General features: G+C 71.2%; 49 protein-coding genes and 1 pseudogene. 37 read left to right on the forward strand and 13 right to left on the reverse strand.

Annotated features, from left to right (window positions below; translation table 11 throughout):
• Positions 1-177: 177 nt before the first annotated feature.
• Complete coding sequence (locus tag ACW9TB_RS36140) at positions 178-339, reverse strand: hypothetical protein (protein WP_472752618.1); 162 nt, start codon at positions 337-339, stop codon at positions 178-180.
• 288 nt (positions 340-627) lie between these two features.
• Here ACW9TB_RS36140 and ACW9TB_RS36145 point away from each other — a divergent pair, with 288 nt between their 5' ends.
• From ACW9TB_RS36145 to ACW9TB_RS36175, 7 genes are all read left to right on the forward strand, one after another.
• On the forward strand, positions 628-828 hold the full coding sequence (locus ACW9TB_RS36145) for a hypothetical protein (RefSeq protein ID WP_344915132.1): 201 nt from the start codon (positions 628-630) through the stop codon (positions 826-828).
• Positions 825-1,367, forward strand: coding sequence for a DUF6879 family protein (locus ACW9TB_RS36150; RefSeq protein ID WP_472752619.1), 543 nt, complete (start codon positions 825-827; stop codon positions 1,365-1,367). The genes ACW9TB_RS36145 and ACW9TB_RS36150 overlap by 4 nt, the downstream gene beginning before the upstream one ends.
• Positions 1,342-2,184: a helix-turn-helix domain-containing protein gene (locus tag ACW9TB_RS36155; RefSeq protein ID WP_472752620.1), complete on the forward strand. Its 843-nt coding sequence runs from the start codon at positions 1,342-1,344 to the stop codon at positions 2,182-2,184. Before ACW9TB_RS36150 ends, ACW9TB_RS36155 begins: the two co-directional genes overlap by 26 nt.
• A gap of 105 nt (positions 2,185-2,289) precedes the next feature.
• Entirely contained in the window at positions 2,290-2,838 is a 549-nt protein-coding gene (locus tag ACW9TB_RS36160) for a hypothetical protein (protein WP_472752621.1), read from the forward strand.
• 313 nt (positions 2,839-3,151) lie between these two features.
• Entirely contained in the window at positions 3,152-3,466 is a 315-nt protein-coding gene (locus ACW9TB_RS36165; protein ID WP_472752622.1) for a hypothetical protein, read from the forward strand.
• 3 nt (positions 3,467-3,469) lie between these two features.
• Positions 3,470-3,766: a hypothetical protein gene (locus ACW9TB_RS36170; protein ID WP_472752623.1), complete on the forward strand. Its 297-nt coding sequence runs from the start codon at positions 3,470-3,472 to the stop codon at positions 3,764-3,766.
• A gap of 792 nt (positions 3,767-4,558) precedes the next feature.
• Positions 4,559-5,062 (forward strand): DUF4190 domain-containing protein, encoded by a 504-nt coding sequence (locus tag ACW9TB_RS36175; protein WP_472752624.1) that lies wholly within the window; start codon positions 4,559-4,561, stop codon positions 5,060-5,062.
• 348 nt (positions 5,063-5,410) lie between these two features.
• On the opposite strand, the gene ACW9TB_RS36180 is transcribed toward ACW9TB_RS36175, so the two are convergent.
• Complete coding sequence (locus ACW9TB_RS36180) at positions 5,411-6,373, reverse strand: helix-turn-helix transcriptional regulator (RefSeq protein WP_472752625.1); 963 nt, start codon at positions 6,371-6,373, stop codon at positions 5,411-5,413.
• A gap of 98 nt (positions 6,374-6,471) precedes the next feature.
• Between ACW9TB_RS36180 and ACW9TB_RS36185 the strand changes: the two genes are divergently transcribed.
• The 8 genes and pseudogenes from ACW9TB_RS36185 (at position 6,472) to ACW9TB_RS36220 (ending at position 13,259) form a co-directional block, all read left to right on the forward strand.
• Positions 6,472-7,092: a TIGR03086 family metal-binding protein gene (locus ACW9TB_RS36185; protein ID WP_472752626.1), complete on the forward strand. Its 621-nt coding sequence runs from the start codon at positions 6,472-6,474 to the stop codon at positions 7,090-7,092.
• Positions 7,093-7,472: 380 nt separating this feature from the next.
• Positions 7,473-8,354: a cellulose binding domain-containing protein gene (locus tag ACW9TB_RS36190; RefSeq protein ID WP_472752627.1), complete on the forward strand. Its 882-nt coding sequence runs from the start codon at positions 7,473-7,475 to the stop codon at positions 8,352-8,354.
• Between the two features lie 258 nt (positions 8,355-8,612).
• On the forward strand, positions 8,613-9,965 hold the full coding sequence (locus tag ACW9TB_RS36195) for a hypothetical protein (protein WP_472752628.1): 1,353 nt from the start codon (positions 8,613-8,615) through the stop codon (positions 9,963-9,965).
• 267 nt (positions 9,966-10,232) lie between these two features.
• A complete protein-coding gene (locus tag ACW9TB_RS36200; protein ID WP_472752629.1) occupies positions 10,233-10,595 on the forward strand; it encodes a hypothetical protein in 363 nt (120 codons plus the stop codon).
• Between the two features lie 221 nt (positions 10,596-10,816).
• Entirely contained in the window at positions 10,817-11,152 is a 336-nt protein-coding gene (locus ACW9TB_RS36205; protein ID WP_472752630.1) for a helix-turn-helix domain-containing protein, read from the forward strand.
• A 47-nt stretch (positions 11,153-11,199) separates the two neighbouring features.
• Positions 11,200-11,352 (forward strand): annotated as a pseudogene (locus tag ACW9TB_RS36210) (IS30 family transposase); the annotation flags it as partial.
• 346 nt (positions 11,353-11,698) lie between these two features.
• On the forward strand, positions 11,699-12,289 hold the full coding sequence (locus ACW9TB_RS36215; RefSeq protein ID WP_472752631.1) for an RNA polymerase sigma factor: 591 nt from the start codon (positions 11,699-11,701) through the stop codon (positions 12,287-12,289).
• Positions 12,282-13,259 (forward strand): CU044_5270 family protein, encoded by a 978-nt coding sequence (locus tag ACW9TB_RS36220; RefSeq protein ID WP_472752632.1) that lies wholly within the window; start codon positions 12,282-12,284, stop codon positions 13,257-13,259. The genes ACW9TB_RS36215 and ACW9TB_RS36220 overlap by 8 nt, the downstream gene beginning before the upstream one ends.
• Before the next feature lie 188 nt (positions 13,260-13,447).
• Here ACW9TB_RS36220 and ACW9TB_RS36225 read toward each other — a convergent pair whose 3' ends face one another.
• From ACW9TB_RS36225 to dhaK, 3 genes are all read right to left on the reverse strand, one after another.
• The gene (locus ACW9TB_RS36225; protein WP_472752633.1) at positions 13,448-13,819 is read right to left on the reverse strand and encodes a PTS-dependent dihydroxyacetone kinase phosphotransferase subunit DhaM; all 372 of its coding nucleotides are present in this window, start codon (positions 13,817-13,819) and stop codon (positions 13,448-13,450) included.
• Positions 13,820-13,982: 163 nt separating this feature from the next.
• Entirely contained in the window at positions 13,983-14,633 is a 651-nt protein-coding gene (dhaL, locus tag ACW9TB_RS36230; protein WP_472752634.1) for a dihydroxyacetone kinase subunit DhaL, read from the reverse strand.
• A gap of 82 nt (positions 14,634-14,715) precedes the next feature.
• A complete protein-coding gene (gene dhaK / locus ACW9TB_RS36235) occupies positions 14,716-15,708 on the reverse strand; it encodes a dihydroxyacetone kinase subunit DhaK (RefSeq protein WP_472752635.1) in 993 nt (330 codons plus the stop codon).
• Positions 15,709-15,851: 143 nt separating this feature from the next.
• Here dhaK and ACW9TB_RS36240 point away from each other — a divergent pair, with 143 nt between their 5' ends.
• From ACW9TB_RS36240 to ACW9TB_RS36310, 15 genes are all read left to right on the forward strand, one after another.
• A complete protein-coding gene (locus tag ACW9TB_RS36240; protein WP_472752636.1) occupies positions 15,852-16,625 on the forward strand; it encodes a cyclase family protein in 774 nt (257 codons plus the stop codon).
• Positions 16,622-18,259 carry a thiamine pyrophosphate-binding protein gene (locus ACW9TB_RS36245; RefSeq protein ID WP_472752637.1) on the forward strand — a complete coding sequence of 546 codons (1,638 nt, stop codon included), beginning with the start codon at positions 16,622-16,624 and terminating at the stop codon, positions 18,257-18,259. The genes ACW9TB_RS36240 and ACW9TB_RS36245 overlap by 4 nt, the downstream gene beginning before the upstream one ends.
• A 76-nt stretch (positions 18,260-18,335) precedes the next feature.
• Complete coding sequence (locus ACW9TB_RS36250; RefSeq protein WP_472752638.1) at positions 18,336-19,088, forward strand: lysophospholipid acyltransferase family protein; 753 nt, start codon at positions 18,336-18,338, stop codon at positions 19,086-19,088.
• A gap of 305 nt (positions 19,089-19,393) precedes the next feature.
• A complete protein-coding gene (locus ACW9TB_RS36255) occupies positions 19,394-19,945 on the forward strand; it encodes a hypothetical protein (RefSeq protein WP_472752639.1) in 552 nt (183 codons plus the stop codon).
• A 566-nt stretch (positions 19,946-20,511) separates the two neighbouring features.
• Entirely contained in the window at positions 20,512-21,195 is a 684-nt protein-coding gene (locus tag ACW9TB_RS36260) for a hypothetical protein (protein WP_472752640.1), read from the forward strand.
• A gap of 1,175 nt (positions 21,196-22,370) precedes the next feature.
• On the forward strand, positions 22,371-24,479 hold the full coding sequence (locus tag ACW9TB_RS36265; RefSeq protein ID WP_472752641.1) for an AfsR/SARP family transcriptional regulator: 2,109 nt from the start codon (positions 22,371-22,373) through the stop codon (positions 24,477-24,479).
• A gap of 39 nt (positions 24,480-24,518) precedes the next feature.
• A complete protein-coding gene (gene wrbA / locus ACW9TB_RS36270; RefSeq protein ID WP_472752642.1) occupies positions 24,519-25,136 on the forward strand; it encodes an NAD(P)H:quinone oxidoreductase in 618 nt (205 codons plus the stop codon).
• Between the two features lie 229 nt (positions 25,137-25,365).
• Positions 25,366-25,980 (forward strand): flavin reductase family protein, encoded by a 615-nt coding sequence (locus tag ACW9TB_RS36275; RefSeq protein ID WP_472752643.1) that lies wholly within the window; start codon positions 25,366-25,368, stop codon positions 25,978-25,980.
• A gap of 10 nt (positions 25,981-25,990) precedes the next feature.
• A complete protein-coding gene (locus ACW9TB_RS36280) occupies positions 25,991-26,401 on the forward strand; it encodes a YybH family protein (RefSeq protein ID WP_472752644.1) in 411 nt (136 codons plus the stop codon).
• Between the two features lie 131 nt (positions 26,402-26,532).
• The gene (locus tag ACW9TB_RS36285; protein WP_472752645.1) at positions 26,533-27,756 is read left to right on the forward strand and encodes an acyl-CoA dehydrogenase family protein; all 1,224 of its coding nucleotides are present in this window, start codon (positions 26,533-26,535) and stop codon (positions 27,754-27,756) included.
• 51 nt (positions 27,757-27,807) lie between these two features.
• Complete coding sequence (locus tag ACW9TB_RS36290; protein ID WP_472752646.1) at positions 27,808-28,626, forward strand: aldo/keto reductase; 819 nt, start codon at positions 27,808-27,810, stop codon at positions 28,624-28,626.
• Positions 28,627-28,649: 23 nt separating this feature from the next.
• On the forward strand, positions 28,650-29,735 hold the full coding sequence (locus ACW9TB_RS36295) for a methyltransferase (protein ID WP_472752647.1): 1,086 nt from the start codon (positions 28,650-28,652) through the stop codon (positions 29,733-29,735).
• A gap of 344 nt (positions 29,736-30,079) precedes the next feature.
• Positions 30,080-31,423, forward strand: coding sequence for an NAD-dependent epimerase/dehydratase family protein (locus ACW9TB_RS36300; RefSeq protein WP_472752648.1), 1,344 nt, complete (start codon positions 30,080-30,082; stop codon positions 31,421-31,423).
• On the forward strand, positions 31,420-32,661 hold the full coding sequence (locus ACW9TB_RS36305) for an MFS transporter (RefSeq protein WP_472752649.1): 1,242 nt from the start codon (positions 31,420-31,422) through the stop codon (positions 32,659-32,661). Before ACW9TB_RS36300 ends, ACW9TB_RS36305 begins: the two co-directional genes overlap by 4 nt.
• Before the next feature lie 138 nt (positions 32,662-32,799).
• On the forward strand, positions 32,800-33,771 hold the full coding sequence (locus tag ACW9TB_RS36310; protein ID WP_472752665.1) for a glutathione S-transferase family protein: 972 nt from the start codon (positions 32,800-32,802) through the stop codon (positions 33,769-33,771).
• A gap of 80 nt (positions 33,772-33,851) precedes the next feature.
• Here ACW9TB_RS36310 and ACW9TB_RS36315 read toward each other — a convergent pair whose 3' ends face one another.
• The 5 genes from ACW9TB_RS36315 to ACW9TB_RS36335 form a co-directional block, all read right to left on the reverse strand.
• Positions 33,852-35,273, reverse strand: coding sequence for a class II 3-deoxy-7-phosphoheptulonate synthase (locus ACW9TB_RS36315; protein WP_472752650.1), 1,422 nt, complete (start codon positions 35,271-35,273; stop codon positions 33,852-33,854).
• A 188-nt stretch (positions 35,274-35,461) separates the two neighbouring features.
• Positions 35,462-36,034, reverse strand: a complete 573-nt coding sequence (locus tag ACW9TB_RS36320; RefSeq protein WP_472752651.1) for an anthranilate synthase component II — start codon at positions 36,032-36,034, stop codon at positions 35,462-35,464.
• Positions 36,035-36,189: 155 nt separating this feature from the next.
• Positions 36,190-37,662, reverse strand: a complete 1,473-nt coding sequence (locus ACW9TB_RS36325) for an anthranilate synthase component I family protein (RefSeq protein WP_472752652.1) — start codon at positions 37,660-37,662, stop codon at positions 36,190-36,192.
• 6 nt (positions 37,663-37,668) lie between these two features.
• On the reverse strand, positions 37,669-38,982 hold the full coding sequence (locus tag ACW9TB_RS36330; RefSeq protein ID WP_472752653.1) for a cytochrome P450: 1,314 nt from the start codon (positions 38,980-38,982) through the stop codon (positions 37,669-37,671).
• Between the two features lie 6 nt (positions 38,983-38,988).
• Positions 38,989-42,057 (reverse strand): aminotransferase class V-fold PLP-dependent enzyme, encoded by a 3,069-nt coding sequence (locus ACW9TB_RS36335; protein WP_472752654.1) that lies wholly within the window; start codon positions 42,055-42,057, stop codon positions 38,989-38,991.
• A 276-nt stretch (positions 42,058-42,333) separates the two neighbouring features.
• On the opposite strand from ACW9TB_RS36335, the gene ACW9TB_RS36340 reads away from it, so the two are divergent.
• Both ACW9TB_RS36340 and ACW9TB_RS36345 read left to right on the forward strand, forming a co-directional pair.
• Positions 42,334-42,558, forward strand: coding sequence for a FitA-like ribbon-helix-helix domain-containing protein (locus ACW9TB_RS36340; RefSeq protein ID WP_472752655.1), 225 nt, complete (start codon positions 42,334-42,336; stop codon positions 42,556-42,558).
• Positions 42,555-42,968, forward strand: coding sequence for a type II toxin-antitoxin system VapC family toxin (locus ACW9TB_RS36345; RefSeq protein ID WP_472752656.1), 414 nt, complete (start codon positions 42,555-42,557; stop codon positions 42,966-42,968). The genes ACW9TB_RS36340 and ACW9TB_RS36345 overlap by 4 nt, the downstream gene beginning before the upstream one ends.
• Before the next feature lie 62 nt (positions 42,969-43,030).
• On the opposite strand, the gene ACW9TB_RS36350 is transcribed toward ACW9TB_RS36345, so the two are convergent.
• The 3 genes from ACW9TB_RS36350 to ACW9TB_RS36360 are packed head-to-tail and all read right to left on the reverse strand — an operon-like array spanning position 43,031 to position 44,855.
• Positions 43,031-43,795, reverse strand: a complete 765-nt coding sequence (locus tag ACW9TB_RS36350) for an SDR family NAD(P)-dependent oxidoreductase (protein WP_472752657.1) — start codon at positions 43,793-43,795, stop codon at positions 43,031-43,033.
• A gap of 23 nt (positions 43,796-43,818) precedes the next feature.
• On the reverse strand, positions 43,819-44,259 hold the full coding sequence (locus tag ACW9TB_RS36355; RefSeq protein WP_472752658.1) for a MarR family winged helix-turn-helix transcriptional regulator: 441 nt from the start codon (positions 44,257-44,259) through the stop codon (positions 43,819-43,821).
• Positions 44,256-44,855 (reverse strand): NADPH-dependent FMN reductase, encoded by a 600-nt coding sequence (locus ACW9TB_RS36360; protein WP_472752659.1) that lies wholly within the window; start codon positions 44,853-44,855, stop codon positions 44,256-44,258. The genes ACW9TB_RS36355 and ACW9TB_RS36360 overlap by 4 nt, the downstream gene beginning before the upstream one ends.
• A 272-nt stretch (positions 44,856-45,127) precedes the next feature.
• Between ACW9TB_RS36360 and ACW9TB_RS36365 the strand changes: the two genes are divergently transcribed.
• The 5 genes from ACW9TB_RS36365 to ACW9TB_RS36385 form a co-directional block, all read left to right on the forward strand.
• A complete protein-coding gene (locus tag ACW9TB_RS36365) occupies positions 45,128-46,231 on the forward strand; it encodes a hypothetical protein (protein WP_472752660.1) in 1,104 nt (367 codons plus the stop codon).
• Positions 46,232-46,499: 268 nt separating this feature from the next.
• Positions 46,500-49,406, forward strand: coding sequence for a type 2 lanthipeptide synthetase LanM (gene lanM, locus ACW9TB_RS36370; RefSeq protein ID WP_472752661.1), 2,907 nt, complete (start codon positions 46,500-46,502; stop codon positions 49,404-49,406).
• Positions 49,396-49,638, forward strand: a complete 243-nt coding sequence (locus tag ACW9TB_RS36375; protein ID WP_472752662.1) for a hypothetical protein — start codon at positions 49,396-49,398, stop codon at positions 49,636-49,638. Before lanM ends, ACW9TB_RS36375 begins: the two co-directional genes overlap by 11 nt.
• A gap of 40 nt (positions 49,639-49,678) precedes the next feature.
• The gene (locus tag ACW9TB_RS36380; protein WP_472752663.1) at positions 49,679-52,612 is read left to right on the forward strand and encodes a helix-turn-helix transcriptional regulator; all 2,934 of its coding nucleotides are present in this window, start codon (positions 49,679-49,681) and stop codon (positions 52,610-52,612) included.
• Between the two features lie 299 nt (positions 52,613-52,911).
• Positions 52,912-53,368 (forward strand): hypothetical protein (locus tag ACW9TB_RS36385; RefSeq protein WP_472752664.1); only part of this gene is annotated, 457 nt, incomplete at its 3' end.

Here is a 53,368-nt window from a genome sequence, read left to right on the forward strand (position 1 = left end):
CGCCGAGGCGCTCGCGTCTGCCTTGGCCACTCAGGTGGAGCGGATCCACCGGGCGCGAGCGAGCCACACCTTCACTTCCTGAACTCCCCGCGAGCGGTGGTGCGCAACCAGGGACCGCCCGCGGGGCGTCTCCCGGCTGCAGTTCATCGGCGGGCTCGTACGGTTGAGCCGGGTTGTCTAGCCAGGGAACTGCGGCACCCAGCTCACCATCTCATCGCCTAGCAACGCCAGCCCCCACCACACGCCCGCGGCGATTGTGATGCCCAGCAGGAGGGCCATCACGACCAGCGAGGCCAGGGCCTGCCAGGAGAACCGGGTGCGGCGCTGGAAGTTCGCCATAGCACGAGCGAAGCAGGCAGACGGGCGGTGGACCAGCCCCCCGCTGGCATCGGTCGTAGAAATCTCGCGTACGGCCGCGCGTGGGGGAGAGCACCGAAAAGTGTGTTGATCTTCGCCGAGGTGTCGCGACACCTGCCGGAACGCGCTGACCTGTAACCCCCTCGCACGGGGCGCCCTCTTCCCTCCGCGAGGGTGCCACGCTGACCAAGCTGCGGAGCATCTTGACGCATGCTTCAGCACAGTTGAGCATCAGAGTCGAACGCACCAACCCCATCGGAAGGCGCAACCATGAGACTCACCCTGCTCGGCACCTCCAGCGGAAAAAGCGGCTGCCCCGCCCTGTACGCCACCGACCGGGGCACGTACGTCGTCCAGGGCAAGCGCGTCACCGATCAGGAAGCGATCGCCGACCTGGTCGGCCTCCAGGACGACGAGTTCTACGTGGAAGTCCCCGCCCACCTCCTCACCTTCGCGCAGAAGCCCGAGTGACTCGATTCGTCGACCGCCCTGAATTCACCGACCTGGTTCTCGGCTTTGAGTACACGGCGTTCCGGCTGGAGGTCCGCGACCGCTACAACGAACCATCCGAGGCCAAGGTCTTGCACCGGTTCCTGAGCAGCGGGCAGTTGGACGACTCCTACATGTCGGACTGGGTCGAGGAGCTTGGCCCCCGACTGGCCGGCGGTCAGCGAATGGACCGGGTCCGGGTGGTGTCCGAACCGCACAGCGACTACACGCGGTTCGGGCTCGCCCTGGCGGCGTACAACACCGCAGCAGGTGAGGACATCAGGTACCTGCCCCGCCGCCATGCGGCCGAAGTTGATCTGCCCGAGCATGACTTCTGGCTGATCGACTCCACTACGCTGCTCATCTTGACGTTCGACGATGACGACGTGCTCCTCGGTGCTGACCTCATCGACGATCCGGCCGTGGTCGTGAAGCACTGCTACTACCGGGACGTGGCCCGCCGCCATGCCCTCCCGTGGATCGAGTACAAGACGCGTGTCGACCTACCAGAAAGCTCGTGAAGCACTCGGCCTGCGCCTGCGTGAGCTGCGGCGAGACGCCCGCCTGACGGGCACCGAACTCGCCGCGGCTCACGGCTGGCACCGCACGAAGATCCCCAAGATCGAGAACGGAAAGCAGACGCCGTCCGACGCCGACCTTGAAGCGTGGGCGGCGTCCTGCGGTGTGCCGGAACAGACTCGCGAGCTGATCGCCGCTCTACGGTCGCTGGAAGGCCAGTACATCGAGTTCCGCAGGATGTTCCGGGCGGGTATGGCCGGGCAACAGCGCGCGTTCGCCGAGGTCGAAACGGCGGCCACCTTCATCCGCAACTTCGAGACCTGCTTCGTCCCGGGTCTGCTGCAGACGCCTGAGTACGCCCGCGAGCGGCTCGCCGAGGCGATCGCCTACGACAGCGCGACAGACGATCTTGACGAAGCCGTCGCCGCACGGATGGCCCGCCAGCAGATCATCTACTCCACCGGTCGACGCTTCCACTTCGTCATCACCGAGTCCGTCCTGAAGCTTCGCCTGTGTCCGGTCGAGGTTCTGGCCGGTCAGCTGGAGAGGCTGGCGGTCGCCTCGACGATGCGGACGATCCGCCTCGGCCTCATCCCCTTCGAGGTCCGCTACCCGGTTGAGCCAGTCCACGGATTCCACATCTTCGATGACCGGCACGTCTCGGTTGAGACTCTCACCGCGGAGCTCACCATCACCCAGGCGAGCGAGGTGAACGCTTACCTGGGCTCGTTCGCCCGGCTCGCCGACGCGGCGGTCTACGGCAGGGAGGCACGGGCGCTGATCGACAGCGCGCTGGATGACCTGGTGCCCGGCAAGTAGCGGAAAGTGCGGCAAGATGCTCGCTCCACACGGGCATCGTCGCGCGGGCGCATCTTGGCGCACTGTCCTTCAAGGTGCATGCCGGTCAGTCCTACCGTCCTGAGCATGGCTTCCTTCTCTGAGCCGCTCCTGTTGACCGACGAGCAGGCCCACGCTCTCCTGCTGCACCTCGGTCACGCGTTTCCGCCTTGGCGGATCTGGCGGGCGAGCGGCATCTGGTACGCGACCGGGCCGTGTCGCCTCCCGGAATGCGTGTGCTCTCGCACCCTGCACGCGCCCGGACCGGCTGATCTGTGCCGTCAGCTCGGCGAGGTGGAGCGGGCAGGGCGGGCGCGGCGCGGGGACGGCGTCTTGTCGAACGAGGTGGCGTTCCTCCTCGGCAAGGGTCAGTTCTCCGACGAGGCCGCGCACTGGGCTGAGCGGCAACTGGAGGCGCTGCGGCAGGAGTTTCCCGGCTGGGACATCACCTGTGTGGCCGACCTGTCCACCCCGGTCTGGTACGCCGTCCTGCGCACCGCGCCGACCGACCGGCAGAAGGCGGCCGGGGTGTTGGCCGAGCTCATGCGGTTCTCCGCCGAGGCGCTCGCGTCTGCCTTGGCCACTCAGGTGGAGCGGATCCACCGGGCGCGAGCGAGCCACACCTTCACTTCCTGAACTCCCCGCAGGCGGTGGTGCGCACACCAGGGGCCGCCTGCGGGGGTTGAGCGCAGCCGGAGCAGCGTCTCAGGGACGGGACTCTGCTGAACAGTCGACCGCGACCGGTGCCCCCGCCTCGACTCGTCCTCCGGGCGGGGGCACCTTCACATTCAGGTATCCACCTCGGATGCCAGAGGCGGTCGTCCTCGCTGCCCCAGCTGGCCAAGGAGTGAACGTCCTGGCGCTCGGTATGCCGTTTCAGCGCACCTCCAGACGAGCACCGGGCCGGGCTTTACCGTGACAGAGCGAGCAGAGGAAGGAGCCCAATGTGATGGCTGATATCAATCTCCGACCCGGGGAAATCCCTCTCGATGACCCTCAGGTCATCAAGGCGATACAGGTTTACGACACCCTTAATTCACGCGAGCAGCGGGAGATATTTAGGTCGGTTTACCGTGCGGCTACTGCTTTCAATCGCACCGGTGATATTGACCACCTGGCCCGGCTCGCGGAAAGTGTGAAAACGATGGTCCTTCTTCACGGGCACCCAGCCGCCCGGCAGGCGATCCTCAACGCACCCACCGAACCCAGCTCCGCCGAGGACCTGAGAGACGTCAACGACCTGGTCAGGCGACTACAGGAGTAGCTATTGCGTAGGCTCCGGATCACTGAGCATACTGAGACGCTCGTTATAAAGTGGAAGACTGGAGCCGCGCCGGAGGACCGGCAATGCGTTGAAAGGCTTCTTAGGGCAATCGAAGACCTGTCCGCAATGAAGGGAAAATTCTACTGGGAAAAACATCCCAGTGACCCGACCATCACGGTCTTCCAGCCCCGCGAGGGGCTTTTCGTATTGGTCCGAATGTGGACTGATGATCCGGCTGGCAATCTAGATCAATTCGATGTTGTCACGATCATGGATGCCAAGGATCTCGGGGACACGTAGATTCTCGCCGCCGCACTGGCCCGTGCTGGATAGCTTGAGGTGCAAGCCCCGGCTCGCTCCCCATCCTGACTAGGACATCCGGTGCGCATCAGCTACGAGACGGCGGCGGCTCCCGGCCAGCCGTACAACGAGGACTACGTCCTCGCGGGCCCCACATGGGTCGCCGTGCTGGATGGGGCGACCGCCCCGGCCGGGGTGGAGTCTGGACGCAAGCACGACGTGCCGTGGCTGGTGGCCCAGTTCGGCAGCGCGCTGGGCCGTCCGCCTGTCCCTCGACGCCGGACAGAGCCGTACTCCGCCGAACCGACCCCCGTTTTCGACGAGATGCGTGGGTTGACTTCATCTACCTTGGACCCGGTCGCCTCCTCCGCACTACTGCTAGTTGTCTCCCTCGCCTCGGTGGACGCCGCCGGCTTTCTCACGCGACTACTGCGCCGACGCCTCGACCCGTTTGGCGAAACCTCGCAGCCCCAGCCACGTGTCCCTGTTTCGGCATGTCCTCAAGTGGATTACAGGACAGCCTATGCAGGTTTTCCTTGCTCTTACCGTAACTGTTCGAACATTTTTTCATCGCTGCCTCAGCCGTAGTCGGATCAGTGAGAAACCCCTTGTTATCAAGGGTGGGGCGCACTTTCATGGCGCGATCGGCTATCGAGCTCGCCTGCGATGACGAAGGGCCCAGGGCTACGAATTATCCAGGTGAATCGGTTGATGTCGTGGAACGCCGTCAACCCACCGTCTGTGCAGAGCGTCCTACGCTCCGCAAACCCCCTCCGCTCCCAGGAGCCCCTCATGAGCCACCAGTACGGACCGCCACAGGGACGACAGCCGCAACCGCCCTACGGCCAGCCACCGCAATACGGGCCACCTCAAGGGCAATACATGCAGCAGCCGCATATGTCGCCTCCGCCAAGTCCGTACTGGTACGTGCCGCCAGTCGTTGCTGCGCCGCCGCGCAACGGAATCGGCTTAGCCGCCATCATCTGTGGCGGCATCGGCGTCCTGTTCGGCCTCGTCGCCATTGGCTTCATCGTCGCCGGTCCGCTGGCACTCGTCGCCATCACGCTAGGCCTCACCGGCATGTCCCGAGCCCGGAAAGGGGCGGCGACGAATGGTGGTGTCGCCACCATCGGCATGCTGCTCGGCATCGTCGCCGCCGCCATGTCCATCTGGGGCGCCAATCGGGTCTTCACCGCCGTAGATGATGCCCGGAACAAGCTTGGCGACGCCCAGCAGCAGATCGAATGCATGGAGGATGCCAAGACTGCCAACGAGATCTTCGCCTGCTCAGGGTAGTCACACCTCGACCCTTTTTGTAGTAGGGGAGGCTGGCCGAACCGTTCGGCGACCGTCGGGGTCAGGAAACTCGCTTTACGACGTCGTTGACATGCCTCTGGCTCTTCGTCTCATCGTGCAGAGATTCTTTGGAGCCGCTGACGCGATCAGACGAGGCGTCGCCTGCGGATGAGGGCGCAGGCGAGGCCGAGGAACGCCTCGAAAAGTCGGCACGTACCTCCCAGCGGATGCACAGACGGCGGAAGGCATGCGGCAGGGCGAAGGCATGTTCCACGATCCGGTGGTGTTCGCCCAAGTCGGAGCCGCGTTCTGTCTTGACCGGAAGACCGACGGGCCGACCGGCCGGGCTTACCCGTCGAGGGCTTCGGTGTAGCGGCGGGCGAGGGTGCGGATGTGGTCGAGGAGTTCTGGTGGGCTGTCGACGCGGAAGTCCATCATCAGCATGCTGAGGTAGATGGCGATGGTCTCCAGGGCGTCGGCGCCGGTGACGAGGACACTGGTGTGGGAGTCGACGGCCTCGACGACGCCGACGGCGGGGTTGATGCGGGCGATCACGGTCTCGGCGGGGGCGAGGACGGTGACGCGAGCGTGCACCTTCCAGCCGGTCTGCGCGACTTCGCGCAGGACGAAGGCGACCAGGTCGTCGTCGGGCAGGGAACGGGGCGCGAAGCGGCGGGACGCGGACCGGACGCCGGTCAGGTCGGCGACGGGCAGCGCCCGCCAGGCGTGCGCGCCGAGGTCGTAGGCGACCAGGAACCAGCGGCGGCGCCAGCTGATCAGACGGTAGGGCTCCACCTCGGTCTCGGTGCCGGCGCGGGTCGCCAGCAGGGTCGCGCCGTCGCGGATCGCGTCCGCGACGACGGTGAGGGTCGCGGCGGGCACCGGGGCGTCGGGCTCGCGGGAGCCGACCGTGGCGGGCCCGACCGCGGTGGCCGACCGCAGGGCGGTCACCTTGCGCTGCAGGCGTTTCGGGAGGATCCGCTGGAGCTTGGCGAGCGCCCGGGTGAGGCTGGCGTCGATGTCGGTGATCCCGGTGGAGCCGTCCTCGGCCAGGCCGACGGCCAGTGCCACGGCCACCGCCTCGTCGTCGTCGAGCAGCAGCGGGGGCATCTTCGGGCCCTGTCCGAGCCGGTATCCGCCCGCCGCGCCGCGCGTGGCGTGCACCGGATAGCCGAGTTCGCGGAGGCGCTGGATGTCCTGCCGCAGGGTGCGTCCGGTGACGCCGAGGCGTTCGGCGAGCTCACGGCCGGTATGGGACCGGTCCTGCAGCAGGGACAGCAGGCGCAGCACTCGAGTCGTCGTCGGAGCCATCGATCTCTTCTCATCCCGAGTGACTATTAGGCACGAAAGTAGCCTAATAGGCCCATAGATTGGTGTCACAGGCACGGAAGAGATCGAAAGGCGAGATCATGAACACCACCACCACCGCCACCGTCACCTCCCTGCAGCCGGTCTGGCGTGAGGTGCTGGCCGTCTCCTACCTGGCGCTGGAGAACAGCGTCGCGGGTGTGCGGGACGGCCAGTGGGACAACGCCACCCCGTGTTCGGACTGGACGGTCACCCAGGTGATTCAGCATGCCGCGGGCGATCAGCTCGCCTACGCGAAGATGTTCGGCATCGGGAACGGCCCGGCCTACGACCCCTTCTCGCCCTCCGGAGCCGTCGACGGCACCGCGGCGGAGCTGGTGAAGGACGCCATCGAGCAGACCGCCGCGGCGTGGGCGACGGTCGCCGACGACACCGAGACCGTTCCGACGCCGCTGCCTCACGGTGACCTGCCCACCCCGGTCGCCGCGGTGATGTGCGCGCTCGACGCCGCCGTGCACGCGTGGGACATCGCGATCGCCACGGGCCGGCCGTCCCCGCTCGACGACGAGCTCGCCGGCCACCTTCTCGCCGCGGCGCGGGGAATCGTCGAACCGCTGCGCCAGTGGGGCGCCTACGCGCCGGTGGTCGAGACCGCCGGTGGTCCCTCCTCCACCCCGGTCGTCGACGACCTGCTCCGCTATCTCGGCCGCACCCCGCGCTGACGATCCGACGACCGATCCTCGAACGCGTCACGGTCCTCGTCTTTCTTCCTCGCTTTCAGGCCGCCGGGTCCGCGCCGAATCGCTGTCACCGCATATCGCGGACCCGGGCCGTCCTTCCGCGATGAGAATCGGCGGAGAAAAGCCTGGACATGGTGACGGGGAAGATTTAAAAACGTAGACAATCGAGGTCGGTTCCGGTCGTGACACACCGAGAGCCTATATATGGTCATAAATGGGCTTTCGTGCCGTTGACCTGCGCTTCCATTGGCTGATAGGGCCGCTGCTTTACGGGGTGCCGAAGATGATTCACAATCCCTGCGAGGGGTCATACGCCGACGCGGTTCGATAGGGGCATCATGCAACTCGGCAGGCGATCTCTGATGGCGGTCCTTCTCACCCTCGGACTTCTCGTCCTGGCGTTACTCATCGCCGCACCGGTGACCGGCCCGGCCGGAGAGACGGCCCTGGCCGCCGTCCCGGCGGGGGACGCCCCGTACGCGGCCGTTCCGGTGTCCGTGACGGCCGGGACGACCCCGGCCTCCTCACCGAGCCCTTCACCGGGTGACCGGGTGCCCCCGTCAAAGCCGGCCGGCCTGAGCGAGCCCTGCCTGTGGGACTTCCGGGGCACCGCGTTCTGCTGGCAGCCGTCGAGCGACAACGTGGCGGTGACGGCGTACGACATCTACCGCGAGACCGCGACGGGTTACACCAAGGTCGGTACGGTCTCTCCCGGTTTCCTGCTTTTCACCGAATCCGGCCTGGTCACCGGGCAGCGCTACACCTACGTCGTGGTGGCCAGGGACGCGGCCGGCAACCTCAGCGCGCCGTCCGACCCGCTGTCCGTCCTCGCCAGGGAAGGTCTCCCCTCGCCGACCCCGACCCCGACCCCGACCCCGACCCCGACCCCGACCCCGACCCCGACCCCGACCCCGACGCTCGGCCCGTCGTGCACGGTGTCGTACCGCGCGACGACATGGGGTTCGGGGCTGACCGCGCAGGTCACCGTGCGCAACACCGGCACGACCGCGATCGACGGCTGGACGCTGACGGTCGACTACCCGACGCCGGCCGTACGCCTCACCTCGGGCTGGTCGGCGGACTGGGCCCAGGCAGGTGCACGGCTCACTGGCACGAGCAAGCACTGGAACAAGGTCATCCCCGTCGGCTCGTCGGTGCAGGCCGGGTTCGTCCTCTCCTCCAGCGGGCCCCCGCCCGTTCCCGTGGGCTTCGGCCTCAACGGAAGGGCCTGCGCCACCGGCTGAGCGCGTCCGGGCGGTGCCGGTGCGGCACCGCCCGAGGCGAAGCCCCGTGCCACCCGGTGCGTCGGACGTCGTCTCCGGCGAAGGCGATATCAGGGTGAACGACGAAACATCATCTACATCGTGGACAAGGTTTTCGGAGTGGAACTTTATGGACGTCTTATGCGTCGTCCAAGGAAAGCGGGGGCGTTGCCACGTTGCCATGGGGAAGGCAGGAGAGCCATAGGGGCGACACGATCGCTCGCCGGGGGCGGGTGTGAGATGGGGGTGGACGACGGGTGTCTCGTCGTCGAGGTGCCGGGACGTCATCCGATCCGGGTGCCGCTCACCGGTGAGGAACGCGCGGTCTGCCTGGCCCTGTACCGCCTTCCCCGCGAGATCGGGGTCGTCTACGGAGTCGCGGTCCTGGACGCGGAGGGGAGGGTCATGCTCGACTCCCCGGGGGCCAGGCCCCGCGGCCTGACGGAGACGTTCGCCGCGGACGCCGGGCTGACCTTCGAGTACCGGCTCTACGCCACCGAGCGGGAGGGGCGCGCCGCCCTTGAGAACCGGGCGCCGCGGTGGCGTACCACGGCGGACGCGGGGCTCCCGGTGCGCGGCGACCGCTCCGACGAGGCGGTGGCCAGGCTCCGGCCGTACGACGAGGTGTCCGGCGAGCTCCGGCCGTACGAGGGGGCGCTGGAGGGCGCGCCCCGCCCGGCGACCACGCTCGGCTGGGACGGCCGGACACTGGTCGCGACGGATCCGGTGGCCGGGCGTTCGCTGCTGCTCGCGCCCGCCTCCCTGTACCACTACCGGTACGAGCGCCGGGTGCTCGTCGCCGGAAGGAAGGAGTCGCGCTCCCTCACCGGGCTGGCCGTGCTCGACGCCGACGGGCTGGTGCTCGCCGACCTGCCCGGCGCGTGGACGGCCCACGAGGTGGCCGCCTTCGCGGCCGGGCGGCAACTTCCCGTGCACGACGCCCTGGTGATGTCGTCGAGGATGGTGCGTACCACGCTGAGCAGGCGGGCCCCCGGCTGGGCGCGCCTCACCGGGCTGGAGGTCCCCCGGCTGTCCAGGACCAAGAGGAACGTCGCGGTCTGCGCGGGGGTGGCCGGGTTGTTCGCGATGGCGTACATCGTCGCGGCGGGTGGCTGGTTCGCGTGGCGGGGGCTGTCCGCGCTGGGCGGGATGCTGCTGGACCTGCTGGACGCCAAGTGGCTGGCGGTCTTCTTCGCCCCCCTGCTCGTCGTCCTGAAGCCCGTGCGGCAGGCGTGGCACACCTGGCGCGTCCGGCGCGGCTCCGCGCTCGGGCCGCCCGGGGGGCCGTACCTCTCCGTCTCGGGCGGCAGGACGCTGAGCGTCCGGCTCGGCCCGCGGATCGTCCCCGATGACATGGAGATCGGGCCGGACCTGGGCTGCGCGGGCGCCCTGACGGCCTACCGTCACGAGAAACTGTCCGGGCTCTTCGTGCTGGACGGCGAGGGAAGGCCCGTCCGCCACCTGCCCGGCCCGTGGCCGCTGGAGGACACGCACCGCTTCGCCGTGCGGCACGGACTCGGTTTCGAGGTCCGGACGCTGTCCCGCGAGGAGTATCTCGACCTCACCGCCCGCGCCCGCGACGCCGTACCCTGACGCGACGGTACGAGGGGCGCGTCCCGATGCCGGATACCTCTGAGCGGGAGGAATCCACCGTGACGGATCGACGCAGGGCAGGGTCGTACGGCACCATTATGTGACGCATGACGGCAATGTCCTCTCCAGTGATCGGCGAAGCCTCCGGCAGCTCGCGGATCGCGGCGGGGTTCTGCCCGGGTGGAGGCCCGATCCTCTCGTGAACGACTTTCCAGAGAACTCGCCGCTGCCACCCGCATACCTCTCACCTCCCCTGAAAGGCCCCCTATGAGCGACATCAACGCACTCCTCGCCCAGCGCGCCGAGCTGGACCGCCAGATCGAGGAACTCCAGTCCGGAGACCTGAAGGAGCGCGAGAACACGCTCAGCGACATCCTCGCGGCCGTCGCCGAGTGGGCCACCGTACGCGGCCACGAGGCACTCAGGAGGGAACTCAAGAACTGGGAGTACGTCACCTTCGCCGGTATCGAGGTCGGCGTCGGTCACGACGGCGGTGAGCGCTGGGGACTGCCGCAGAGCTCGGTCAGCGTGATGGACTCCGTCAGCGGGACCGACGTGGAGTTCGGGACCACGCCCCCTCCGGTCCAGGCCGTCCTCGGCCTGCTGGACGGCCTGCTGGCCACGCGCTGACCCCACCTCGCGTACGCCGGAACCGGGAACGACCTCGACAGCCGTACGCGGGGACCGAAGACGATCTCCATGGCGCGTAAGCCCCCGCTCTCTCCCTTCCTTTCTAGTGGTCGTCCTAGCGGTCGTCGCAACACCCCAGGCCAGACTTCGAGATTCGTGGTGACCGCTCAGCTCAGGGACCCCGGAAGCTGCTCAAGGAGCGAGAGCACTACCTTGCTCTGATGCGGCGGGGCGTGAGCAACCGGCAGGCGTGCCAAATCGTCGGCGTGAACGAGCGGACCGGACGTGAGTGGTTACGCGGCCGACCTGGGGGGCGCAAGAAGAAGGCGCGACTGCCGGCGCGAGATGCACCGGCAGTCGCGGTCCTCGCGGGCAGAGGCAGAACCATCGAGGCCCGAGGCTCCTCTCGGTACGTGGGCGAGGACAAGCGCGTCCACATCGCTGATCGGTCACGGGAGAAGGTGTCGATCCGTGAGATCGCGCGCGAGCTGGGCCGTGGGCCCTCCACGATCAGCCGGGAGATCCGCCGTAACCGGCACCCATCCAACGGGCAGTAACGGCCCCATGCCGCGCGAGCGCGGGCTCGTCGTCCACGTCCCAACGCGAACGGCCCGCCGAGGCCGACGACCGCGTCGTTCCCGGCCGCTGGGAGGGCGATCTCATTATCGGCAGGAACCGGTTGTCCGCGATCGGGACCTTGGTCGAGCGCACTACCCGCTACGTCATGGTGGTCCACCTGCCGACTGACCACAGCGCGATGCCTGCTGGGCACCATGGCCGCACTGCCGGCCCAGCTCAAGTGCTCCCTGACCTGGGTGGGAAACCCCGGCCCAGCGGCTGGCCCGGGCGCTGAGCTTCACATTTTGAATCCAGGGCGGCTGAGTGATCTTTCCGATGCGGCAACGGGCCAGACCGGCCCGGCTTCGCAGGTGATGGTGCGCAGGGCGTCGGCGCGCTCGCCGATGCACTCTGCCGCGTCCGGCGTCCTGTGTCCGGCCCGCCCGGATGGCGTTATGTGACACAGATCACATCTCATAGCGTGAATTCGCGACCGTCGTACGGGCGAAAGCCGACGAACCATTGCGCAAGGACGGGAGCACCATGTGATCGCCGAAGAATCCGGCAGGGCCGACGACGCCGAGTTGATCCGGCGCTCGGAACGCGCCCCCGAGGTCTTCGCCGGCCTCTTCGACCGGCACGCGCCCGCATTGCGGCGCTATGTCGCCCGACGGCTGGGGCCCTCACTGGCCGACGACATCGTCGCCGACACCTTCCTGGCCGCTTTCCGGCGCCGCCACCGCTACGACGCCAGCCACCCCGACGCACGGCCTTGGCTGTATGGCATCGCCGCCCGGCTCATCAGCCGGCATCGGCGGGTGGAGGTCCGCCTCTACCGGGCGCTGGTCCGCAGCGGCGTCGACGAGATCACCGAGGTCTGTACCGAACGCGTCGACGACCGGGTCGCCGCCCAGCAGGCAGGGCTGGCGGCGGCGCTGGCGAAGCTGTCACCCGGCGACCGGGAGGTGCTCCTCCTCGTGGCCTGGGCCGAGATGTCGTACGGCGATGTGGCCCGCGCGCTCAACATCCCGGCCGGAACCGTCGCGTCCCGCCTGCACCGGGCCAGAGTCAAGACGCGCCAGGCGCTCAGCGGATCTACCCCCGCCACTACCCGAGAGGAGTCCTTCGATGGATGATGACCTGCGATCGCTGCGCGAGTGGCGCGCCGAGGTCTCCGAGCCGGGCCAGGAATGGATCATCCCGCAGCGCCGGCGGCTGCTGAAGCGGATGCGGGGGCGCGGGTGGGCACTGAGGCGCCGCCTGCTCGTGGTCGTGGCGCTGGGGGCCGCCGCCGCCGCGTTCGCCGTGGCCAACCTGCGGCCGGAAACGTCCATCCCGGGCCCGGTGAACACGCTGCCGGTCGTTCGACTCGACTCCAGCGTGGTGCTCGCCCACGCCGCCGAGGTGGCGGGCAGGCGCAAAAGCACCCGGGCGCCCCTGCCGACACAGTGGCACTACACCAAGACCCTGGACAAACAGCCGACCTCGGACACGGTCAGGACCAGCGAAGGATGGCTGCGCTACGACGGCAAACAGCGCGCCGGCTTCGGCGAGGACGACGAGCTGGTTGTCCGCGACGTTCCCCTGGATCCGGGCGATGACGACCTGTCGCCGCAGCAGTACGACGCCAAACTCCGCGCCCTGCCGACCGACCCGAGGAAGCTGCTGGCCAAGGTCACAGGTGATCGCCACTGGATCGAGGGGGCACACGAGGAAGGCGTCCCCAAGAGTGCCGAATCCGCCGACGCCCGCGCCTACCGAGTGATCACCCTCTACCTGAGCAGGTACGGCACGATGCCACCACGGCTGGAAGCGGCCATGTTCCACGCCCTGGCGCTCATTCCCGGCGTCCGGATCGAGCAGGGCGTGCGGGACGCCGCGGGCCGCAGCGGTCTGGGTGTCTGGCGGGAGGGAGACTTCGACACGCCCGAACGCCGCTACGACATCCTCGACCCGGTCACCTATCGCTACCTGGGCCGTCAGATGCTCTGGCTGCGCGACGACCTCAGGCCCGGCGACAGCGAGCCCTTCTTCCGCAAAGGCGCGGTGTGGAGCACGGCCCTGCTGTCGTCGGTGATCGTCGACCGTCCCGGCCAGCGAGGCTGACGCTCACCGCACCGACGGGAAGCCCGCGAAACCCGGATTGTGAGCAGCAGGGGTTCCGGTAGTAGTCGCCGAAGACCCATCGGTGCTCTCGCACCGGAGCCTCCACCGGCGAACCCTAAGATCGTCGCGATACATTCCGTGTCGCGACGATCCCTGGAAACCGCCCCCGGAGGACGGGGGTTTCCGCGTCAGAGCTTGCGGAAGGTCCTCGCCTCCTCGGCCGCCGCGAGTACGGCAGGCAGCGAACAGCCGGTGCCCGCCGACACGACGGCCGAGATGGTCCCCTCCACGAACGGCACGTCGGCGATGACCACACGCTCGTCCGCGAAGAGCCGGGCGGTGAGCACCGAGCTTCCCAGGTCGGGGATGAGGATCACCCCGTCTCCCCGGTCCACCTCCTCGATCGCCGCCGCCACCAGGTCGGGGCTGGTCCCGAGGCCGCCGTCCTCGGTGCCGCCCGCGGCGGCGAGCGGGACGTTCGTGCCGCCGATCTGCGCGGCCAGCAACGCCACCTCGGCCGCCAGCGGGCCGCTGTGCGAGATGAGGACGATGCCTACCATGTGGCCGCCGACCTGCCCGTCGACGGCGCGTCCGGGAAGGACCGCGCCCGTCCGGCGGGGGCGACGCTCCCCGCACGACGGGCGGGAGCGGGGACGACGTTCTCCGTACGGAGGATGGGAACGGGGACGCTCCCCGTACGGCGGGCGGGGGCGGGGAGGCGTGTCATCGCGCCGTCACCGTGTGCAGGGCGGTGAGGATGAGCGCGGTGGAGGCGGCGCCGGGGTCCTCGTGGCCCACGCTGCGCGGCCCGAGATAGCTGGCCCGCCCCTTGCGGGCCTGCATCGGGATCGTCGCCTCGGCTCCGGTACGGGCCGCCGACGCCGCGGCGCCGATCGCCTCCGCCGGGTCCTTTCCCTCCTTCGCCGCCTGCTCCAGTGCCCGTACGGCCGGGGCGAGGGCGTCGACCATGGTCTTGTCGCCCTCGGCCGCCGATCCCAGCTTCCGCACCCCGGCGAGGGCGGCCTCCAGGGCGGTGTGGAGTTGCGCGACGGACACCTCGGCGGTGTCGCCCAGCGTCTTGCCCGCCTCGCGGAACGCCGTGCCGTACAGGGGACCCGACGCCCCGCCGACCTTGCGGATCAGGGTGTTGCCCACCAGCACCAGCAGCGACCCCGGGGTGCCGGGTTCTCCGGCGGCCAGCGCCGTGGTGACCGCGGTGAGACCCCGGTCGAGGTTGGCCCCGTGGTCGGCGTCGCCGATCGCGGCGTCCAGGCCGGTCAGCCGCTCCTTCTCGGCGGCGACGGTCCTGGCGGTCTCCTCGATCCAGGCGGTGAAAAGGGCGGTGTCCATCGCGGTGCTCATCTCAGCGTTCATCTCGGCGTCGTCTGCGTAGGTGTTCGGGTCGGTGTTTGGTTCGGTGTTCGTTCGCGCGGGCGGGCGGCCGTGCCGGAGGTCATCAGCGGCCCCAGCGCAGGGCGGGGGTCTCGACGGGGGCGTCCCAGAGCCGGGTGAGCTCCTCGTTCAACCGGCAGACCGTGATCGAGAACCCCTGCATGTCGAGGCTCGTCACGTAGTTGCCGACGAGGTTCCGCGCCGCCCGCGCCCCCTTCTCCGCCAGGTGCTCCGCGACGGCCGCGTAGGCGACGTACAGCTCGATCAGCGGTGTGCCGCCCATGCCGTTCAGCATGACGAGGGTGTCGCCGGAGATCGGCAGGTCCTCGTGGATCGCGTCCATCGCCAGGTGGACCAGTTCGCGGGCCGGGCGCATGGCCGAGCGCGTCCGGCCGGGCTCGCCGTGGATGCCGATGCCCAGCTCGGTCTCGGTGTCGGCGAGGTCGAAGGTGGGCCTGCCCGCCGCGGGTGTGGTGCAGGGGCTCAGCGCGACCCCGAAGGAGCGGCTGCGGGCGTTGACCTCCCTGGCCACCCGCGCGACCTCGGCCAGCGGCGCGCCGGTCTCGGCCATCGCCCCGGCGATCTTCTCGACGAACAGCGTGGCGCCGGTGCCCCTGCGTCCCGCCGTGTAGAGGGAGTCGCGTACGGCCACGTCGTCGTCGACCAGCACGCTCTCCACCCGTACCCCCTCCTCGCCGCTCAGTTCGGCGGCCATCTGGAAGTTCAGCACGTCGCCCGTGTAGTTCTTCACGATGTGCAGGACCCCCGCCCCGCCGTCCACCGCCGAGGTGGCCTCGATCATCTGGTCGGGTACGGGGGAGGTGAAGATCTCACCGGCACAGGCCGCGTCGAGCATGCCGTACCCCACGAACCCGGCGTGCAGCGGCTCGTGCCCCGACCCGCCGCCGGACACCAGGCCCACCTTGCCCGGCCGCGGCCCCGAGGCCCGGAACACGATCTGGTTGTCCACGTCCACCCGCAGCCCGGGATGCGCCGCCGCGACGCCGCGCAGCGCATCGGGAACGACCGACTCGACATCGTTGATGAGCTTTTTCACAGTTTCCAAACTCGTCCTGTTCGCGGGTGATGGCAAGCACCGGCCGTGGAAGCCGTCCCGGGTCCGGCCGAGGCCGGTGGTGGTGGCGGCGGAGGTGGCGGTGTAGGAGGATCTGCCCAGTTCTTATCCCAGCTGGAGGCGTCATGTCGGTGTTGCGGAACCTGGTGGAGAGCATCCGGAACGGCGGGATCGAGGTGATCGACCTGACGGCGCCGCTGTCGCCGGAGACGCCGATCCTGCGGCTGCCGGAGCCGTTCGGCAACACCGTGCCGTTCACGCTCAGGGAGATCAGCCGCTACGACGACCGCGGCCCCGCGTGGTACTGGAACGACATCGTGACCGGTGAGCACACCGGCACCCATTTCGACGCGCCCGTTCACTGGGTCACCGGCAGGGACGGCGAGGACGTCTCGCAGGTGCCGGTCGAGCGGCTGATCGCCTCGGCCGTGGTCCTCGATCTCACCGCCGAGGCGGCCGAGGACCCCGACTTCCTGCTGGAGATCGCGCACGTCAGGGCGTGGGAGGAGGCCAACGGGCCGTTGCCGGAGGGCGGCTGGCTGCTCTACCGCACCGGCTGGGACGCCCGCTCCCACGACCAGGAGCGTTTCCTGAACGCGAACGAGACGGGCCCGCACACGCCCGGCGTCTCGGTCGAGTGCGCCCGGTGGCTGGCCGGGGAGACCTCGATCGCCGGGCTGGGCGTGGAGACCGTGGGCACCGACGCGGGCGCCGCGCACGGCTTCGACCCCGCCTTCCCGTGTCACTCGTTCCTGCTGGGCGCGGGCAAGTACGGCCTGACCCAGCTGCGCAACCTCGACCGGCTCCCGGTGACCGGCGCCGTGCTCGTCGCGCCGCCGCTGCCCATCGCCGGGGGCTCGGGTAGCCCGCTGCGGGTGCTGGCCCTGGTCGAGAGGTGAACGTCGCCGAGGTCGTGGGGCGGACCCTCGCCTCACTCGGCGTGGACACCGCCTTCGGGGTGGTGGGCAGCGGTAACTTCCACGTGACCAACGCCCTGGTCGCGTACGGCGTGCGCTACGTCGCCGCGCGCCACGAGGGCGGCGCGGCGACCATGGCCGACGCCTACGCCCGTCTCGGCGGCGGCGTCGCCGTGCTCAGCGTCCACCAGGGGCCGGGGCTCACCAACGCGATGACCGGCATCGCCGAGGCCGCCAAGAGCCGTACCCCGCTCGTCGTGCTGGCCGGAGAGGTGACCGAGCCCCGCTCGAACTTCTTCGTCGACCAGACCGCGCTGGCGGAGGCGGTGGGTGCGGTCCCGCTGCGGATCGGGTCGGCGGAGACCGCCGCCGCCGACACGGCCGAGGCGTTCCGCACCGCTCGCGACGGACGTCGTACGGTCCTGCTCAACCTTCCGCTGGAGGTGCAGGGCCTGGCCGTCCCTGAGGTGAGCCGGGAGGTTCCGGACCTGCCGGGTGTTCCGTCGCCGGAACCCGGGGCCGGGGAGGTGGCCCGGCTGGTGGAGATCCTCGCGGCGGCACGCCGTCCCGTCTTCGTGGCGGGGCGGGGCGCGCGCGGGGCCCGGCGCGAGGTCGAGGAGCTCGCCGAACGGACCGGGGCGCTGCTGGCGACCTCCGCCGTGGCCAGGGGACTCTTCCGGGGCAGTCCGTGGGACCTGGACGTGAGCGGCGGCTTCGCCTCGCCGCTCACGGTCGAGCTCGTCCGCGACGCCGACGTGCTCGTGGGCTGGGGCTGCGCCCTCAACATGTGGACCATGCGCCACGGCACGCTGATCGGCCGTGACACCACCGTCGTCCAGGTCGATCTGGACGTCTCCGCGCTCGGTGTCCACCGGCCCGTCCACCTCGGTGTGACCGGCGACGTCGCCCGTACCGCGCTGGCCGCCACCCGCCTGCTCAATGGGAGCGAGAGGGGCACCGGTTACCGCTCGGCGGAGCTGGCCGCGCGGATCGCCGGAGAGAACCGCTGGCGGGACGTCCCCTACACCGACGAGGGCGGCGACGGCAGGATCGATCCCCGGACGCTGACGATCGAGCTGGACGACCTGCTCCCCGCGGAACGCGTCGTCTCCATCGACTCCGGAAATTTCATGGGATATCCGTCGATGTTCCTTGATGTCCCTGACGAGGGGGGTTTCTGCTTCACGCAGGCGTTCCAGTCGATCGGCCTCGGCCTGGCCACCGCGATCGGCGCGGCCCTGGCCAGGCCGGACCGGCTCCCGGTGGCCGCGCTGGGCGACGGGGGCGCCCTGATGGGCGTCGCCGAGCTGGAGACGGTCGTACGGCTCGGCCTTCCGATGGTGATCGTCGTGTACGACGACGACGGCTACGGCGCCGAGGTGCACCACTTCGGCCCGGACGGGCACCCCCTGGACACCGTGACCTTCCCGCCCGCCGACATCGCCGCGATCGCCCGGGGCTTCGGCTGCGAGGCGGTCACCGTACGGGACCGGGCGGATCTCGGCGCGGTGGCCCGGTGGCTGGAGGGGTCCCGCGACCGGCCCCTGCTGGTCCACGCCAGGGTCAGCCGGGGGCGGGGGGCGTGGTGGCTGGAGGAGGCGTTCCGGGGGCACTGAGATTCCGGCCACGGGAGGGCGCCCGGGGGAGGATCGGGAGGTCGGGGCGAGGGGAGAGCTGAGGTACGGTTCAGCCATGGCTGAGATCGTGTACCCCCCGGTCATCGGGGCGGCGTTGACCGTGTTCCGCGCGCTGGACCTCAAGATCAGCGTCGAGGGGGCCGAGCACATCCCGCGGACCGGCGGAGCCGTGCTGGTCAGCAACCACATCAGCTATCTCGACTTCATCTTCGCCGGATGGGCCGCGCGCCCGGCCGGGCGCCTGGTGCGTTTCATGGCGAAGAAGGAGGTCTTCGACCACCGGATCTCGGGGCCGCTGATGCGCGGCATGCACCACATCCCGGTCGACCGCGCGGCCGGGGCCGCCGCGTTCGGCGCGGCGCTGAAGTCGCTCAGGGCCGGAGAGGTCGTCGGCGTGTTCGCCGAGGCCACGATCAGCCGGTCCTTCACGATCAAGGAGATCAAGAACGGCGCGGTCCGGATGGCCGTCGCCGCCAAGGTGCCGATGATCCCGGTCTCCCTGTGGGGCACCCAGCGGCTGTGGACCAAGGGCCACCCCAAGAAACTGCTGCAGCGGCACGTGCCGATCACGATCCAGGTCGGCGAGCCCATGCACCCCCAGCGCGGCGACGACTACGACGCCGTCACCGCCGACCTGCGCGAGCGCATGGCCGAGATGCTCGACAAGGCACAGCGGAGCTACCCGGAGATCCCGCAGGGCGTCTGGTGGCAGCCTCGCCACCTCGGTGGCACCGCGCCCACTCCCGAGGAGGCCGCCAAGCTGGACGCCGCCGAGGCCGAGGCCAGGACGACCAAGGGCATCTCATGACGAACCACCCGAGGTTCTGACCTCTTCGAGGCGCGGAGCTTAACCGTCCACCTCTTCGAGGCGCGGGGCATGAGCGTCTGCCCCTCCGAGGTGGGGAGCGTGGGCGTCCACCGCTTCGAGGTGGGGAGCGTGAGTGTCCGCCCCTTCGAGGCGAGGGTCATGGGCGTCCACCGCTTTGGGTGTGGAGCATGAGCGTCTACCCTTCCGGGGCGGTGAGTGTCCACCGCTTCGAGGCGGGGGAGCGTGGGCGTCCACCGCAAGTCACGAACAGGTGGTTCACAAGTGACGCGCCTCATCCTGTCCCCATGAGTAACGCCTTTGAGGACATCGCGAACGCCTTCCAGCCGGTACCGGCCCCCGGTCCCGGGCGCACGCCGGGGAAGATCGGCATGGCCATCCTGTTGATCCTCTGGACGGGCCTGGGCGTGCTGCCCTTCGTGTTCGCGGTGTCCGGCCTCAAGCTCGCGACGGGTTCCATCGGTGTTCCCGGCACCCTCACGGTCGTCTCGTGCGAGAGCCTGGGCCAGGGCCGTTACGACTGCAAGGGCAGTTTCGCGCCCGACGCGGGCGGCGACGCGATCCCGGTCGACGCCTCGCCAGACTCCACCGCCGGGGACGTCAGGCGGGCCCAGCTCACCCCCGAGGGCGACCGCGCCGTCCCGACCGGCACCTCCGGCGTCCTCGCCGCGCTGACCATGCCGTTCCTCGGCGTCGGCGTGCTGGGCTTCCTGCCGTACGTGCTCCTCTACGTTCTCAAGGCGCGTCGTGGCAGGCGCGGCGCGGTGGTTCTCGGCTGCGTCCTCACGGTCGTCTCGCTCGCCGGTGTCGTCGTCGGCGTGGTCGCCGCCTACTCCTGAGCCGTTCCCCTCCTGAGCGTTCCTCTCCTGAGCCCCCCGGGTCTCGGCCCGGGACGAGAGCGGCCGGTGAGGACATCGCCGACCCGGGTCGCAGGCGCCGTTCCCCCTTCCGGACACGAACATAGGCCCGGAAGGGGATTTGTTCTAATTCGAGAAATGTGGCGGTGACCTGGTGAAAGGGTGGTCTCTGCCGGTTCGTCGCTTGTTTCGTCTGCATGGCTTCCCTGGAAGCGGGCAGTCTTCCCCGCGCCCCTCGATGGAGGACCACGACCGGGCGGTGGTCCTCGGTCTCGGCGGTGGGCGTGAGCACCCCGTTCGACGCCCCCGCTGGTTCCGGATCAAACCAGATGGAGGACAAGGTGACGCTAAAAAATCCCGACAGGCCCAACGCGGTGTCGTCGAGCGGATCGGGCAGACCACCACGGCGCATCCCACGCCCGATGGTTGTCGCCACCGCCGTCGTACTGGCGGCGTCGGGCGGTGTCGGGGTCTCCTCGGCGTCAGCGGCATCGCCGCCGCCCGCACCGACGGAATCACCGACGCCGACTCCCAGCGTGTCGGCGACGGTGAGCGAGACACCCACGCCGACCCCGACTCTCAGCCCGACCCTGACGCCGACGCCGACCCCCACCGCCACGACGCCGCCGCCGCCGAGGGTACCCCCGGTGGCGTTCCCCGGCACGCTGCACGGCGAGTTCGTGTTACCGGCGAAGGACGGCTGCGGTTTCACGGTGTTCGCCCAGACCGGCGAGGCGACCGTCCTGGAGGACGGCTCGATCACCGTGAAGAGCCAGGACGGCTTCGAGAAGGTGTACACGATCGCCGACACCACCAAGTCCCTCTCGGGGCGGAAGGGTAACGGCATCAGGCAGGGCGACTGGGTATCGGTGACCGCCACGACCTCGGGCGAGACGGCGACGGCCGCCTACGTCTTCGACCTGACGCGGCCCAGCAAGAAGTTCTGGCGCGGCGGCAACTGGTGGTCGGCCAACCAGTGGCGGCCCGGCAGCAGGTGGCGCAAGCCCGCCGTCTGTCCCACGCCGCCCGTCGCTACCCCCACGGTGCCGCCGCCCGTGGAGGAGACCCCGCTGCCGCCGACAGAGACCCCGTGGCCGCCCACCGAGACTCCTTTGCCGCCCACCGAGACCCCGCTGCCTCCGACGGAGACGCCGGGCGTTCCCACCCCCGAGCCGACCCCCACCCCGACCCCGACCCCGACGCCCACTCCGACCCCGACCCCGACTCCCTGAGTGTCCGGGAACCGAACGCGGCCGTCACACGGCCCTGACCCGCACGGCCGCGCCGTGGATCCGGGGCCGTCCGGTACGAGGTGACGGACCGGTTCCGGCCCCCGCGGCCTGGGCCTGCGACGCCCGGGTCTCCGATCGGAGACCCGGGCGTCGTCGTGTTTGACCGGTCCGTGCCCGGGTAGCGATGGGCGGCCGGGGGGTGGTCGCTCCCCGCGTACGAAGAATGGCCGGAAATATCGTGATGGGGTGGTCGGTTGGGCAGGCATCGCCTCCGATGATTCGGGGCGCCGATGGCGTTTTCCCGCCGCCGTCGCCGGTCGTGACCAGGGGCTGGTCGCACCCCCGTTTATTCCCCCAATGTTCATTCTTTTGGCCGAGGGCTTTTGAGTCCGGCGATCCCCGGCAGGCTCGGCAATTTTCACCCTGTATGGCGGCGCGATAATCGGGGAGCGATGCTCTCCCCGGGGTGCCGGTGTTTTTCTCCCGGCTTTTAAAACGTTTTATTACGCGGGTCTCAACGCTCGATCCGTGAACGGCGCACGCGCGGCCGGACGACGTTGACCGAAATCCGGGGCCGCCCCGCCCGGTCACGCTGGGCCGTCGGCGCCCGGCGTTCGAACCGGGCGGCCGTCGAGCCGGATGCGGATAATTTCCCCAGCTCAGTCGCCATTTTCCGCCTTTCCGTGCCCGGGTTCCTGTGGACTTTTCCCAGCTTCCCCGGTGCGACGCGTGCGGAATGAGAACGACGCAGCGTGACACATTATGTCGCGGTAAAAATCGGTATTACGTCGGGATATTTATGCTTCTAAGCTGCTGATTAACGGGAAATATGCCATTCATGGGTGACTTGCCACATACGCGATGATTTGCTATATGTGAAGAGAGAGGGGCATTGTTAAATCAAGATCGTGTGCGCGGTCGCGCCGAATAGTGAGCATCCGGAATTGGCGGTATGGGTGTGTCACATTCGGTCCGCGCCGTCGCTCCGTCGGCGAAACGGCGATCCACCGTGAAGGGAAAGGTAAGGTGACGAACGACCGTGAGGGTCCCCGTCCGCGGTCAACCGGGATGGCGTGGAAGGTGTCGCGAATATCCGGCCGGGAATGGGGATTGATGAGTGGGATGAGGCGAGATGATCCGATTAGATTGCCGTTAACGGGAGTGTCGAGGCGCATATGCTGTTTCGTATACTGGGTCCACTTGAAGTGCTGATAGGTGACACACCGGTCGTTGTCGGAAAAAACCGGCAGCGCATCGTTCTCACGATGCTCCTGGCCAGTGCGGGCCGCATCGTGACGGTCGGGGAGATCGTGGAGGCCCTCTGGGCGGGCAGGCCGCCGCGGACCGCCGCCGAGCAGGTGCAGACGTGCATCTGGCAGTTGCGCCGTTCCTTCGCGCTCGCCGGAGCCGTCGCCGATCTCATCGAGACGACGTCACCGGGGTACGCCCTGCGCGTCGACCCGCAGACCGTCGACGCGCACCGGTTCAACGAGCAGGTCGCCGACGCCCGTTCGCTGGCCGCGCAGGGCGACCGGACGCTGGCGGCGTCCCGTTTCCGCTGCGCGCTGTCGCTGTTCCGCGGCCCGGTGCTCGCCGAGGTCGACAGCCCCGCCGTGCAGGCCATCGCCACCAAGTGGGAGGAGCGGCGGCTGTCGGTCATCGAGGAGTGCATCGACCTGGAGCTCCAGTGCGGCCGGGGCCGGGAGCTGATCGACGAGCTGATGGTCCTGGTGGAGCGGTATCCCCTGCGGGAGGGCCTGCGCGCGCAGCTGATGTACGCGCTGTACTGCGCCGACCGGCGGGCGGAGGCGCTGGAGGCCTACGCCGCGGGGCGGGCGCTCCTCGTCGACCAGCTCGGCCTCGAACCCGGCCCGACCCTGCGGGAGATGCACCAGCGCGTCCTGGCGGGCGAGCCGGTCCACACCGTCGAGGACGCGCCCGTCAACGTGCCCGCCCAGCTCGTCGCGGACCTGCCCGACTACGTCGGCCGGCCCGAGCACGAGCGCCGCATCCACGCCGCGCTGACGGCCGACAGCCACGGCGCCCGCATCTGCGGCGTCTACGGCAAGTGGAGCTCCGGCAAGTCGGCGATGGCCCTGCACGTGGCCCACCAGCTGCGCGACGAGTTCCCCGACGGGCAGCTCTACGCCGATCTGCGCGGTTCCCGGCCCGACCCGGTCGACGTCGGCGACGTGCTGTCCTGCTTCCTGCGCTCCTTCGGCGTCGCCGACACCGCCATCCCGAAGGAGCTCGCCGAGCGGGCCGCGATCTACCGCAGCCTGCTCGACCGCAGGCGCGTGCTCATCATGCTCGACGACGTGCTCGGGGCCGGTCACGTCTGGCCGCTGATCCCGGCCACGCCCGAGGCCGCGCTGCTGATGACCAGCCGGTCGAACCTGTCCGACGTCCCGGGCAACTTCCCCGTCGAGGTGGGCATGCTCACCGTCGACCAGTCGGTCGAGCTTCTCCGCAAGGTCGTGGGCGTCCACCGGATAGCGGCGGAGCCCGAGGCGGTGGACGAGGTGGTCGGCGCGACCGGCAGGCTGGCGCTCTCGGTGCGCGCCGCCGCCGCGCGCCTGGCCTCCCGTACCCACCTCAAGATCGGCCGTCTCGCACAGCGGCTGAGCGACCCGGACCGCCGGTTGGACGAGCTCTCCCACGGCGCGTTCGACATGCGCTCCTACCTGGCTCCCAGCGTCGAGGCCCTCGACCCGGACGCGCGGCGGGTCTGGTACGCGGCGGGCATGCTGCAGGTGCCCGACTTCGGCGCCTGGGTGATCGCCGCGGCCGTCGACACCCCGATCGCCGAGGTGGAGCCGATCCTGGAACACCTCGTCGACCGGGGGCTGCTGGACGTGGCGGGGACCGACCACATGGGGGTGTTGCGCTGCCGGATGCACGAGCTGATGGGGCTGTACGCCAGGGAACGCTCCCTCAGCGAGCTGACCGTCGCGCAGCGGGCCGGGATGCTCGACCGTGCCACCGACTGCTGGCTGGGGCTCGCCCAGGGTGCCGAGCGCCTGCTCAAAGGCGAGCCGGGGGCGTCCGTCCTCATCGAATGCCCGACGGCGGTGTGCGAGCAGATGATCGAGATGGTGACGTCCGATCCGGGTGCCTGGCTCGAACTCGAGACCGAGGGGCTGCGGTTCGCCGCCCACCATCGCGGCCGGCTGTCCCGGGTGCCGTCACCGGCCCGTTCCCGGCTCGGCCGCCGCGACCTCGGCATCGTCGGCGCGGACACGGATGACCAGGACGGTGTCGCGGCCGTGCCGTCCGCGAGCTGACAGCCGTCAAACGAACAGTTGGACAGTTGAGAGGTGCTGATGAATATTCGAATCGCAGTGATCTACTACTCGGCGACGGGAAACGTGCACGCGCTCGCCGAGGCCCTGGCCCGTGGCATCGCCTCGACGGGGGCGGAGGTCCGGCTGCGCCGGGTCACCGAGCTGGCACCCCGTGCGGCGATCGACTCCAACCCGGCCTGGCGGGAGCATCTTGACGCCACCGCGCACATCGAGGAGGCCACCGTCGAGGATCTCGTCTGGGCCGACGGTTTCGCCTTCGGCACGCCCACCCGCTTCGGCAACGTCAGCTCCCAGCTCAAGCAGTTCCTCGACACGACCGGCAAGATCTGGCATGAGGGCGAGCTGACCGGCAAGGCGGCGACCGGGTTCACCAGCAGCTACGAGGTCCACGGCGGGCAGGAGACCACCCTGGTCGCCCTCTACAACGTGATGCACCACTGGGGCTCGATCATCGTTCCCGCCGGGTACGCCGACTACGACCTCATCCACGCCGCGGGCGGCAACCCGTACGGCATCAGCATCCGCGACGGCGACGAGGACCTGGCCAAGCACGTGTACGCCGCCGCCGAGTACCACGGTGCCCGCTTCGCCCGGATCGCCGGGGCGCTCAAGCCGCTGCGAGCCGCGGACGCGTGACGTACGGCCCGGCATGACACCGGCATGAGGCGCCACCCGAGGCCGCCGGAGCAGCGCTCCGGCGGCCTCGTCGTCTCACGGCCCGCCCAGGCCGGGGCCGGTGAGAGATGGGGAAGAGAGCATCGAGAGCCGACGCTCATAGCGTGGGCTCACGTGATTGCAGGCGGTTCCCGGACATCGTCGCGTATGGGTCCGGACCGGCGCTCCCGGCCAGCAGAGGCGGTATCACATGCGCGAAGTACCGAGTACGAACCAGACCGGCAAGGATGACTTCCGCGCCCTGATGGCGGGTTTTCCCACCGGGGTGGCGGTCGTGACGGTCGTCTCCGCCGACGGCAGCCCCAAGGGCATCACCTGCTCGTCGGTCTGCAGTGTCACCCTCGCCCCGCCGACCCTGCTGGTGTGTGTGCGCAACGCCAGCCCGACCCTGGCGGCGGTGCTCGCCGCCGGGCGGTTCACCCTCAATCTTCTCGACCACAACGCCCGGCCGACGGCCGAGCTGTTCGCCTCCGGCGATCCGCGCCGCTTCGAGCGCGCCGAGTGGACGGTCGACGGCGGGGCCTGCGGCCCGCACCTGGTGCGGGACGCCCATTCCATCGCCGACTGCCTGGTGTCGCGCGCCGACCGGGTCGGCGACCACACCGTCGTGATGGGCGCGGTCCAGCGCGTGCTGCGCCGCGAGGCGCGCCGCCCGCTGCTGTACGGGCTGCGCCGCTACTCGGTGTGGCCGGAACCGCACGAGCCCGTCCCCGCCGACATCACGGACATCGCGGAACCCGCCGCCGCGGGGCACCGCCAGCGGCCCGCGCTGACCGCGGAAACAGCGAGCCACCGAATGTCATGAAGGAGCACAGATGACCAGCTCGACGAGGAGCACCTTCGCCCCGGTCTCCGACCCGTACCAGCACACCGAGAACTTCCGCCACGCCTTCAACTCCGGCGACGTGGCCGCCGTCGAGGCCGGTCTGGAGGACGGCGCGGTGTTCGTCCGCGGACCCGGTGACCCCGTCACCGGCGGCGAGGCGAGCAAGGCCATCGCCGACTTCCTCGCGCTCGGGCTGCCCATGGACATCCGCGACCGCCACGTCTACGTCGCGGGCGACATCGCGCTGATCATCGCCGACTGGGTCGTGGAGGGCACCGGGCCCGGCGGCGACCACATGCGGATGGAGGGGACGAGCACCGACGTCATCCGGCGCGGCGCCGACGGCCTCTGGCGCTCGGTCATCGACAACCCGCACGGCACCACGCGACCCGCGAGCTGACCACCGGGGAGACCCGCGCTCCGACCCTCGGGGAGACCTGCGGCTCGGCCGCCTAGGAAGACCCGTGGCCTGGCCGCCGGAGACACCCGGGAGCCGCGCCCCCGACCCCCTCGACACCTCAAGGAGAGAACGTGACCATCACCACGCCCGCCCCCGCGGGAGCCATACCCCGGCCGGACTGGTCGGCCAGGCCGGACACGCCGACGGGCTGGATCGACCGCGCCCGGGAGGTCGCCGACGTGCTGAGCGTCGGCGCGGCCGAACGCGACCGCGCCAACCAGACGCCGCACGAGGAGATCCAGATCCTCAAGGAGTCGGGACTGGTACCGATCTTCGGTCCCGTGGAGCACGGCGGCGCCGGGCAGGAATGGCCGACGGCCTACCGGGTCGTGCGGGCGGTCGCCTCGGCCGACGGGTCGATCGGCCAGCTGCTGGGCGACCACTACACGTGGTGCTGGCTGCCCCGGTGGCTGGGCACCGAGGAGCAGATCCGGCGGCTGGAGATCGAGGCCACCCGGGGCAACTGGTTCTTCGGGTGCGCCCTCAACCCGCGCGACGCCGACGTGGTCGCCACCGACGAGGGCGACCACCTGGTCTTCAACGGCAGCAAGCACTTCTGCACCGGGGTGAAGGTCTCCGACCACACGGTGCTGGAAGGCGTGCTGAACGGTACGGACCACGTGCTGGCCGTCGTACCCACCGACCAGCCGGGCATCGTCCACCACAACAACTGGGACAACATGGGCCAGCGCCTGACCGAGAGCGGCGGGATCACCATCCGCGACGTCAGGGTGCCCTGGGAGGACGCGCTGGGCTACCGGGACAAGGTGTTCAACCCCCGCACCTACGCGACCACGAACGTGCCGACCGGCCAGCTCCTGTTCTGCAACATCTGGCTGGGCGTGGCCGGGGGCGCGCTGCGCGCCGCGATCGACTACACCCAGACGGGCCGGGGCTGGGGCGGCTACGAGCGCACCGTCGACGAGCCCCGCGTGCAGGACACCATCGGCGACCTCACCGCCAAGCTCTGGGCCGCCGAGGCGCTGGCCGACCAGGTCGCCGAGGAGGGCATGGCGCTGCACCGCGACCCCGACTCGGTCACCCCCCGGATCCGCGGCGAGTACAAGGTGCGGACCGCGGCGGTCAAGGCGCGGGCCGACGAGGTCGCGCTCGAGGTCACCTCACGGATCTTCGAGGTCACCGGGGCCCGCTCCACCGCGAACCGGTTCGGCTTCGACCGGTTCTGGCGCAACGCCCGTACCCACACGCTGCACCACCCGGTGGCCTACCAGCGCCGCGAGGTCGGCCTGTACCAGCTGCTGGACGAGGTTCCCGAGCCCGGCCGCTACTCCTGACAACGGCCCCCGAACAGGAAGGACGAACCTGCCGTGACCACGATCCCGCACGTGTCCCTCAACGATGGCGTGTCCATCCCGCGGCTCGGGTACGGGGTGTTCCTCATCCCCGCCGACCAGGTGGTGGAACCGATGACGACGGCGATCGAGGAGGGCTACCGCCTGATCGACACCGCCGCCGCCTACCAGAACGAGGCCGGAGTCGGAAAGGCGATCGCCAACAGCGACGTTCCCCGCGAGGAGTTCGCCGTCACCACCAAGCTGTGGAACGACGACCACGGCTACGACGCGACCCTGCGGGCCTTCGACGAGAGCATGGACAGGCTCGGCCTCGACTACCTCGACCTGTACCTGATCCACTTCCCGCGCCCCGCGCTGAACCGGTACGTGGACAGCTGGCGGGCGTTCGAGAGGCTGCGGGCCGACGGCCGCGTCCGGTCGATCGGCGTGTCGAACTTCGGCGTCGCCGAGCTCGACCGGCTGGCCGAGGAGTGCTCCGTGGTTCCCTCGATCAACCAGATCGAGCTGCACCCCCTGTACCCGCAGCACGAGCTGCGCGCCGCGCACGCCGAGCGCGGCATCGTGACGCAGGCCTGGAGCCCCATCGGCCGCGACCAGGGGCTGCTCCAGCACCCCACGGCGGTGGAGATCGCCGAGGAGTGCGGCAGGACCCCCGCGCAGGTCGTGCTGCGCTGGCACCTGCAGCACGACATCGTCGTCATCCCGAAGTCGGCCAAGCCCGAGCGCATCCGCGCCAACATCCAGGTGTTCGACTTCACCCTCGACGAGTCCCAGATGGCGCGGCTGGACGACCTGGGCGACGAGCAGAGATGCCACCCCGTCCCCGGCACGCTGTTCGACGTGTCGTGACGGCCCCACGGGAGGAGAACGCGGTGTCCTTTCAGAACCATCACGGCCCCCAGGGCCCCCGGAAGGTGCGGTCACGCGAGGACCTCGTCGGCCCGCTGTTCGGGGCGGCGGCGTTCCAGATGCTCAACGCGGGCTGCGAGCTGGGCCTGTTCGCCCTGTTGCACGACAAGGGGGAACTGGCCGCGGAGGAGGTCGGCGGCGCGCTCGGGCTGGAGTCGCGACCGGCGGAGATCCTGCTGCTGGGCGTCACCGCCCTCGGGCTCACCGAGGCGACCGGCGGGCGCTACCGCAACTGCGCGGTGATCCGGGAGATGTTCGAGGACGGCTCCTGGGAGGTCGTGGCCGACATCGTCGCCTTCCAGGCCCAGCTCGTCTACCTCCCGCTCGCGGACCTCGTCGAGTCCCTGCGGGAGAACACCAACGCCGGGCTCGCCCGGTTCGCGGGGACGGGCGACGACCTGTACCACCGGCTGCCCGAGACGCCGGAGCTGGAGCGGCTGTTCTATCGCTGCATGCGGTCCTGGTCGCTGCTGTCCAACCCGGTCCTGGTCGCCAAGGCGGACCTCACCGGGGTGAGCAGGGTGCTCGACGTCGGCGGCGGTGACGGGGTCAACGCGATCGAGCTGGCCCGCGCCAACCCCGGGGTCGAGTTCACCGTGCTCGACCTGCCGGGCGCGGTGGACATCGCCCGGCGCAAGATCGCCGACAACGGCCTGAGCGACCGCATCGACGTGCGGGTGGGCGACATCTTCAACGACCCGTACCCCCAGGGCCACGACGCGGTGCTGTTCGCCAACCAGCTGGTCATCTGGTCCCCGGAGCAGAACCTCGGCCTGCTGCGCAAGGCGCACGCGGCGCTGCCCGAGGGCGGCAGGGTCATGGTGTTCAACGTGATGTCCGGCGACACCGGTGACGGCCCGCTCTACTCGGCGCTGGACAACGCCTACTTCGCCACGCTCACCGCGCCGCGCAGCATGATCTACAGCTGGAGCCACTACGAGCGGTGGATGCGTGAGACGGGCTTCGACGAGGTGCGCAGGCTTCCCGGGGAGACCTGGACCCCGCACGGAGTGATCAGCGGGACCAAGCGGACTCCCGCCACGGGATGAGCCGGGGATCCGGACGGGCCGCCCACCCGGGCCCGTCCGGGCCGCCGCCCGGTCCCGAAGTCCCGGCCGCCGCCCGGTCCCCGAAGTCCCGGCCCCGAGATCCCGACCTCCGAGATCCCGGCCCCGAAATCCTCGCCCGCGCTTCCCCTCCGGCGGGCTCCCGGACCCCTGTCCGTACGTGCCCTGTCCGCGCGCTCCCCGTCCGGGCTTCCCGCGAGGGCTCTCCGCCCAGGCTCTCCGTCGTGGAGAGCGGAGCGAGAACACGCCGGACTAGCGTCGGGAGCGCCCGGGTCCAGAGCCCCGGGTCCCAACCCGGTCCTGCCTGCCGTACAGGAGTCATCGAGATGAGTGCCGCACGGCGTATCGAGGGAATCCTCGACGAGATCCGCGACATCGCCCCCGCGTGGCGCCGCGCGCTGGACCACGCCGCCCAGCGCAGGCTGCGGGAGCTGACCACCGAGCTGACCGCGACGTACCCGGCGGGTGACGCGCGCTACCGGCACGTCCTCGCGGCGGCCGGACGGGACGTCGGCGTGCCGTACCGGCGGGTACGCGACCTGATCGGCGGTCGCACCGTGCTGGTCATCGGGTCCGAGGGGCGTATCGGCGGCACCCTGGTCGCCGGGCTCGCGGACATGGGGCCGGGCAGGCTGCTGACGGCCGGTCTCTCGCCGGACGCCTCCGTGGACGGCGCCGAGCACCGCGTCCTCGACGTCCGCGACCGGGAGCGGGTGTCCCGGCTGATCGCCGGCATCCGCCCCGACGTCGTCTTCCACCTGGACACGCGCCCCGTCACGGGAACGGCCGAACACGAAACCCACGACTCGGTGTGTACCGACGTGCTGGGCACCCGCCACGTCGTGGACGCCTGCGCCGCCGCGCGGGTCGGCGTCCTGGTCGTCGCCTCCACCGAGGAGTCCCTGCTCCTCTACGCCCACGACGCCCGGTCGGCCAGCAAACGGGCCATCGAGCTGATCGTCGCCGACGCCGCGGCGCGGGGGCGGGTGAACGCCGTCATCGCGCGTCTCGCCCACGTCGCCGACGACTCGCCGCTGCTGCGCCGGTTCCGCCGCTCGTGCCGCGAGGGGACGGTGCTGTGGCTACCGGCGCCGACCCGGCGATTCCACCTGCAGTCCGCGCGGGAGGCCGTACAGCTGCTGCTGGTGGCGGCGACCGGCGCCCGGGACGGCGCGGCGGCCGTGCACGCCGTCCGGGACCTTGCCTTACCCGCGACCTCCCTGGACCTGGCGGTCGGGGTGATGAGAGAGGAAGGGGTGACGGCGATGCGCATCGCCGACGACGTGACGGGCAGACCGCCCCAGCACTGCCCGGATCTGACGGGCCAGGCGGGTCTCACCGGGATCAGCCCGCTGTTCAACGCCTTCGAGGCGTCCGGCGCCGAGCGGTCGACCTCGCCGGACGTCGACGTGGTGGCCTGCCGGTTCCGGCTGCCCGCCGCGGCCGTACGGCAGCTCGACCATCTCGCCGGGCTCTGCCTGGGCCCCCGGGAGCACGACATGGCCGACGCGTTCGACCGGTTCGCGCGCACCCTGCTGGAGGCCGGCCTGGCACAGACGCCGAGGTCCGTCGTACGCCGCGTCGCGCACCTGAGCGAACCTCACCGCGAGCACATGACGGCGACGGACCGGATGGTCAACGACCGTGTCAGGTGGTGGGCGACCCGATGAGCACCTCGAAACGAAACCGTCTCCCTGGAACGGTCCTGCTGCTCTGCCTGAGCCAGATCGTCGGATCGCTCGGGCTGGCCGCGGGCGCCACCGCGGGCCCCCTGCTCGCCGAGCTGATCACCGGATCCGCGGCGTACGGCCCGACGGCGATGGGCGCGCTGGTCACCGGGTCGGCGCTGGCCGGTCCCGCCGCGGGCGCGATCATGCGGCGGCTCGGGCGCGTGTGGGGCCCGGCCGCCTGCAACCTCTGCGCGACCGTGGGCGCGGCCGTCGTCGTGTTCTCCGTGCACTGGGGGCTGGCGAGCCTGCTGGCCGGCACCGTGCTCCTGGGCGCGGGCACCACCGGCGTGATGCTCGGCCGGTATCTGGCCACCGACCTCGTCGACGAGCGCCGCGCCCCGCAGGCGATGGGCCTGGCGGTCGCGGCCGTCACCGTCGGCGCGGTCCTCGGGCCCGTGCTGCTCGGCCCGACCGGCGCGGTGGCGGAGGCGGCGGGCCTGCCCCCGCAGACGGGTCTGCACCTGCTCGCGGTGGTGGTGTTCCCGCTGGCCTCGCTGATCCTGCTCAGGCTGCGCGGTGGCGGCGGGCCCAAGGTGTCCAAGGCGTCCGAGGCGTCCGAGGCGTCCGCGACGGACAGTCCGGCCGCCGGGCGCGGGCCGGGACGGCTGCTGCCGCTGCTGGTCCTGGGCACCGGCAACCTGTCCATGGTCGCGATCATGGGTTCCGTGCCGAACCACCTGCAGCACAACGGGTGGGGCCTTCAGGCGGTCGGCATGTTCGCCGCCCTGCACATCGGCGCGATGTTCGCCTTCGCGCCGGTCTCCGCGGCGCTGTGCAGGCGGTTCGGCCCCCGCCCCGTGGCACTGGCCGCGGCGCTGTGCATGACCGGCTCGCTCGCCTTCGGCGTGCTCGGCGGCGGCATCGGCTCCGACCTGGCGTTGCTGGCGCTGGTCGGGGTGTCCTGGAACCTGCACCTGGTCAGCGGCAGCATGTGGCTGGTGGAGGTGACGCCGGAACCGCTGCGCCACCGCGCGGAGGGGCTCGGCGAGCTCGCCATGGGCGCCGCCGCCGCGGCAGGCAGCCTCGGTCTCGCCGGGCCGCTGCTCTCCCTGGGCGGGCTTCCGCTGCTCTGCCTGGCGATGGCCGCGGTCAACGTCGCGACCGCCGTGGCGCTCTCCGCCAGGGTACGGTCGCGCCGCGCGGCGGCCCCGGTCCCCGTGGATTCCCTGAAGTCGTAATGCCCCGGCCCGTACGGGGAAGTTCTCCGTCGGAGAGACCGACCACGATTCCACCGACCACGATTCCATGGAGCCGAGTTGACCGCAGAGTCCAAAGCAGAGTCCGGAGCCGAGTCCGCGACAGAGTCCGGGTCCGTGATGTCTCCCAGCCGCTTCGACGCCCGGATCACCGCGGATCCGGACTCGGCCTGGCCCGCGGGACCGCACCGCTACCGGCTGGTCGCGAGCCGCGCGTGCCCGTTCGCCAGCAGGGCCGTGGTGACCCGCAGGCTGCTCGGCCTGGAGGACGCGATCTCGCTGGCCCTCGTCGATCCCATCCAGGACGACCGGGGCTGGAACTTCGGCCTCGGCCCCGACGGCAGGGATCCCGTCCTCGGCTACCGCTACCTCAGTGAGGCGTACCTGGCCGCCGACGCCGGTTACGACGGCGGGTTCAGCGTTCCCGCGATGGTCGACGTGGGCACCCGGCGCCTGGTCACCAACGACTTCGGCAGGATGACGCTGGACCTGGCGACCCAGTGGACGGCCCTCGCCCGCCCCGGCGCCCCCGACCTGTACCCCGGGCCGCTGCGCGCGGAGATCGACGAGCTGAACGAGCTGGTCTTCCGCGACGTCAACATCGGGGTGTACGAGGCGGGCATGGCCACCACCCAGGAGGCGTACTCGCGGGCCTACGACGCGCTGTTCGCCCGCCTGGACGCGCTGGAGGAGCGGCTGCGGACCCGCCGCTACCTGGTCGGCGACACGATCACCGAGGCCGACATCCGGCTGTTCACCTCGCTGGTGCGCTTCGACGTGGTCTACCACGGGCACTTCCGGTGCAACCGGTCGAAGCTCACGGAGATGCCGTCGCTGTGGGCGTACGCGCGTGACCTGTTCCAGACCCCCGGCTTCGGCGACACGGTCGACTTCGACCACATCAAGCGCCACTACCACATCGTGCTGGACGAGAACAATCCCCATCACATCGTGCCCGGTGGCCCGGACCTGTCCGGCTGGCTCACCCCGCACGGCCGCGAGCGTCTCGGCGGCAGGCCGTTCGGGGACGGCACCCCGCCGGGGCCGCCGCCTGGCGCGGAGGCCGTGCCCTCCCGGGGACGCGTGGCCTGATCTCCCCGGCATGACCTGATCCGCCCCGGCTCCGGTTTTCCGGAGCCGGGGCGGATCAGGTTCAGGGTCACGGCACGGGGTCAGGTCGCGCAGTGCTGCCGCAGCAGCCGCGCCACGGCGAAGGCCAGCTCGATGGACTGGCCGGCGTTCAGCCGGGGGTCGCACGCGGTCTCGTACCGGTGCCCGAGATGCATGTCGAGCACCTCCTCCACCCCGCCGAGGCACTCGGTGACGTCGTCGCCGCTCAGTTCGAGGTGGATGCCGCCGGGGAAGGTGCCCGCGGCCCGGTGCACGGCGAAGAACCCCGCGATCTCGCGGGTGATGTCCGACAGCCGCCTCGTCTTGTAGCCGCTCTGTGAGCGGAAGGTGTTGGCGTGCATGGGGTCGCAGGCCCACACCACCGGCCGCCCGGTCGCCTGGATCTCGTGGACCAGCGGCGGGAGCAGGTCGAGTACCCGGTCGGCGCCCAGCCTGCTGATCAGCACCAGCCTGCCGGGCGCGTGGCCGGGGTCCAGCCGCTCGCACAGGAGCCGCAGCTCGGCAGGGGTGACGTCCGGCCCGATCTTCACCCCGATCGGGTTCGCGATCCCGGACAGGTACTCGATGTGCGCGCCGTCGCGCCCGCGGGTCCTGTCGCCCACCCACAGCATGTGGGCGCTGGTGCCGTACCAGGCTCCCGTTTCCGTGTCGGGCCTGGTCAGAGCCTCCTCCCAGCCGGGCAGCAGCGCCTCGTGCGAGGTGTAGAGGTGGTCCTGCGGCGCGCTCCGGTCCGGCCTCTCCGCACCGCACGCGGACATGAAGCGCAGCGCCCACGCGATGTCGGCGGCGACGTCCTCGTGCTGCCGGGCCGCCGGGTTGCGCCGCACGAACTCCTGGTTCCAGGCGTGCACCTGCTCCAGGTCGGCGAAGCCCTCCTGGAGGAGAGCGCGCAACACGTTCAGCGTCGCCGACGCGTGGTGGTAGGCGCTGCGCAGCCGCTCGACGTCGGGGGTACGGGCGGCCCGGGTGGGCGCCGTGTCGTTGACGATGTCGCCCCGGTACACGGGCAGCTCGACACCGTCGACGATCTCGGTCGGGCTGCTGCGCGGCTTGCCGAACTGCCCGGCGATCCGGCCGACCTTGACCACCGGCAGGCCGGAGCCGTAGGACAGCAGGATCGCCAGCTGCAGGATCAGCCGGAGCTTGCCGCGTACCCCGTTCTCGATGCAGGAGGCGAACCGCTCCGCGCAGTCACCCGCCTGGAGGAAGAAGGCGCGGCCGTCCGCGACGCGGGCCAGCTCCGCCCGCAGGTCCTCGATCTCGCCGGGCAGTACCAGCGGCGGAAGCTGGGAGATCTCGTCGAGGACGCGGCCCAGCCCGCCCGGGTCGGCCCAGTCGGGTTGCTGGGAGATGGGCAGCTCGCGCCAGGAGTCCGGACGCCAGCCGACCGGCGGCAGGTGCGCGCCGGTACGGGCCGACGGCAGGGGAGGGGCTCCACCGGTCGGAACATCAATCATCTGCATGCCGCTGACAACTCCTTCACCAGATCTGTGCGATCGCGTCCGCTCTCGGGTGACGCGTCGCGGTCGCCGTTCTCAGCCACGGGAGCCACGAAGGCCACGGAAGTCAAAGGGGGCACGGGGGCTGTGGTGTCCGCGGCCCGCCGCGTGCCGGTCTCCCCGGCGGGGCGGTCATCCGCTCTCCAGAAAGGTCATCCGCTCTCCAGGAAGTTCGCCATGAGCCGCTTGCCCATGGGGGTGAGCACGGACTCCGGATGGAACTGGACGCCGAAGGTCGGGTGCGACCGGTGACGCAGCCCCATCAGCACACCGTCGTCGGTCCACGCGGTGGGCACGAGCTCGTCGGGCAGGGTCGCGTGGTCCACCGCCAGCGAGTGGTACCGGGTGGCGGTGAACGGGTTGGGCAGGCCGGACAGGACCCCCGTGCCGTCGTGCCTGATCGTCGAGGCCTTGCCGTGCATCGGTGCCGTCCGCACCACCTCGGCGCCGTACGCCGCGGCGATGCCCTGGTGGCCCAGGCAGACGCCCAGCACCGGCATCCGGCCGGTGAGCGCCCGCGCGGCCGGTGCCGACAGACCGGCCTCCGCGGGGGTGCGGGGGCCGGGGGAGATCACCAGCATGTCGTGGCGGGCCAGCCCGCCGATCGTCGTCTCGTCGTTGCGGAACACCGACACCGCGGCGCCGAGCTCGGCGAGATAGTGGACCAGGTTGTAGGTGAAGGAGTCGTAGTTGTCGATCACCGCCACCTTGGGGGACGCGCTCATGCCGTGGCCTCCGTTCCGCTGGGGGTCGCGTTCATGCCGTGGTCTCCGTCTCGCGTGCCGCGCCGGACGGCGCGTTCGTGAGGGTCGCGTTCACGGCCTCCGCCTCGCCGGGGGTCGCGTTCACGTCGTGGCCTCCGTTCCGCCGGGGGGCGCGTTCATGTCGCGGCCTCCGCCTCGCGTACCGCGCTGAACAGCGCGTTGGCCTTGTGCAGGGTCTCCAGATACTCCGCGGTCGGGTCGGACTCGGCCACGATCCCCGCGCCCGCCTGGACGTACACCGTGTCGTCGGCGATCACCATGGTCCGCAGGCCGATCGCGAGGTCGGCCTTGTCGCCGACGCCGACGAAGCCGATCGCGCCGCCGTACACGCCGCGGCGCTCCTCCTCCAGCTCGGCGATGATCTCCATGGCGCGGATCTTCGGCGCGCCGCTCAGCGTCCCCGCGGGGAAGGCCCAGCGCAGCGCGTCCAGGCAGGTCGCCTCCGGCAGCAGCTCTCCGGCCACCGTCGAGGACAGGTGCATCACGTGCGAGAAGCGCTCCACCTCCATCAGGCGCTCCACGCGTACGGTGCCGGGGGAGCACACCCGGCCGATGTCGTGCCTGCCCAGGTCGACCAGCATGACGTGCTCGGCGCGCTCCTTCGCGTCACCGCGCAGGTCCTGTTCCAGGGCCAGGTCGTCGTGCGGGGTCGCCCCGCGCGGCCGGGACCCCGCCAGCGGCTTGGTACGGGCGGTGCGGCCGTCGGTGCGCACCAGCAGCTCCGGGGAGGCGCCCACGACGTGACGTCCCCCGCCGAGGCTCAGGTGGTACATGTACGGCGACGGGTTCACCGCGCGCAGGTGCCGGTACAGGTCCAGCGGGGTGGCGCGCAGCGGCCGGGAGAACCGCTGGGAGAGCACGATCTGGAACGCGTCACCCGCGGCGATGTACTCGCGGGCCCGTGTGACCCGCCGCTCGAACTCCTCCTGGGTGACGTTGGAGCGCCACCCCTCGCTGTCCGGCGCGGTACGAGGCCGCGACCGGGTGGCCCGGCCGACGAGCTCGGGGGCCGAGGGCGCGGAGCGCAGGCACCGGCCCATCCGGTCCAGCCTCTCCACCGCGTCCCCGTAGGACTCGCGGCCGGGCCGGTACAGCGTCAGGACCAGCAGTTTGCGGGTGGCGTGGTCGAACACCACCATGTCCTCCGCGGCCATGAACGCCGACTCCGGCACCCCCGGCGCGGGTCCGCCGGGAACCGGCAGGCGCTCGAAACGGCTCGCGGCCTCGTAGCCGAGGTAGCCGACCACCCCGCCGTGGAACGGCGGCACCCCGGGCACCGGGGCGGCCCGCGTCGCGGCGATGTCGCGCAGCGCGGCCAGCGGGTCGCCCACCGGCGGGTCCAGCAGCCGGGGCCGGTACCCGATGTAGGAGTATCTGCCGATGTCACCGCTGACGGGCACGCTCTCCAGCAGGAATCCGGTGTCGTCAGGCCCGCAGAGCCGGGCGAAGACGGTGATCGGGGTCAGCGCGTCGGCCAGGAACTCCCGGTACACCGGGATGACGGCGTGGTCACGCGCCAGGGCCCCGGCCTCGGCGCAACCGGGCACGGTGTCCAGGCCGAAGGCGGCACGCGTGGGTGAAAAGGTCATCAGGGCCTACTCCTCGACAACGCATCGGGTCCGCTCGGGCGCCATGAAGATGCCCTGCTGCCGGGCGGGCGGGATCGGCCCGGCCGCGCGCATGCGGACCGAGGACAGCACCATCGCCAAGATCATGCGCATCTCCGCGCGGGCGTATCCGCGCCCCACGCAGGTACGGGCGCCCCCGCCGAACGCGCCCCACACGTAGGGGTCCACGGAGGCGTCCACGAACCGCTCGGGCCGGAACAGCGACGGCTCCGGGTAGAGGCCAGGGTCGCGCTGCAGCAGGTACGCGCAGTGGACCAGGAACGTCCCCGGCGGCAGCTCGTAGTCGCCGATCCGCATCGGCGAGACGACCATGCGCACCCCGTTGAGCGCCGAGACCGGGTGCAGCCGCAACGCCTCCATGAGCGTGGCGTCGAGGTAGTCGAGCCCGCGGAAGTCCTGGGCGCGCACCGGGCGGGAGCGGAAGCGGTCGCCGAGCTCACGGCCCAGCTCCCCGCGGACCCGGTCGTCGTCGAGCACGTGCAGGAACGCCCAGGACAGGGTGTTGGCCGTGGTGGAGAAACCGGTGTACAGCAGGCTGAACACCTCGTCCCGTACCACCTCGTCGGTCAGGGACTCGTCGCCCCCGGCGGCGTGGCGGAGCAGGGCGGCGAAGACGTCGTCCACGCCCGCCTCCGCGCAACGCTCCAGGTGTCCTGGCAGGCGCTCGTCGACGAAGGCACGGACGGCCCGGTCGGCCGCCAGGACCTCCTCGCGCCCGCACGCGGCGTTCTCCATGGGGAGCAGCAGCGCCGCGAGGGCGGTCTTGTCCTCGGCGCTCATCCCGCCGCAGACCACTTCGACGATGATGTCGCTCGTCAGCGCCTGCAACGCGGTGAACAGGTCGAACGGCACCCCTCGCGGCCACCGCGCCACGTGCGCGTCGACCGCGTCGGCGGTGATCGCGGCGTAGTCGCGGCTGCCGCTGAAGGCGGGGTGCAGCTGGGCGCGGCGCCTGCGGTGCATGGTGCCGTCGATGTAGCCGACGGACTCCTCCTCGGTGCCGAAGAACACCTTGTTGGCCAGGGCGCCGCTGGTCCGGTCGTCCGAGCCGTACATCACCTTCAGCTGGTCCGGCAGGGTGAGGAACACCCAGTCGCCGCCGTGCTCGACCGCGGTGAGGTCCTCGTTGCCCAGCGCGCCCAGGCGCAGGGTGAACATGTCGCCGTAACGCCGGGTCATCCGCTCGACGCATCCGAACGGGTCCTGTTCGAACGCGGCGAGTTGCTCGGCGACCGGCTCGTCCGGGCCGGGGGGAAGCTGCCGTACGGGTGTGCTCAACATCGTCCTCTACTCCTCTCCGAGCCTGCGCAGGGCCCAGCGAACGTCCTCGACGAACTGGTCGATGACCCCCGCGTCGGTCTGGTGGTGCATGATGCACGCGCGGATCACGTGTCCTTCGTGCGGCAGCTCCGAGGTCGCCACGTAGATGTTTCCCCGGGAGCAGATCAGCTCGCAGACCCGCTCGGTGAGCCGGTCGGCCTCGTCGGCCCCGCTGTCCACACACACCTTCAACGCCACCGTGGGCAGGTGCGGCTCTCCCCGCGAGACGATCTCGATCCCGTCCACCTCGGCCAGCCGCCTGGCCAGCTCCTCGGCGAGGTCGAGCTTGTCGTCGAGGCACCGCTCGAAGGCGTCGATACCGTGCATCTTGATCGGCAGCCACGCGGTCAGGCCGCGGAACTCGCGGGTCAGCTCCGGGCCGTAGTCCATGAAGTCGGGGCGGTCGTCGTCCTGCGACAGCTCCGGGATGTAGGCGGCGTCGGGAATGGCGAACGCCTGCTTGAGCGTGGTCTTGTCCCGCACCAGCAACGCGGAGCTGCCGTGCGGCAGGAACAGCGACTTGTGCGCGTCGACCGCGATCGAGTCGGCCTCCTCGATGCCGTCCAGCAGCACCCGCCCGCGCCGGGTCAGGCGGAAGAAACCGCCGAAGCAGGCGTCGACGTGGAACCAGACGCCGTACTCGCGGCACAGCGCGGCGACGGCGCGCAGGTCGTCCACCGCGCCGGTGTTCGTGGTGCCCGCGGTGGCCACGACGCAGGCGGGCGGCGTGCCGTACCGCACGTCCCGCTCGATCATCTCGCGCAGCGCGACGAGGTCCATGCGGTACGCGCCGTCGGTGGGCACGGTCCGGTGGCCCCCGGCGCCGATGCCCGCCAGCCGCTCGGCCTTGGCCACGGAGAAGTGCCCCTGCTCGGAGACGTACACGGCCGCCCGGTGGTGCTGGTGTTCGGGGAGGCGCTCCAGCGCGCACCGCAGCGCCATGAAGTTCGCGATCGACCCGCCCGTGGTCAGGTAGCCGAACGAGCCCTCGCCGTAGCCCATCAGCGAGCAGAACCAGTCGATGACGTTGGTCTCCAGCCGGGCGAAACCCGGCGCGGCGGCCCAGGCGCCCGCGAACCGGTTGAGGCTGCGGGCCACGAACTCGCCGACGGCCCCCTGGAACAGCCCGCCCGAGGGGACGTGGGCCATGAACCCGGGGTGGGGGTGCATCATCCCGTCGGGGAGCGCGGAGTCGAAGATCTCGTCCAGCAGGGTGGCGACGGCCGTGCCGGTACGCGGGGCCCGCTGCTCGGCGCGCGGCGGCTCAGCGGCGGCGACCCGGTACCAGGCGGGGTGGTTGCCCTTGCTCAGGTCCTCGTGGAAGTCCATGAGACGGGCCGTCACGACGTCGAGCAGCTCTTTTTGCTGCGCCGAGTCCAGGTGCAGATCCGTCCCCGACGCCACGCTCTGTCCCGCCCGGGGTTCCGCCTGCTGTTTCGTCCGAGGGGGAGAGACGACGGCCGGTTCCGTGCGCGGGCCTGGAGCGGTGGGTCGCCCGGTCCGGGGGGCGGGGACGAGGCGGCCGATCTCCGCCACCCGCCCGGCCCCGCCCCGCCCGGTCCGCGGGCCGGGACCTGAGCCGGGGGCGGGGGCGGGGTCGGCAAGGCCGATCGTCTCCGCGTACGCCGCGATGATCAGTTCCACCTCGTCGGCGGGATCGTGGCGCGAGCACAGCTCGTCGAGCACCGCCCGGTGCCGCTCGTGGCGGGCCACCGCGTCCTGGTACGGAGTGTCGGTGAACGCCACGGCATGGTAGAGCGGCACGTACAGCCCGGGGTGCCGCAGGTGCAGTTCCTTCTCCAGCCGTTTGCGGGTCTGGAACGCGACGTCCCCGCTGCGGTCCTTGAGCTCCGAGGCCATCGCCAGCGACAGGTCGGCGATGGTGTCGCCCGCGGGCCTGCGCCACTCGGTGTAGGCGGGCAGCGTGGCGGCGAGCGCGGTCTCGGCGTCGTGCTCGGTCCCGGCTTCAGTTTTGACTTCGGCGAGGTTGCGGTCGAAGAGGGCGAAGAAGGTCCGTACGTCCTCGAAGCTGCAGTTGATGCCCTGGCCGAAGAACGGCACCAGGGTGTGCGCCGAGTCGCCGATGAGCACGGTGCGGCCGTGGTGGTAGGGATCGCACCGCACGGTCTTCAGCGGGGCGGGCGACCACTGGAGCACGTCCTCGGCGTACGAGGAGGCCAGGTCCACCACGTCGGGGAAGTGCGACTCGAACAGCTCGCGCACGTCCCGCCGCGTACGCACCCGGTCCCACCCGAGCCGCTCGCCGCCCCCGCCGATCATCGGCATCCACAGACCCGCTGTGTAGGAACCGTCCACGTTCGGCTGGGCCAGCAGCATGAAGTCGCCGCGAGGCCAGATGTGCAGGCCGTGCCGGGGGCTCCTCGGCCGGTCCGGGTCGCGCGCCGCGTCCAGCAGCGCGTGGCCGCCTCCGGGGAGAGCGGGGATGCGGATCTCCACGAAGCCGTCGGCGACGTAGTCCTGGGAGATCCGCATCTGCGCCCCGCGCCGGAACATCTCGTGGCGGACGATGCTGTTCGCGCCGTCACAGCCGATCAGCAGGTCCGCGCTCGTCCGCACGATCCCCGCCCCGCCGTCCACGAACGTCGCCGACCCCGACGCGGGCTCGACGCCGATGCACTCGAACCCGAAGTTCAGCCGCGCCCCGGCCTTCTCGGCCTCGTCGAGCAACATCTCGTGCAGCAGGCCCCGGGGGATCGACAGCAGGTGATGCAGGTCGGGGTCGGTGCCGTAGGGCTGGCAGGACGTCGTCCCGTCCACGTGGTGGATGACCCGCTGCGGCAGCACGACCCCGTTGCGATAGAGCATGTCCACGATGTGGTCGTCCAACGAGGTCAGCCCACGCCTGGTCAGGGTCAGGTTGAACGAGTGCCCTCTGGCTCCGTCGGCCAGGCGCACGTCCGAGCCACGTTCGTAAAGACTCACCTCGAATGATCGTTTCCGCAGTTCGATCGCCACCAGACAAGCGACCGGTCCGGCGCCGACGATCGTCACCCGCATATCCCGGGCTGCCAGCATCGCGTCTCCTCCCGTTCGATGGAGTCCTGTCAAAGCCTGAGACCGACGCTATGAGCGGCATCTCTCGCCGTCCTCTCGCCTTACTCTCCGTACCGGCGCGGAGCGGAACGAGAGACGGAGGAGAGCACAACGAGGTAAAGCGAGCCCCGGCGACACCCGGGTTCCCGTCACCACCGCAGGATCATGGATGTCGCCGAAGAGGCTGACCTGCCCTCTGGTGGCGTCGCTCGGCCCCGTACCCAAGAGTGCATGCAGTCTGCATGCTAAAGTGGTGGCATGGGTACGATACAGATCCGGGATGTCCCCGACGCGACGGAACGGACGTTGAAGGCGCGGGCCGAGCGTGAGGGTAAATCGCTGACGGCCTACGTGCGCGACCTCCTGAACGAGGAGGCGGCCACCCCGGCGCTGGACGAGGTGATGGCCAGGATCGCCGCCGACGAGCCGGTGCCGTACGACCCCGACTTCGTCCGCGAGACGATACGTGAGAATCGCCGGTGAGCCTGGTCGTGGACGCCTCGATCGTTTTCCGCCTCCTGGCGAACGTGAAAGGCGATGATCTTCTCCGTCAGCGGCTGGCCCGCAAGGTGCACGCGCCGGCGTTGATCGACGTCGAGATCGCCTCGGTGGTGCGTGGGCATGTGATCACCAGTAGGCCGGAGGTGCGCGTCTCCGAGACGCGGGCCCAGGTCATGCTGGAGCGCTACGCCCAGCTCAGGATCGTCCGCCACCCGATGCCGCCGCTACAGTCGCGCGTGCTGGAACTGCGGAACAACCTCACCGCCTACGACGGCATGTACGTGGCCCTCGCCGAGCTGCTGGGAGTGCCGCTGCTCACCGACGACGCCAAGTTCGCCGGATCGACGGGGCACCGGGCGGAGGTTCACCGCTACCCGCCCCCGCTGCCGTAGACCGTTCCGCGACCCGTTCGCGGACGGCCCGCGTGGGCTGCCCGGTGCCGCGTACGGGACGGTCAGGCCGGGGTGAGGAAGTGGCCGTCGGTCCTGACGGCCTCGCCGGTGGTGTTGGTGTTGGCGGCCGAACACAGGAAGACGATCATGCGCGCGGCGTCGTCGGGGTGGCTGACGCGCTTGGTCGCGGCGGCCTCGCCCGCCTTGTCGAGGAGGTGTCGCGGCATGGGTTTGTCGGCGGGGGTGAAGCCCGGCATGACGACGTTGGTGAGAATGCCCGCGGAGGCGAGTTCCCTGGACATCACGCGGGTCAGGCCGTGCAGGCCCGCCTTGGCGGCCACATAGGAGACGTTGCCGGGGAAGCCGTCCTCGACCAGTCCCGTGGAGACGTGGACGACGCGGCCCCATCCGCTCGCCCGCATGTCGGCCAGCACGGCGCGGGCGAGCAGGTAGGGGCCCACCAGGTTCGCGGTCACCGACGTGCTGAACCGCTCGACCGGCGCGGTCTCGAACAGCTCGCCCGGCTCCGGCCAGTCCGGCCAGCGGACGGCGTTGTTGACCAGGACGCCGACCGGCCCGAGCCGGTCGCGGGCGTGCTCGACCGCCGCCTCCAGCGAGCCGGGGTCGCCGAGGTCGAGCCGCCAGGCGATCGCCCGGGCCCCGCGCTCCTCGGCCAGGGCGACGGTCTCCTCCGCGGCCTTGAGGTTGGTGTGGTAGCCGACGGCGACGTGTGCCCTCTCCTCGGCGAAGGCCAGCGCGGTGGCCCTGCCGATGGCCGTGCTCGCGCCGGTCACCAGGACGACTTTTCCCGCGAGTCCGAGTTTCATGTGCTTCTCCTGTATGTACGAGGTCAGGTGAGGTTGTCGCGTACGGTGTGCAGCAGCCGGATGAGGCGCGCGGCGTCGGCCTCGCCGAGCCCGGCGCTCGCCTGGCTCTCCACCTGCGCCCACGCGGTCACGACCGCGTCGACCACGGCCTCGCCGCGCTCGGTCAGCCGCAGCCGGGTCACCCGGCGGTCGCCGGGGTCCGGGGCGCGCTCGACGAACCCGGCCCGCTCCATACGGGTGATCGCTTTGGCGATGGTGGGCTGCTCGATGCCCATGCGCTGGACGAGGTCCGCCTGGGTGGTTCCGGGATTGTGGTGAAGGTCGACGACGAGAAGCTCTTGGCCCAGGTGCAGGCCGAGCTCGGCCATCCGGCGCTGCATCTCGGCGCGGTGCGCCCTGGTGACCTCGGCGAGGGCGTAGCCGATCGGCCCTCGCGCGGCCGCGATCTGCCGCCCGGCGGTCACGCCGACACCGCCGGTCGGTCGCCCGCTGGTTGGTTGTCCGCTGGTCGGTCATCCGCGACGCGGGTGAGGACGCGTCGCCACAGCCGGGCGATGTCCTGCTCGGCCCCCTCCTCCGTCAGGACTCCGTCGGCGTCGATGTGACGGTGGGCGAAGCCGACCGCCACATCGAGGTCGGAGAGCACCTCGGCGCCGACCCGCCGCAGCATGTCGCCGAGCTGCAGCTGGGCGAAGACCCCGCCGAACCGGTTCGGTGACGCGCTCATCAGCACCACCGGCTTGCCCGCCAGCGGGCGCGGGGGCGCGAGGATCGACAGCCAGTCGACGAGGTCCTTCATCTGCCCCGGGATGCCACGGCTCAGCTCCGGTGTCACCAGCAGCAGCGCGTCGGCCACCGCCACGCGCTCGCGCAGGGCGCCGACGGCCTGCGGGAAGGGACGCCCGCGAGTGGCGTCCAGGCGGGGGACCCGGTCGTGGTCGTCCCACACCTCCACCCGCAACGGGGCTTCCGCCAGCCGCTGCGCGGCTTGGAGGAGGGCCCGGTTGTGCGACCCCTCCCGGGTGCTCCCGCAGATCGCCAGTACGTCAACTATTTCCATAGTCGGCTATCTTATAGTCGGCTATGGAAATGCCGCAAGCCGGGTAGGCGCCCGATCCTGGCGGGGCCAGGTACGGATTTCGACGTTCCCGCCCGTACGGCCTCGATCGCCGGGGCCGAGTGCCCGAGCGTCCGAGGACGCGGACGAGGCCGAACGTCGTGACGACGCGGCCCCCGCATCTGCCGTACGGCACAGGCGTGGGGCGCGGAGGCCAGGACAATCCGCCGAACGGCGTATGGCCGGTCACCCACCGGACGTACGAAGCTGGTCCCATGGCAACGATCACCGCCCCACCCCCGCCCACCCATCGGCAGGCATGGCCGGGCTACGCGGCGGCCCTGTGGTCGCTCGGCTACGGCACGCTCGGCCTGGCGTGGGCACTCGGCGCACCCGGCTTCCCCTGGGGAAGGTCCGATCCCGATTCCGACGGGGCCCTGTCCGTCCTCGCCCACGCCAACCCGGATCCCGGCGGCTGGTGGATCACCGCCTTCGGCGTGCTGGCCGCGTTCACCTCGCTGGTCCTGGCACGGGCGGACGGACGCGGACGGGCCGGCCGGGTGCCCCTGCTTCTCGCCTGGCCCATGGCCGTGCTGCTGGTCGTGGTGATCCCCGACTCCAGGCTGATGATGGGCGTGGCCTATACCCCGCTGCTGCTGGTGGCACCACTCTTCGGCCTGCGGCCGGGCGGCGCCACCCTGGCCGACGCCTGGCCGTGGCCGGTGGTCAACCAGCTGCTGTGCGTCGCGGGCGGGCTGCTGCTGGCCTCGGCGGCGCTGAACTACCGGCGCCGACGCCGTGCGGCCTGCACCGCCTGCGGACGCACCGGCCACGACGGGTGGACCGCTCCCGCCTCGGCGGCCCGCTGGGGGCGTACGGCCGTTCACATCGCCGTCGCCGTGCCCCTGGTGTACTGCGCGACGCGGTGGAGCTGGGCCCTCGGCATCCCGCTGGGGGTGAGCCGGGAGTTCCTGGAGGAGGGGGCGAGGGACACCCCGGGCATCTGGCTGGCCGGTGCCTACCTGGCGACGTTCGGCGCCTGCGGAGCCCTGCTCACGCTGGGACTGGTCCAGCGCTGGGGGGAGATCTTCCCCCGCTGGATCCCCGGCCTGCGCGGCAGGCGTGTCCCCCCGCTCCTCGCCGTCATCCCGGCCGGCATCGTCGCGATCATCATCACGGTCGCGGGACTGTCCTACATCCGCTGGGCCGTGGCCGGTCGTTTCGCCATGGCCGAATGGGGGGCGTGGCTCCCGGAGACCTTCTGGCCGATCTGGGGAGGTGCGCTGGCCGCCGCCACTCTCGCCTACCACCTGCGCAGGCGTGGCGGATGCCGCCGCTGCGGGCGAGGTCCGGCCCGGCCCGGCGCCGCCACCGGTTGAAGTCCCAGGTCCGGAGGGGAGGCCGGGCCGGGGATGTCATCACGGATGCCGGATGGGGGCTTACCGAAATATGGGGGCATCGCACCCATGTCGCGTTTCGTGGTGGTCGCCATACTTGACGGCTGTGAACCCCGCGAGCCCGCCCGTCGTCGTGCCGCCCCGAGCCCGGACGGCGACACGTCCCGCCGCCGGGGCCACCCCTCACGACGCGGTCCGTCCCGCTACTCCCGAGGTGGAGTGTTCCGTCGTTCCTGAGGCGGCGCGGGACGTGACGTTGTCGGACGCGGTGCGGCCACTCGTCCGGCAAGCGGTGGAACGGCTGGCCGCCGGTGCGGCACGGCTGGAGGGCGGGCTCGGGCCCGCCTCGGTCCGGGAGCGGTTCGCGATGGACCTGACGGACCGGCTCACGTGGATCGCCTCCCGGGTCCTGGTGTCCGAGCTGAACGCGCGACGGGAGAGGGAGGAGCTGTCCGGAGCCACACCGGCCGAGCGGTTCGCCGACTTCGTGGGTCAGATGGGCAGTGAGAAGGGGCTCGCCGGGCTGCTGGGGGAATACCCCGTCCTCGCCCGCCTGCTGCGCCAGGCCGCCGACCAGGCGGTGGAGGCGGGGCTGGAGCTCCTGACCCGCTTCGCGGCGGATCGCGAGCACCTGCGGGAACTGCTGGGGGGCGACCCCGGGAGCCCGGTGGAGTTCTCCGCCGCCGGGGACAGCCATCTCGGCGGGCGCGCCGTCACCATAGTGACCCTGACCGGCGGCGCGAAGATCGTCTACCGGCCGAGGCCCGTCCAGGCGCACCTGCGCTTCGCCGAGGTGCTCGACTGGCTCAACGAACGACTTCCCGGCCTCGGCCTGCGTACCCCGCGCGCGGTGTCGCGGGACGGCTACGGCTGGACCGAGTTCGTGGCGGCCGAGCCGTGCGCGGACGCGGCCGAGGTGGAGCGGTTCTACGTGCGCGCCGGTGCGCTGCTCGCCCTGCTGTACGCGTTGAACGCCGTCGACATGCACCACGAGAACCTCGTCGCCCGCGCGGGCCGTCCGGTGCCGGTCGACGTCGAGACGTTGTTTCACGCGACGCTGCCCGCCGAGGCGTCCGACGACCCGGCGCTGCACGCCTTGCGAGACTCCGTCCTGCGCACCGCGCTGCTGCCGAAGATGCTGGTCGGCGAGCAGGGCGCGCTGGACGTCTCCGGCCTGGGCGGGGACAAGGGCGGGGCGTACCCGTTCCTGTCGGCCCGGTGGGAGGAGGCAGGGACGGACACGATGCGGCTGGTACGCGGCGTCGTCCGTTTCGCCGGATCGGCCAACCGCCCCACGCTGAACGGGGTGGACGCCGACCCCGCCGACCACGTGCCGAGCCTGCTGGCCGGTTTCCGGCGCGCCTACGACACCATCGCGGCGGGGCGGGACGAACTGCTGCGCGGGCCACTGGCGCGGTTCGGCCGGACCGAGGTCCGCGTACTGCTCCGGCCCACCCGCTTCTACGGCGAGCTGCTGACCGAGTCGACGCATCCGGACGTGATGCGCTCCACCGCCGACCGGGACGAGGTGTTCGGCCTGCTGGACGCCGTGTCGGCCGGTGACCCCGCGCGGTCGGCGGCGGTGCCGTCCGAGCGGGCCGACCTGTGGGCGGGGGACATCCCGTACTTCAGCGCGGTCCCCGGTGAGCGGGAGATCCGTGACAGCGGGGGCGGGGCGCTGCCGTGGCGTCCTGAGGAGAGCGGGCTGGACCTCGTGGCCGCCAAGCTGGCCAGGCTGGGCACCGCCGACCGGGAGAACCAGGAGTGGATCATCCGGGCGTCGATGGCGGTCCGGGTGGCGGGCGGGCGGCACGCGCCCGGCGAGCCGTCCGAGGCGCCGCTGCCGGTCATGGTGCCCCACCCGGAGGCGCTCGTGGCCGCCGCGCGGGGCATCGCGGACCACCTGTGCGCGACCGCGCACCGCGACGGCCGTAGCGTCAACTGGCTGGGCCTGGAGCCGGTGGAGGACGGCCGATGGACGATCATGCCGTTGGGCGCGGGGCTGTCCAGCGGGTACCTCGGTGTCGCGCTGTTCCTGGCGCAGGCGAGTCGCGCCACCGGGATCTCCCGCTATCTGGACTTCGCCCGGATGGCGGTACGGCCCCTGCCGCCGCTGCTGGAACGGATCGCCGCGCACGAGGCCCTGCTGCGGGCCGTGGGCTGCGGGGGATTCGGCGGCCTCGGCGGCATCGCGTACGGCCTGTCGCGGCTCGGTGTCCTGCTCGGTGACGCCGAGGTGGCGAGCTGGGTGGAGCCCGCGGTGGAGGCGGCCGGTGCGGCCGTCACCGACGAGGCGCCGCTGGACGTCCACGACGGCCTGGCCGGGTGCCTGGCCGCGATGCTCGCCGTCCGGCACGGTACGGGGTCGGCGGCGGCGGGCCGGGTGGCGGCGGCGTGCGCGGAACGCCTGGTGGCCGCGGCGCCCTCGGTGGAGCACCTGCCGCCGGGGTTCGCCTTCGGCGCCGCGGGCGTGGGGTGGGCGCTCGCCAGGCAGGGATTGAGCCGGGACGGCGCCCGCCTGCTCACCGGCGCCGCCGTGCGGGCGGCCGAGGGGGACACCTGGTGCCACGGCCGGGCGGGAGTGCGCCTGGCCCTGTCCGACACCGCTCTGTCTGACGCTGCTTTGTCCGGCGCTGCTTTGTCCGGCGCTGCTTTGTCCGGCGCTGCTTTGTCCGGCGCCGCTCTGTCCGGCGCCGCCTTGTCTAACGTCGCCTTGTCTGGCGCTGCCTTGCCTGACGTCGCTCTGTCCGGCGCTGCTCTGTCCGACATCGCTCTGTCCGGCGCTGCCTTGTCTGGCGCTGCTTTGTCCGGCGCAGCCCTCCCGGGCGATCCGGCGGCGTACCCGATCTCCGGCGTCCCGCTGGGCGAGCACGGCCTGTGCCACGGCGAGACGGGGCGGCTGGAGACGTTGAGCGCCCTCGCCCGGCGCGGCGACCCCGAGGCGCGGCGGTCACTGCGCCGTCACACCGGCAGGCTGCTGGCCTCGCTGGACACCTACGGGGCGCGGTGCGGGACTCCCCGCCACGCGCCCACCCCGGGCCTGCTGGACGGCCTGGCCGGCATCGGCCACGGTCTGCTCAGGCTGGCCCTTCCCGAGATGACACCGTCGGTACTGCTGCTGCAGCCGGCTGATGAAGGAGAGATCCGTGGACGCTGAGAACCGTTCGACCGCCGGGGAGCAGGCCGCGCCGAGGCAGGACCGGCCGGGCAACCCGGCCGGGGCGATCATGATCAGGCTGGCCGGGGTGTCCCCGGTGACCCGCGCGCTGGTGCTGGCCGGGCTGACGGCGGGGGCGACGATCGCGTTCGGCTCGCCGGACACCGCGGCGCACACGGTGTTGGCCATGGGCGACGAGATCATCGACCCCGTCTCCATGAGCGCCCGATAAATAGTATTTTTCGTGACATGACGGCAGTTAACCTGTCGTCATGTCATTTACCTCCCCCATTCTGGTCGGACGCGAAAGGGAAATAGAGCAGCTCGACCGGCGCCTGGCCGCCGCGCGCGACGGCCGGGGCGGCGCGGTCTTCCTGCTCGGCGATCCCGGAATAGGCAAGTCCCGCCTTTCCGCGGAGTGCGCCTACCAGGCGTTCGACACAGGAATGATCGCGCTACGGGGACGGGGCGGGGGCGCCAGCGCGGACATCCCGTTCAAACCGCTGTGCGAGGCGCTGCTCTCCTACACCAGGACCAGGGAGCCGCCGGACGATCCGGCCCTCGCGCCCTATCTGCCGGCGCTCACCACGCTGGTCCCCGAGTGGCGCCGGGCGGGGGTCGCCGACCACCTGGAGTCGGTGATGGTGCTGGCCGAGGCGGTCCTGCGGCTGCTGGCCGTCATCGGACGGGACGGCGGCTGCCTGCTCGTACTGGAGGACCTGCACGACGCGGACGCCGACACGCTCGCCGTCGTCGAGTACCTGGCCGACAACCTCGCGGGGGTGCCCGCCTTCCTGCTGGCCAACATGCGCAGCCACGCCGGACCGGCCCGGTCCGTCGCCGAGACCTGCGCCCAGCGGCGGACCGCGGTCCTCGTCGATCTCGCGCCCCTGCCGCCCGAGCAGCTCGCCCGGCTGACCGCCGCCTGCCTGGAGGTCTCGCCCGACGACCTGCCCCGGCAGCTTCTCACCCGGCTGGAACGCGACACGGCGGGCGTCCCGTTCGTCGTCGAGGAACTGCTCGCCGCGATGGCGGACGTCGGCGCCCTGGAACGCGACGGGCGGCGGTGGCGGCTGAACGGCGACCCCGCGATCGACGTGCCGACCACGTTGGTGCGCAGCATCACGCTGCGCGCCGCACAGCTGAGCCCCTCCGCCCAGGAACTGCTGCGTACGGCGGCGGTCTTCGGCTCCCGCTTCCCGATCCCGGCGATCCAGGAGGCCACCGGCCTGGACGACCGCGAGGTCATGGACTTCCTGCGCGCCGGGACTGGGGCGCGGCTCATCACGCCGGACGACTCCGCGGGCGACTGGTACGCCTTCCGTCACGCGCTGATGGCCGAGGCCCTGCGCTCCTCGCTGATCCCCGCCGAGCGGGCGTCGACCGCGCGCCGCGCCGCCGCCGCGCTGGAGCGCCTGCACCCCGGGCTGCCCGGCGAATGGTGCCAGATCGCGGCCACCCTGCGCCTGACCGCCGGGGACACCCTCGGCGCGGCCGGTCTGCTCGCCGACGCCGGTCGTCGCCTGCTGGACGACGGCGCCGCCGACCTGGCCGTCACACTGCTCGAACGCGCCTACGCCATGCTCGGGTCCGCCCCCGCCGACCTGCGGGCGCGCGTCCTCCAGGGGCTGCTGCACGCGCTGACCGAGAGCGGGCAGGCCGACCGCGCCTTCGCCCTCGCCAAGGACCTCCCGATCAGCGGCGACCTGGCGATGACCATCCCGCACGAGATGGACCTGCGTACCAAACTGGCCTGGGTCGCCGCCGAGATCGGCGGGACCGCCGACGGCCTGGCGCACGTCGCGGCGCTCCGCAGGCTCCTCCAGATCAACCCGGACGAGGCCCGTACGGCGGCCATCGACGTGATCGAGGCCCAGCTCATCGTCCCCGACCACGGGGTCCTCCAGCAGAGCCCCCAGCGGATGGCCGCCGCGGAGGCCCTCGTACGGCGGGCCGTGGAGGTCGCCGAGCGCGTACCGCTCCCCGAGGTGGCCTGCCAGGCGTGGGAGCGGATGGCGATGTTCTCCCGGACCCGCGGGTTCGACGAGCCCGACCGGTGCCTGACGCGGGTGGTGTCCATCGCCGACGCCCACGGCCTGAAGCTGTGGAAGCTGCGGGCGATGCTGCGCCTGGCCGTCAACCACGCCCTGCGCACCGGCGAGCGGGAGCCGCTGGAGGAGGTCGGCAGGGCGGCGGCACGGGCGGGCGCGATCAGCCTGGTCCACTCCACCCAGGCGTCCCTGGTCATGACGGGGGTGCTGCGCGGGGAGTACGGGGACGCCCGCGAACTCGCCGTCCCGTGCGTCGAGTCCACCATCCGGCTCGGCCACACCGCCTACACGCAGTATCTCCTGCTCGCCCAGGCCACGCTCGCGGCCCACCAGGCCAGGCGCGCCGACATGGAGGGCACGCTGGAGCGGTTCCGGGCGTGGGGCGGCGAGAACAGCCTGCACATGCCGGTGGTCTACGGCCTGTGCCAGGCGATGTGCGCGCTGCTGGAGGAGGACCGCGACCTCTGCGGCGAGATGCTGACCAGGGCGCGGGAATGGGAGGACGACAACCCCACCATCTACTACCTCACCGGCAGGTACGGTCTCGGCGTGCTCATGGACGTGCTCGCCGGTCGGGCGGGCGCCGCCGAATGCGACGTCGCGGAGACCACCTCGGCCGCCGAACTGGCCTGGAACCGAAGCTTCCTGCACCTGGCCAGGGCCGTACTGCTGGGCCGCCGGGACGACCCGGAGGGCGCGCTCGCCGCGTTCGGCCGGGCCGCCGAGGCCGCCAGGCCGTTCCCCCTCGCCCACCACCTGGGGCTGCGGCTGGTCGCCGAGGCCGCGCTGGCGGACGGCTGGGGCGAGCCGCTGGTCTGGCTGCGCACCGCCGAGGAGTACTTCCACCAGGCGGGCATCCCCGCGGTCACCGGGGCCTGCCGGGCGATGCTGCGCGGGGCCGGTGCGGCGGTGGCGCAGCGCCGTACCGGACGGGAACAGGTGCCGAGCGGGCTGCGCGCCCAGGGCGTCAGCGTACGGGAGTACCAGGTGCTCACCCTGCTCGCCGAGCGGCGCGGCAACGTCGACATCGGCAAGCGGCTGTTCATCTCGCCCCGCACCGTGGAGAAGCACGTCGCGAGCCTGCTGCAGAAAACGGGCCTGCCCGACCGGGCCGCCGTATACGAGCACGCTGCCGAACTGATGCGCCCCACCTGACGCGGCCGAAGCCCCCGAGCCGGTACGTCTCACCTGATGCGGCTGACGCCCCCGAGCCGGTACGTCCCGCCTGGTGCGGCCGAGGCTCCCATGGCGTCCCGAGCTGGTACGTCCCATCTGACGCGGCCGAGGCCTCTATGACGTCCCGAGCTGGTGCGTCCCGCCTGACGCGGCCGACGCCCCGGACTGACGTGCCCCGTCTGATGCGGCCGAAGCCCCCATGACGCCCCGGTGAGCCCGCGCGAATATGGGGGCGGCGCCCGCATGTGACCGGCGCCGCGCGTCGGCAGAGTGCCACCATGAGCGGAGACGGAATCACCCCGGGGGCGGCGCCCGGACTCGGCGCGGAGTGGTGGGCGGGCGGGCTGACGCTGGCCGAGCGGCTGGAGCGCGCCGGTGGGGACATCCCCGCGGGCCGGTCGCCGGAGTCGGTCGGCGAGACCGCGCGCTGGCGGCTGCGGGAGTGGCGGAACACTCACGGGCTGCTGGAGAGCGGGCAGTTCGACCGGCGGCTGGCCGCGGCCGGGCTGACCATCGACGAGCTGGCCTCACTGCTGGACGAGGAGCCCGCCGCGCTGGCGGGCCGCGTCGCCCGGCCGGACTGGGCCGCGCAGGCCGCCGCGTCGATCGCCACGGCGCACGCGGCGGCGGCCTCGGCCGGGGCCCTCGCTGACGGGGCGCTCGCTGACGGGGCGCTCGCTGACGGGGCGCTCGCTGACGGGGCGCTCGCTGACGGGGCGCTCGCTGACGGGGCGC

The organism is Streptosporangium sp. H13245, from assembly GCF_055690525.1.

Bases quoted from the DNA above. Each gene is read 5' to 3' on its own strand.
- ACW9TB_RS36160 (WP_472752621.1), top strand. From the start codon at position 2,290: ATGGCTTCCTTCTCTGAGCCGCTCCTGTTGACCGACGAGCAGGCCCAC.
- ACW9TB_RS36340 (WP_472752655.1), top strand. From the start codon at position 42,334: ATGGGTACGATACAGATCCGGGATGTCCCCGACGCGACGGAACGGACG.
- ACW9TB_RS36140 (WP_472752618.1), bottom strand. From the start codon at position 339: ATGGCGAACTTCCAGCGCCGCACCCGGTTCTCCTGGCAGGCCCTGGCC.
- ACW9TB_RS36255 (WP_472752639.1), top strand. From the start codon at position 19,394: ATGAGTAACGCCTTTGAGGACATCGCGAACGCCTTCCAGCCGGTACCG.
- ACW9TB_RS36200 (WP_472752629.1), top strand. From the start codon at position 10,233: ATGAGCGACATCAACGCACTCCTCGCCCAGCGCGCCGAGCTGGACCGC.
- ACW9TB_RS36300 (WP_472752648.1), top strand. From the start codon at position 30,080: ATGAGTGCCGCACGGCGTATCGAGGGAATCCTCGACGAGATCCGCGAC.
- ACW9TB_RS36350 (WP_472752657.1), bottom strand. From the start codon at position 43,795: ATGAAACTCGGACTCGCGGGAAAAGTCGTCCTGGTGACCGGCGCGAGC.
- ACW9TB_RS36190 (WP_472752627.1), top strand. From the start codon at position 7,473: ATGGCGGTCCTTCTCACCCTCGGACTTCTCGTCCTGGCGTTACTCATC.
- ACW9TB_RS36360 (WP_472752659.1), bottom strand. From the start codon at position 44,855: ATGGAAATAGTTGACGTACTGGCGATCTGCGGGAGCACCCGGGAGGGG.
- ACW9TB_RS36305 (WP_472752649.1), top strand. From the start codon at position 31,420: ATGAGCACCTCGAAACGAAACCGTCTCCCTGGAACGGTCCTGCTGCTC.
- ACW9TB_RS36325 (WP_472752652.1), bottom strand. From the start codon at position 37,662: ATGACCTTTTCACCCACGCGTGCCGCCTTCGGCCTGGACACCGTGCCC.
- ACW9TB_RS36320 (WP_472752651.1), bottom strand. From the start codon at position 36,034: ATGAGCGCGTCCCCCAAGGTGGCGGTGATCGACAACTACGACTCCTTC.
- wrbA (WP_472752642.1), top strand. From the start codon at position 24,519: ATGAATATTCGAATCGCAGTGATCTACTACTCGGCGACGGGAAACGTG.
- ACW9TB_RS36250 (WP_472752638.1), top strand. From the start codon at position 18,336: ATGGCTGAGATCGTGTACCCCCCGGTCATCGGGGCGGCGTTGACCGTG.
- ACW9TB_RS36330 (WP_472752653.1), bottom strand. From the start codon at position 38,982: ATGTTGAGCACACCCGTACGGCAGCTTCCCCCCGGCCCGGACGAGCCG.
- ACW9TB_RS36310 (WP_472752665.1), top strand. From the start codon at position 32,800: ATGTCTCCCAGCCGCTTCGACGCCCGGATCACCGCGGATCCGGACTCG.
- ACW9TB_RS36145 (WP_344915132.1), top strand. From the start codon at position 628: ATGAGACTCACCCTGCTCGGCACCTCCAGCGGAAAAAGCGGCTGCCCC.
- ACW9TB_RS36205 (WP_472752630.1), top strand. From the start codon at position 10,817: ATGCGGCGGGGCGTGAGCAACCGGCAGGCGTGCCAAATCGTCGGCGTG.
- ACW9TB_RS36180 (WP_472752625.1), bottom strand. From the start codon at position 6,373: ATGGCTCCGACGACGACTCGAGTGCTGCGCCTGCTGTCCCTGCTGCAG.
- ACW9TB_RS36275 (WP_472752643.1), top strand. From the start codon at position 25,366: ATGCGCGAAGTACCGAGTACGAACCAGACCGGCAAGGATGACTTCCGC.
- ACW9TB_RS36195 (WP_472752628.1), top strand. From the start codon at position 8,613: ATGGGGGTGGACGACGGGTGTCTCGTCGTCGAGGTGCCGGGACGTCAT.
- ACW9TB_RS36225 (WP_472752633.1), bottom strand. From the start codon at position 13,819: ATGGTAGGCATCGTCCTCATCTCGCACAGCGGCCCGCTGGCGGCCGAG.
- ACW9TB_RS36175 (WP_472752624.1), top strand. From the start codon at position 4,559: ATGAGCCACCAGTACGGACCGCCACAGGGACGACAGCCGCAACCGCCC.
- dhaL (WP_472752634.1), bottom strand. From the start codon at position 14,633: ATGAACGCTGAGATGAGCACCGCGATGGACACCGCCCTTTTCACCGCC.
- ACW9TB_RS36280 (WP_472752644.1), top strand. From the start codon at position 25,991: ATGACCAGCTCGACGAGGAGCACCTTCGCCCCGGTCTCCGACCCGTAC.
- ACW9TB_RS36380 (WP_472752663.1), top strand. From the start codon at position 49,679: ATGTCATTTACCTCCCCCATTCTGGTCGGACGCGAAAGGGAAATAGAG.
- ACW9TB_RS36240 (WP_472752636.1), top strand. From the start codon at position 15,852: ATGTCGGTGTTGCGGAACCTGGTGGAGAGCATCCGGAACGGCGGGATC.
- ACW9TB_RS36165 (WP_472752622.1), top strand. From the start codon at position 3,152: ATGGCTGATATCAATCTCCGACCCGGGGAAATCCCTCTCGATGACCCT.
- ACW9TB_RS36265 (WP_472752641.1), top strand. From the start codon at position 22,371: ATGCTGTTTCGTATACTGGGTCCACTTGAAGTGCTGATAGGTGACACA.
- ACW9TB_RS36335 (WP_472752654.1), bottom strand. From the start codon at position 42,057: ATGCTGGCAGCCCGGGATATGCGGGTGACGATCGTCGGCGCCGGACCG.
- ACW9TB_RS36365 (WP_472752660.1), top strand. From the start codon at position 45,128: ATGGCAACGATCACCGCCCCACCCCCGCCCACCCATCGGCAGGCATGG.
- ACW9TB_RS36185 (WP_472752626.1), top strand. From the start codon at position 6,472: ATGAACACCACCACCACCGCCACCGTCACCTCCCTGCAGCCGGTCTGG.
- ACW9TB_RS36220 (WP_472752632.1), top strand. From the start codon at position 12,282: ATGGATGATGACCTGCGATCGCTGCGCGAGTGGCGCGCCGAGGTCTCC.
- ACW9TB_RS36315 (WP_472752650.1), bottom strand. From the start codon at position 35,273: ATGCAGATGATTGATGTTCCGACCGGTGGAGCCCCTCCCCTGCCGTCG.